At 34.4% G+C, this 57,671-nt stretch carries 45 protein-coding genes and 1 pseudogene; 34 read left to right on the top strand and 12 right to left on the bottom strand.

Annotation, left to right across the window (positions count from 1 at the left end; genetic code table 11):
- The first annotated feature begins 244 nt into the window (after positions 1 to 244).
- The 24 genes from DWX00_RS15900 (at position 245) to DWX00_RS15795 (ending at position 21,587) form a co-directional block, all read left to right on the top strand.
- Positions 245 to 1,636 (top strand): hypothetical protein, encoded by a 1,392-nt coding sequence (locus tag DWX00_RS15900; RefSeq protein ID WP_118595721.1) that lies wholly within the window; start codon positions 245 to 247, stop codon positions 1,634 to 1,636.
- Positions 1,637 to 2,050: 414 nt separating this feature from the next.
- Positions 2,051 to 3,583: a hypothetical protein gene (locus DWX00_RS15895; RefSeq protein WP_118595720.1), complete on the top strand. Its 1,533-nt coding sequence runs from the start codon at positions 2,051 to 2,053 to the stop codon at positions 3,581 to 3,583.
- A 12-nt stretch (positions 3,584 to 3,595) separates the two neighbouring features.
- Complete coding sequence (locus tag DWX00_RS19750) at positions 3,596 to 3,772, top strand: hypothetical protein (protein WP_158578887.1); 177 nt, start codon at positions 3,596 to 3,598, stop codon at positions 3,770 to 3,772.
- A 141-nt stretch (positions 3,773 to 3,913) separates the two neighbouring features.
- The gene (locus DWX00_RS15890) at positions 3,914 to 5,308 is read left to right on the top strand and encodes an NUMOD1 domain-containing DNA-binding protein (protein WP_118595719.1); all 1,395 of its coding nucleotides are present in this window, start codon (positions 3,914 to 3,916) and stop codon (positions 5,306 to 5,308) included.
- A gap of 70 nt (positions 5,309 to 5,378) precedes the next feature.
- Positions 5,379 to 7,076 (top strand): hypothetical protein, encoded by a 1,698-nt coding sequence (locus tag DWX00_RS15885; protein WP_118595718.1) that lies wholly within the window; start codon positions 5,379 to 5,381, stop codon positions 7,074 to 7,076.
- Between the two features lie 82 nt (positions 7,077 to 7,158).
- The gene (locus tag DWX00_RS15880) at positions 7,159 to 7,653 is read left to right on the top strand and encodes a hypothetical protein (RefSeq protein ID WP_118595717.1); all 495 of its coding nucleotides are present in this window, start codon (positions 7,159 to 7,161) and stop codon (positions 7,651 to 7,653) included.
- A gap of 18 nt (positions 7,654 to 7,671) precedes the next feature.
- Positions 7,672 to 8,781, top strand: coding sequence for a hypothetical protein (locus tag DWX00_RS15875; RefSeq protein ID WP_118595716.1), 1,110 nt, complete (start codon positions 7,672 to 7,674; stop codon positions 8,779 to 8,781).
- A 71-nt stretch (positions 8,782 to 8,852) separates the two neighbouring features.
- Entirely contained in the window at positions 8,853 to 9,431 is a 579-nt protein-coding gene (locus DWX00_RS15870; RefSeq protein ID WP_118595715.1) for a hypothetical protein, read from the top strand.
- An 11-nt stretch (positions 9,432 to 9,442) separates the two neighbouring features.
- A complete protein-coding gene (locus DWX00_RS15865; RefSeq protein WP_118595714.1) occupies positions 9,443 to 9,898 on the top strand; it encodes a hypothetical protein in 456 nt (151 codons plus the stop codon).
- 1 nt (position 9,899) lies between these two features.
- Positions 9,900 to 10,265 carry a hypothetical protein gene (locus DWX00_RS15860; RefSeq protein ID WP_147398274.1) on the top strand — a complete coding sequence of 122 codons (366 nt, stop codon included), beginning with the start codon at positions 9,900 to 9,902 and terminating at the stop codon, positions 10,263 to 10,265.
- Complete coding sequence (locus DWX00_RS15855) at positions 10,243 to 11,490, top strand: hypothetical protein (protein ID WP_118595712.1); 1,248 nt, start codon at positions 10,243 to 10,245, stop codon at positions 11,488 to 11,490. The genes DWX00_RS15860 and DWX00_RS15855 overlap by 23 nt, the downstream gene beginning before the upstream one ends.
- A gap of 11 nt (positions 11,491 to 11,501) precedes the next feature.
- Positions 11,502 to 12,143 (top strand): hypothetical protein, encoded by a 642-nt coding sequence (locus DWX00_RS15850; RefSeq protein ID WP_118595711.1) that lies wholly within the window; start codon positions 11,502 to 11,504, stop codon positions 12,141 to 12,143.
- 3 nt (positions 12,144 to 12,146) lie between these two features.
- Complete coding sequence (locus DWX00_RS15845; protein ID WP_118595710.1) at positions 12,147 to 12,980, top strand: hypothetical protein; 834 nt, start codon at positions 12,147 to 12,149, stop codon at positions 12,978 to 12,980.
- A gap of 34 nt (positions 12,981 to 13,014) precedes the next feature.
- A complete protein-coding gene (locus DWX00_RS15840) occupies positions 13,015 to 13,809 on the top strand; it encodes a hypothetical protein (protein ID WP_118595709.1) in 795 nt (264 codons plus the stop codon).
- Positions 13,810 to 13,832: 23 nt separating this feature from the next.
- Positions 13,833 to 14,186 carry a hypothetical protein gene (locus tag DWX00_RS15835; RefSeq protein ID WP_118595708.1) on the top strand — a complete coding sequence of 118 codons (354 nt, stop codon included), beginning with the start codon at positions 13,833 to 13,835 and terminating at the stop codon, positions 14,184 to 14,186.
- An 87-nt stretch (positions 14,187 to 14,273) separates the two neighbouring features.
- Complete coding sequence (locus DWX00_RS15830) at positions 14,274 to 14,459, top strand: hypothetical protein (protein ID WP_118595707.1); 186 nt, start codon at positions 14,274 to 14,276, stop codon at positions 14,457 to 14,459.
- 11 nt (positions 14,460 to 14,470) lie between these two features.
- On the top strand, positions 14,471 to 15,577 hold the full coding sequence (locus tag DWX00_RS15825; protein ID WP_118595706.1) for a cysteine desulfurase family protein: 1,107 nt from the start codon (positions 14,471 to 14,473) through the stop codon (positions 15,575 to 15,577).
- Between the two features lie 72 nt (positions 15,578 to 15,649).
- Positions 15,650 to 15,910 carry a phage holin gene (locus DWX00_RS15820; RefSeq protein WP_118595705.1) on the top strand — a complete coding sequence of 87 codons (261 nt, stop codon included), beginning with the start codon at positions 15,650 to 15,652 and terminating at the stop codon, positions 15,908 to 15,910.
- Positions 15,911 to 15,926: 16 nt separating this feature from the next.
- Positions 15,927 to 16,445: a hypothetical protein gene (locus DWX00_RS15815; protein ID WP_118595704.1), complete on the top strand. Its 519-nt coding sequence runs from the start codon at positions 15,927 to 15,929 to the stop codon at positions 16,443 to 16,445.
- Between the two features lie 448 nt (positions 16,446 to 16,893).
- A complete protein-coding gene (locus tag DWX00_RS15810) occupies positions 16,894 to 17,364 on the top strand; it encodes a DUF1064 domain-containing protein (RefSeq protein ID WP_118595703.1) in 471 nt (156 codons plus the stop codon).
- Positions 17,351 to 17,536: a hypothetical protein gene (locus tag DWX00_RS19500; RefSeq protein ID WP_147398273.1), complete on the top strand. Its 186-nt coding sequence runs from the start codon at positions 17,351 to 17,353 to the stop codon at positions 17,534 to 17,536. Before DWX00_RS15810 ends, DWX00_RS19500 begins: the two co-directional genes overlap by 14 nt.
- 14 nt (positions 17,537 to 17,550) lie before the next feature.
- On the top strand, positions 17,551 to 18,153 hold the full coding sequence (locus tag DWX00_RS15805; protein ID WP_118595702.1) for a hypothetical protein: 603 nt from the start codon (positions 17,551 to 17,553) through the stop codon (positions 18,151 to 18,153).
- Positions 18,154 to 18,238: 85 nt separating this feature from the next.
- The gene (locus tag DWX00_RS15800; protein WP_147398272.1) at positions 18,239 to 18,706 is read left to right on the top strand and encodes a hypothetical protein; all 468 of its coding nucleotides are present in this window, start codon (positions 18,239 to 18,241) and stop codon (positions 18,704 to 18,706) included.
- Positions 18,707 to 18,719: 13 nt separating this feature from the next.
- Positions 18,720 to 21,587: a phage tail tape measure protein gene (locus tag DWX00_RS15795; RefSeq protein WP_118595700.1), complete on the top strand. Its 2,868-nt coding sequence runs from the start codon at positions 18,720 to 18,722 to the stop codon at positions 21,585 to 21,587.
- A gap of 1,101 nt (positions 21,588 to 22,688) precedes the next feature.
- On the opposite strand, the gene DWX00_RS19495 is transcribed toward DWX00_RS15795, so the two are convergent.
- From DWX00_RS19495 to DWX00_RS15770, 6 genes are all read right to left on the bottom strand, one after another.
- Positions 22,689 to 22,877, bottom strand: coding sequence for a hypothetical protein (locus tag DWX00_RS19495; RefSeq protein WP_147398271.1), 189 nt, complete (start codon positions 22,875 to 22,877; stop codon positions 22,689 to 22,691).
- A 1,242-nt stretch (positions 22,878 to 24,119) separates the two neighbouring features.
- The gene (locus DWX00_RS15790; RefSeq protein ID WP_118595699.1) at positions 24,120 to 24,872 is read right to left on the bottom strand and encodes a hypothetical protein; all 753 of its coding nucleotides are present in this window, start codon (positions 24,870 to 24,872) and stop codon (positions 24,120 to 24,122) included.
- Between the two features lie 24 nt (positions 24,873 to 24,896).
- Positions 24,897 to 25,484: a hypothetical protein gene (locus DWX00_RS15785; protein ID WP_118595698.1), complete on the bottom strand. Its 588-nt coding sequence runs from the start codon at positions 25,482 to 25,484 to the stop codon at positions 24,897 to 24,899.
- 52 nt (positions 25,485 to 25,536) lie between these two features.
- Positions 25,537 to 25,872: a hypothetical protein gene (locus DWX00_RS15780; RefSeq protein WP_118595697.1), complete on the bottom strand. Its 336-nt coding sequence runs from the start codon at positions 25,870 to 25,872 to the stop codon at positions 25,537 to 25,539.
- Between the two features lie 17 nt (positions 25,873 to 25,889).
- Positions 25,890 to 26,507, bottom strand: coding sequence for a zinc ribbon domain-containing protein (locus DWX00_RS15775; RefSeq protein WP_118595696.1), 618 nt, complete (start codon positions 26,505 to 26,507; stop codon positions 25,890 to 25,892).
- 43 nt (positions 26,508 to 26,550) lie between these two features.
- The gene (locus DWX00_RS15770; protein ID WP_158578885.1) at positions 26,551 to 27,639 is read right to left on the bottom strand and encodes a DUF5067 domain-containing protein; all 1,089 of its coding nucleotides are present in this window, start codon (positions 27,637 to 27,639) and stop codon (positions 26,551 to 26,553) included.
- A gap of 92 nt (positions 27,640 to 27,731) precedes the next feature.
- Here DWX00_RS15770 and DWX00_RS15765 point away from each other — a divergent pair, with 92 nt between their 5' ends.
- Entirely contained in the window at positions 27,732 to 27,932 is a 201-nt protein-coding gene (locus DWX00_RS15765; protein ID WP_118595694.1) for a hypothetical protein, read from the top strand.
- A gap of 2 nt (positions 27,933 to 27,934) precedes the next feature.
- Here DWX00_RS15765 and DWX00_RS15760 read toward each other — a convergent pair whose 3' ends face one another.
- Positions 27,935 to 28,498: a hypothetical protein gene (locus tag DWX00_RS15760; RefSeq protein WP_118595693.1), complete on the bottom strand. Its 564-nt coding sequence runs from the start codon at positions 28,496 to 28,498 to the stop codon at positions 27,935 to 27,937.
- 83 nt (positions 28,499 to 28,581) lie between these two features.
- Here DWX00_RS15760 and DWX00_RS15755 point away from each other — a divergent pair, with 83 nt between their 5' ends.
- From DWX00_RS15755 to DWX00_RS15725, 7 genes are all read left to right on the top strand, one after another.
- On the top strand, positions 28,582 to 34,473 hold the full coding sequence (locus tag DWX00_RS15755) for a hypothetical protein (protein ID WP_147398270.1): 5,892 nt from the start codon (positions 28,582 to 28,584) through the stop codon (positions 34,471 to 34,473).
- 708 nt (positions 34,474 to 35,181) lie between these two features.
- On the top strand, positions 35,182 to 35,700 hold the full coding sequence (locus DWX00_RS15750; protein ID WP_118595691.1) for a hypothetical protein: 519 nt from the start codon (positions 35,182 to 35,184) through the stop codon (positions 35,698 to 35,700).
- A gap of 177 nt (positions 35,701 to 35,877) precedes the next feature.
- Positions 35,878 to 37,329 (top strand): Ig-like domain-containing protein, encoded by a 1,452-nt coding sequence (locus DWX00_RS15745; RefSeq protein WP_118595690.1) that lies wholly within the window; start codon positions 35,878 to 35,880, stop codon positions 37,327 to 37,329.
- A gap of 75 nt (positions 37,330 to 37,404) precedes the next feature.
- A complete protein-coding gene (locus DWX00_RS15740) occupies positions 37,405 to 38,493 on the top strand; it encodes a phage tail domain-containing protein (RefSeq protein ID WP_118595689.1) in 1,089 nt (362 codons plus the stop codon).
- A 2-nt stretch (positions 38,494 to 38,495) separates the two neighbouring features.
- On the top strand, positions 38,496 to 42,437 hold the full coding sequence (locus DWX00_RS15735) for a hypothetical protein (protein WP_118595688.1): 3,942 nt from the start codon (positions 38,496 to 38,498) through the stop codon (positions 42,435 to 42,437).
- Between the two features lie 22 nt (positions 42,438 to 42,459).
- A complete protein-coding gene (locus DWX00_RS15730) occupies positions 42,460 to 49,509 on the top strand; it encodes a tail fiber domain-containing protein (protein WP_118595687.1) in 7,050 nt (2,349 codons plus the stop codon).
- Positions 49,510 to 49,527: 18 nt separating this feature from the next.
- Positions 49,528 to 49,803, top strand: a complete 276-nt coding sequence (locus tag DWX00_RS15725) for a hypothetical protein (RefSeq protein WP_118595686.1) — start codon at positions 49,528 to 49,530, stop codon at positions 49,801 to 49,803.
- Between the two features lie 495 nt (positions 49,804 to 50,298).
- Here the strand turns inward: DWX00_RS15725 and DWX00_RS15715 are convergent.
- Positions 50,299 to 50,523 (bottom strand): annotated as a pseudogene (locus DWX00_RS15715) (IS66 family transposase); the annotation flags it as partial.
- 182 nt (positions 50,524 to 50,705) lie between these two features.
- Here DWX00_RS15715 and DWX00_RS15710 point away from each other — a divergent pair.
- Positions 50,706 to 52,460, top strand: coding sequence for a glucosaminidase domain-containing protein (locus DWX00_RS15710; protein ID WP_243038032.1), 1,755 nt, complete (start codon positions 50,706 to 50,708; stop codon positions 52,458 to 52,460).
- A gap of 180 nt (positions 52,461 to 52,640) precedes the next feature.
- Here the strand turns inward: DWX00_RS15710 and DWX00_RS15705 are convergent, their stop codons facing one another.
- The 4 genes from DWX00_RS15705 to DWX00_RS15690 are packed head-to-tail and all read right to left on the bottom strand — an operon-like array spanning position 52,641 to position 57,388.
- Complete coding sequence (locus tag DWX00_RS15705; protein WP_118595683.1) at positions 52,641 to 54,125, bottom strand: TniQ family protein; 1,485 nt, start codon at positions 54,123 to 54,125, stop codon at positions 52,641 to 52,643.
- Entirely contained in the window at positions 54,119 to 55,327 is a 1,209-nt protein-coding gene (locus tag DWX00_RS15700) for an ATP-binding protein (protein WP_118595682.1), read from the bottom strand. The genes DWX00_RS15705 and DWX00_RS15700 overlap by 7 nt, the downstream gene beginning before the upstream one ends.
- Positions 55,324 to 57,057: an integrase catalytic domain-containing protein gene (locus DWX00_RS15695; protein ID WP_118595681.1), complete on the bottom strand. Its 1,734-nt coding sequence runs from the start codon at positions 57,055 to 57,057 to the stop codon at positions 55,324 to 55,326. Before DWX00_RS15695 ends, DWX00_RS15700 begins: the two co-directional genes overlap by 4 nt.
- On the bottom strand, positions 57,044 to 57,388 hold the full coding sequence (locus DWX00_RS15690) for a TnsA endonuclease N-terminal domain-containing protein (RefSeq protein ID WP_118595680.1): 345 nt from the start codon (positions 57,386 to 57,388) through the stop codon (positions 57,044 to 57,046). The genes DWX00_RS15695 and DWX00_RS15690 overlap by 14 nt, the downstream gene beginning before the upstream one ends.
- Positions 57,389 to 57,443: 55 nt before the next feature.
- Between DWX00_RS15690 and DWX00_RS19945 the strand changes: the two genes are divergently transcribed.
- On the top strand, positions 57,444 to 57,671 hold a 228-nt coding region (locus tag DWX00_RS19945), incomplete at its 3' end, for a hypothetical protein (protein WP_207664707.1).

The following is a 57,671-nucleotide window of genomic DNA, read 5'->3' as shown; positions in this document are numbered from 1 at the left end:
GATCCATATAATTTGTATGGTTTTTAATCGAGAAAGAAAACTGGAAAGCTGAAAGGCTAATCAGACTGGAAGGCTATATTTAAAAATATAGTCACAGGCAGAGCATAGAAAGTGAACCTAGAAATAGAATATAATCTTTCCACGAGTTCTCGATATCTCATTTTTGAGATAAAAAGATATGCCGAACTTATAGAAACAATAACTATAAGATCTATAAGATAAAAAGCTTATAGGATAACAATTGATGCGCGGAAATGTAATTTTTGATGAATGTGGATTTCTTTCAGATGAAATGATGTCTGTATATTCTGCATTCGCAATTGTAAATAAAAGTTTTAAATCAGGAAAAGATCGAGATGGAAATAGAATTGATGAAATACGTCTAAGAGCAATTCCAAAAGAAATTCCAAACCAGAAATTTTACATATCTTCTGCTTCTGATACATCCACAAAATATTATTCCTTATATAGAGAATTTTCCAAACAGATGTTAATGGGAAATAAGGATTATTTTGTAGCAAATATTACTTGTGATATTCCATTACATCCTACCATTCATGGGCAAGTTATGGCACCACTGTTTGAAAAATCAACAATTGATTCTGATATGAGAACAAATCCAGAAAAAGCTAGGCGAGAATATTATTGTGAATTTACTACTGATGCAGGTAGTGACGCAATCATACGACGTGGCGTTATTTCCAGAAACGAAGAAGTCAGAAAACCACTTTTATATAATGATACTGGTGATAAAAAATTTGTTATAGCATATGATCCAGCTAGATCAAGAGACAACTCAGTTATTCTTGTAGGCGAAATATATGAATTCGAGCAAATAGACGGAAGCACAGATATTCGTATGCGATTAGTCAACTGTATTAATCTTATTGATGTTGGAAAAAAAATAAAATCTCCAATGCAAACACCAGATCAAATTGAATATTTGAAAAAAGTTATTCTTGCTTATAACGGCGGTGCAGACGCATATGGAAACATTGTTGGAATTTATATTGATGCAGGATCTGGTGGTGGCGGTGTAAATATTGCCGATTATTTAATGCCAGACTGGACTGATTCTGCAGGTATTGTACACAGAGGATTAATTGATAAAGAATATTCTATAGAATATGTCAATAAGTTTCCAAATGCAGTAAATAAAATACACCTCATGTCTCCTTCTGCATACAAATCAGAAATGTATGAAGCGATGATAGAATTAATGAATCAAGACAAAATAAGTTTTACTGCACCATATGACAGCAAAGATTATTTAACTGTTTTTGACGTTGATGAAAAGAAATTAGAAGAAGCACGAAAAAGCATATCGCAAGAATTGAAAAAGCAAAAATTAAATGAAAAAGAATTTGAAAGTCGTTTAAATGATGAGCTTGGGAAAATTCAATCTGTTAACACAAAAATGATTAAACTTGACTGGCAGGATAAAATTGCACTTGCCAATATGGACGCGCTAAAGGAGGAGCTTGTGAATATGGTTAGGAAAAAAAGAGATTCAGGAAAGGACTCTTTCGAGTTAACTCCAGAAAAGGCAAATAAGCTACATGACGACCGTGCCTTAAATCGTATAGGGTACTTTGTAATAAAAGTAGATAAGTTACAAACGGGAAATTTTCTCTGATTAATTGGGAAAGTCCAGAAGTGGATAACCCACAGCAAGCGTAATAGCAGCTGCAACGACTAAGTGAGAAAACTTCATTCTACATACTTATATATGAAGATGCGATAGTCTGAACTCGTAATATAACTAAAATATGAAATACGAGAATTAAGGTCGAGTGTAAAGACACTCTTGGAAGTACCTTAATCGCCAAAAATGGTAGTAACACAATGATACAGCATGTATGCTTTCATATTCTCTTATGTGCGAACGTCGAAAAAATATCACACAGAGAAAACGCCCACAAGAGTCCACCCAATCTCTCCTTTCCAAACTTTCAATCAATCAACCAAAACGTATCTCTTCGTTTTCCAAAACAATCTAAATAAAAATCCAAAACACAACTAAATAGAAAAGGAGGTGTTCTCGTCAAAAATGACACAATCCAAAAAAGAGATGGCAGAAACATCTCCAACACGTAAAAAACAACCAACAGCTGCAGAACGAAAATTGTATATGCAAAGTCTTGAACGTCAGCAAAAGAGATTTGCAGAAACGCAGAATGCATTTAAACAAGTTCGTGATGTTACAAAAACGACAAGACAAATTCCTATAAGTTCATATAACAAGGGAAATGTAATTAAATATCTTCAAAATATAGACAGTTATGAAGATGAATTGCGTGGTTTATCTCGTTACTTATTTTATCGTTGTCAGATATATTTTAGATTAATTATGTATAATGCAACTATGTTTGACCTAAATGCAAGGTACGTAGTTCCTACATATGATCCAACTGGTGACAACGACAAGGAAAGTATATTAAAAGATTATTATGACACTTTGGTATGGCTAGATAGAATGTCTTTACAAGGGAACTTCTTACAGGTATTAATTAATAACTTTATAGAAGATGTATTCTATGGATGCTGTTGGCTGGACGAAACCGGAATGTTTATTTTAAAAATTCCACCAGATTATTGCAGAATTTCTGGTAAATATTTTACTGGCGATTATTCTTTCTCTGTAGATATGAGTAAATATAAAAAATTCGAAGACGTGCTTGAATACCTTGGTGATCCATTATTATCAATGTATAAAAAATACGGTGGCAATAATCAAAATAAATGGCAACCTATGCCTGATGAATATGCTTTGTGTACAAAGTCAAGAGTTGAGACATGGGAAACTATTGTTCCAATTTACAGTGGATTATTTATTGATTTAATTGGTCTTTTAAATCTTGGTGATGTACAAGCTGTTGCGGATGAACAACAAATTTATAAATTAATTACAGCTACTATACCGACATTATCTGGTGCTGATGAACCAGATCAATGGGCTGTAAACATTGATTTTGCCGTAGATTATTATAATAAATTGGTTGATAGCCTTCCACCTTATATTGGTTCTGTGATAACTCCATTGCCACTTAATACAATATCTTTTTCTGATGATCAAACAACAGACACGACGAAGGTACAAAAAGCCACAAAAGAAGTGTTGAATACTTCTGGTGGAGCGCAAATACTTAATTCTTCTAGTATTTCTGGTGCTGAAGCATTTCGAGCTGCTACAAAGGCAGATACTGAATTAGCAATTTCTGCACTTTTAGGTCAGATTCAAGGATGGGTAAATAGAATGCTATCATACCAAGTCAAAAATGCGGCGAAGGTTAAATTTTTTGAAGTGTCTTCTTATACAAAAGATACTCTTAGAGAAGCCATGCAAAAAGATCTGCAATATGATAGTTCTAAAATGATATTAATAAATGCATTAAATGGGATTAGTGAACTTGATACCCTTTCGATGACTTTCTTAGCCAATGATGTATTAGATTTAAAGAATAAATTTGTTCCACTCGTATCAGCAAATACAGTATCCAACGCAAGTGACGAAGGTGGCAGACCAGAGGTTTCTGATTCAGAAATAAGTGACGATGGAGCTAAAACGAGAGACAGAAAATAATGAGGTGGTCATATGAAAGAAAAGTTTTTAAAAACAACAGACACTACTACCTCTGAAAACTTAAAGAAACTTGGATTTCAAGTAGTAAGTGAATTGAATGGAATATATATATTTTTGAATACTGACAAACTTCAGTTTTCAAATATAGATAAATCAAAAATACAGTATAGCAATATACTTACTTTTTAGCCACTCTTCTATTTCTTGAGTGGTATTTTTTATACCAATTTTTAGATTTTATAAATGAGGTCGAATGGATAATTCGATAAAGAGATTAACGGGACGGTTTACACTCTCCCATCTCTGCCTCCGTTTTTATGGAGGTGATTTATGAGTTTCAATAGAGAAACTGGTATGTACGAAGGATACATATATGTTATAACAAATGATATTTATCCTAATAAATTATATATTGGTCAAACATCACAAGAATTAATAACTAGATGGTATAGTCATGTTGGACAAGTAAAAAAACATTCGTCCACAGACAGATTGCATAATACAATGAATAAATATGGTATTGAACATTTTGCCATGGATGGATTAGAAAAATGCACTGCTACAACAAAAAAAGAATTGATTTCAAAATTAGATGATAGAGAAAAATATTATATTAAATTATTTGATTCTTTTCATAATGGTTTTAATCTTACTAAAGGCGGAAGAGACGGAAGCGAAAATAAAATGAGAGCTGTTAAACAATATGATATTAATGGTAATTATATAAACACATACGAATCTGTTGACAAATTAAAAGAAATATTTGGAAAGACATCTGTTATCTATTCTTGTTGCAATGGTGAATCAAAATATGCGTATGGTCATATTTGGCGTTATATTGAAAATGAATTAGAAGATTTTCCTTTACCAACGGACAACGAAAAAGAAGAAGCGTTGATAAGGTATTATAGTTTATTACAAATTGATAAATATGATTATCGGGGAAATTTATTACACGTATATAAAAACACAACGGAAGCAGCAAAAGCAGAAAATACAAAAAGGAGTTTTATTGTTGATTGCTGTATCGGTAAACGTGTTTATATAGGAATTAATATTTTTAGATTCCATCATGAACTCTTTTCATCTCATAAAACATATAGAGAAAAGCCTAAACTTGTAGAACAATATGATTTGAATGGAAATTTTATAAACGTTTATGAAAGTGTTCGAGAAGCCGGAAGACAATTAAATATAAACTATCAAGTTATTACACAAGTTTGTAGAAATGAAATAAAAACTGCTTATGGATATATTTGGAAATATGTTGAAAACGCTTTAGTCATTCCAGATTTACAACATAAAGGGAATTGTAAAAAAGTGTTTAAATATGACAGGGATGGAAATTTAATTAAGGTTTATTTAAGTGTTATTGATGCTAGTATCGAAGAGGATGTTTCATACACAACGATAATTAATTCGTGTAATCAACAAACTAATAGTATATTTTCCAATTATACATATTCACATGAAGAATTAACACCTCAAGAAGTTGAAAATAAATTTAGAAATAAAAAATCAAAAAGAATTAATATGTATACAAAAGATGGTTTTTATATTAGAACATTCGATAGTTGCATTAATGCTGGAAAATACATAGGACATAGAAATTCTTCAATACTAATTGGGGCATGTTGTAGAAAAAAGAAAGTATCTGGATATGGCTATAAATGGTATTTTTCAGATGATTTAGATCAGCCAGATAAAACAAGAATAATTACTTAGTAGCCTCGTTCTTTTTTGAATGAGGTATTATTATACCCATTTTTAGGAAAGGAGGAAATAATTAAAGCAGATGTCAAAAATTATAAAAAAGAAAATTTTAACTGAAGATGATTTGCTAAAATTTTGTCAAGACAAAAAATTTGCGAGATTTAATTCCAAAGACATTGGCTATCAGTTAGCCTTAAAAGTGCCAACTACTTTTGAAGTGGATAATATTGTAGATGATAATCATCGTGGAATGATGCGTCTTAAATTTCGAATTTTCCATACAGGACTTAATAGGAATAAAAGTTATGTATCAAAAGAGTCTGCTGAAAAAGCAATGAATACAATTGCTGATAGACCTGTATTGGCTGCAATACATCAGCTAGATGATGGAACTTGGGACTTTGAAGGTCATGAGATGGAAATTATCAAAAATGATAACGGAAATGAAGAACTTAGATACATTGAATCTCAAGTTGGTTCTTTCTCATCTGAGCCAGCATTTTGGGAACATGATGATGGATTAAATAAAGATTATGTATGTGCTTATGCTTATATAAGCGAAGAATATACTAAGGCATGTGAAATTATTCGTTCTAAGCAAGGCACAAAAAATAGCTGCGAGCTTTTTATTGACGATTTATCTTACAACGCAAAAGAAAAATATCTTGAATTAAATGATTTCTATGTGAATGCTTCAACATTATTAGGGAGTCGTGATGATGGCACAGAAATTCAGGAAGGCATGGAAGGTTCTCGTGCTGATATTGTAGATTTCAGTGTAGAGAATAACTCGGTTAAATTTAGCAAAGAAGAAAAATTGATTGAACTTTTAGAAAATCTAAATAAGACACTTTCTAATTTCAATAAAAAAGAACAGATTGCTGTTCAATCACAATCAAAGAAAGGAGGAACCGAATTGAATAAGAAACACTTTGAAGAGGAAGTTACTGAAACTGAGGAAGTAACTGAAACAGAAGAGTCTGAAGAGGAAGTGACTACCACAGAAGAAGAATCTGAGGAAACAGTTGAGGAAACCTCCGAAGAAGAAACTAAAACCACTGAAAAAGTAGAGGAAACTCAGGAAGTTGCCGAAGAGGAAACCGAAGATACCACTGCATCAGAATCTGAAACAGAAAGTTTTTCAAAAGATGAGCTATTCAATAAATTATTTGACATTTCTTTTGAAGATATCAGATACGCATTAAATGCATTATGTTCTATTTATAGAAATGATTCTGAATGGTGTTATGTGTCTCAGGTGTATGATGAGTATTTTATTATGCAAGATTGGGACAGCGACAAATATTATAAACAATCTTATACAAGAGATGAAGATAATATTGCACTTGCTGGAGAGAGAACAGAAATGTTTGCAATGCTTCTTACAGAATCTGAGAAGATTTCTATCGAAGAAATGCGTTCAAACTATGCAGAATTAAAAGCATTTAAAGAAGAAATTGAATTAAATGAACTTCGTGAAAAAAAGAAAGAAATTCTTGATTCTGAGAAATATGAAATTCTTGCACAGAAAGATGAAGAAGGAAAATTCGTAAATAAAGATTATGAGAAACTTGTTTCTGAAATGGATAACTACTCTCTCGCTGATCTTGAGACAGAAATTAAAGTTCTTCATTCTGATTATGTTTCTGAGCATGGTAACTTTGCACTTTCTAATAACAAAGAAAAGACAGCTACATCAAAGAAACAATTTGTAAATGTAAATAAAAAAGCTTCGAAACCTAGCAGATATGGAAAACTGTTTGCTGAAGAAGAAAAATAAATAAACAAAATAACTTTTAATTTTAAAGATCGCAACAAGCGGTCTTTTTATTTTGTAAAAAAACAAAAGGAGGAAAAATCAAATGGCTATTAAATATAAAATTGATCAGCATCATGTATGCTTCCCAACCAAAGTCCTTTCTGACAAAGTTGGTCGTGTATTAAACATGGTTATCAAAGAAGATACGGATAACGGTACAGTTTGCGGCAAAGGAAAATATGTAAGCTTTGACCAATATGAGGTTGCAGATGCACCAGCTGGTTTTGAAGGAGAAATTCTTGAGCAAGCTGCTGACGGAAACTGGTATGTAGAGGTTAAGAAAGTCGATCCAAATGCACCAGCAATTCTTATTTATGAAGTTCCTGAAATTGCAGAAACCTATAATAGTGAATTTACCAAAACTTCTAACTTCTTCAACGCAGCAACAGCCGAAAGAACAAAAACAGTTAGAGGACTTGTGCTTACAGTAACAGACGTTTATGAGCTTAGTGGAGATACATTTGACGGAACACCTGTAGCTGGTAAGAAAGTAACTGTTGAAGCTGGAAGTCAGAAACACAAAGTTTCAGAACTATAAAGAAGGGAGGAATAAGCAATGAATAAGATGAATTTTAGCGCACATGTGCTTAATGTATTCGATGAAATGAAAACTTCTTATGAAGAAGTAAAAAATCTGATGTTCGATTTATATAAAAATGAACTCGACGATGGAATTTCTAAGAGAGAGGCTGAAGATAAACTTAGAGAAGTATCTCTAAAAATTTTCGGTCTTACCAAAGACTCTTCTCGTAGAGAAAGAGAACGTGCTTACAGAGATCATGCTCGTCAGTATTTCGATGTAATTGAAGAAGTAACTGATTGGACAGTTTCTACAGGACTTAAAGAAAATGAGTGGTTCAACGCACTTGTTAATTACAGAAACCTTAAAGAGGGAGATACTAATCTTTTCGTTAATGAGCATGAGGAAGTAATTCTTTCTATAGCAAGAATGGGTAAGAGACATCACGATACAATGCTTCAGAGATTACCAGAGAACACAACATATTCTGTAGAGACGGATGTTTATGGTGCTGCTGTTGGTGCTGATATTGATAGATATCTTATTGGACAAGAGGATTGGACAAAACTTGTAGACGCTATCACTAAAGCATTTGTTGTAAAGATTCAAGAGCTTATCTTTGCTGAGATTCTTGAAGCACCAAAGAAACTTCCGGCACAGTCCGAGTTCGTACAAACAGGTGCGCTCAACACAACAAATAGAAAGAAATTCAATAAAGTTCTTCAAAATGTATCTGTTGCAAATGATAATGCAGATGTAGTTATCATGGGAACAATGGTTGCACTTCAGGAGCTTGAAAACCTTATCGATGTTAAATGGGTTGCTGATTCTCAGAAAGAAGATATTGCAAAGATGGGTCGCCTTGGAAATTACGGACGTTACACGCTTGTTGAAATTCCACAGAGATTTGCAAGAAACGATGTAACTAAGTCCATGTACAAGGATGACACTCTTTTCGTATTTGCAACTGGTGACAACAAACTTGTTGATATGGTTGATGTTGGTGAGACTCTTATCGAGGAAATCACAGAGCGTGGAACAGCTAATAGTAACATCGCTGATATCATGAAATACGAAGTTCAGAGAGAGCTTGGAGTATCTACAAGAATTGGTCGTTACTTTGGTTCATGGACCATTACTGACTAATCTAAGTAATAAAAATATATTAGAGGAGTAGTTTAACCGCTACTCTTCTATTTTTTAATGGAGGGAAAGCCATGCCGACAGCACGAGCAAAAAAGGAAACCGCTACTGCAACTAGAAAAGTAGCTACTAAAGTTGAGACAAAAACAACCGTAGAAGAACCAATTGAAGAAAAAATCGAAAAAGAGAAAAAGGTATTTACAGATTCAGATTATATTCTGTGTCGATCAGTATGTTATGGTGGATTAAACATCACGTCTCAATCTGGAAATGTTTATGAATTCAAAGATTATGGATATGATTGCGAAATCAATTATCGTGACCTGGTTTCTTTGATTAGAAAAGGTTCAGACCATGTATTCTTACCAAGATTTGTTATCCTGGATGACGATTTACTGGAAGATTTTCCTACTGTAAAAAAAGTATATGAGAAAATGTATACAAGAAATGATTTGCTCAAAATTCTTGATATGTCTACAAGACAGATGGAAATGGAAATCAAAGAGCTGCCAGAAGCTACAAGAACCATCCTGGAACAGATGATTGCTACAGAGATTGCTAATGGTCATCTTGACAGTATTGCAAAAGTAAGAAAACTCAGTGAAATCTTTGATTCGGATTTTAATCTTCTAAGTGAATTATTTGTTAAATAAAGGAGGTTAAGATGATACTTCCTTATGAAACTATCTTTTCAAGGGCATTGGGAAAAATTGATGATCCGAAAGAATTAGCATTAAACTCTAATGATTTTTATGAGATTTACACCGAAAGACTACACAATGTACTTGGAGATGCAAGAATCAGAAGACTCTTCTCTTCTATTGTATTGGACGATGAATTTCAAGAAGTTTCTTTTAATCTTGTAAATACAATAGATGAAAGTTCTGATATTGAATATGTGTGTAAACTATTTGTTCTAGGGATTACAATTGAATGGCTCAGTCCAAGAGTCGATTCTTTGAATTATACCATTATGATGGTTGGTGGAAAAGAAGAAAAAATGCTAAACAATCCATACAGATTGCTTCAGACAAGATTAGAAAATGTACAGAAGGAATTAAGTAAGACTATTAGAGATCATGGTTATCTTTATAACTCTTATATTAATAATGGTATATAATATGGATTATTTATATGGAACTTTTTCTGACGAGCAAATAAAAAACGCAGCATGTTTAATGCACAAAAATATTCATAGATTACTTTTATATAAAGATAAGCTAGTGACAGACAGAATTTTTAATTCAGATGATGATTTTAAAAAATACTTTGAAGATATTCTATTTAAATTCGGTGGACTTAATACATTATTAGGTTATCCAAATGATATGCTGCTTTTAATTTCGACATTACAGGCGGCATACGATCTAATAGATAGTCCAAAATATAGTTATAGAATATTTAGAAAAGCTATTCTAGATTCTCATGGATATATTAAAGCTATGTTAGAGGAGGTAAATAGTCATGCCAAACCTATCAACAGCTAGACGTATATCAAGCATACGATTAAATGATGCAAAAACAATTGGTGAAATAACAAAAGAAAACTCAGATTTTCTTATGGAACAAACATTTGATCATGACATCCAGGCAAAAAAGTGTTATATATATGATTTTTACCATGATGATCAGCCAGATAAAAATCAGAATATGACTTATGACAATACAACCAAAACTCCAATTGATGCAAAGTTTATTATTAATTCTTATCAGTCTATAGATAAGGATCAGGTTCCTTATTATCTACAATTTCGTCCGTCTCAAAAATATTCTTTTTCCGAGAATGATGATTTGTATTATTATGAAACAGATTATCACGAACGGTATCTAGCCGATTTTCCGATTGGGTTATTCGTCGATATCCCAGATGATAATAAAATTTATCATAAATGGTTAATTGTTGGAAGAGAAATTGCAAACCAATTTCGGAAGTATTTAATTCTTCCATGTGATTATAATTTGACATGGATTGAAAAAACTGGTCAGAACAGAATCAAACGAAAAATGTGGGGAGTTCTTAGAAATCAAAATTCGTACACAACTGGAAAATACAGAGATCACTACTTTGCCCACCCAGACAACCAGGATAAAATCTGGTTCCCATTAAATCAAATTACTGAAAAGTTTTGGTATAACGATGATGTTAACAAAACAATGCGTCTTATTATTAGCGCGCCAACAGAACATCCTTTGGTATGGTCTGTAACAAAAATAGAAAACACAAAACCTGTCGGAATCCAAAAGCTTACAATTTATCAAGATTTTTGGGATGAACATAGAGATTATATTGAACGTGACGAAAACGGCAAGATTATTGGTATGTATGCTGATTATTATGATTCGTCTGTTATCCCTGTCGAACCATCAACGCCTGGAGAAATTGCCGGTATAAATAAAACAATTATAGCATCTTCCACCAATGTAAAAGTTGGTGGCAGTTACAAACTGTTTACTATAAAAATACTAGACGAGGATCACAATGACATATCTGATCAATATAAAGGAGGAGAATTTACTTGGAAATGCTCCGTAGAAAATAATGAATTATCTGATTATGTATCGTGGTCAAAATCTGGTTGTAAATATAATCAAATTAAAATGAAATTTATCAACGATCGAAATTATTTAGGGAAATTATTATTAATATCATGTGATGTTTCTTTAAATAATAACATTATTCGAGTTGCTGAAAATTTTGAAATTACTGTATAGGGGGTATATGAATGAATAAAATAAATGAATACTCCTTTCATACAAAAGATGATATGCTTAATAAATTACGCGCGTATACACATAATCCAGATGATGATAATATTCGTATTAAAAATCAAGTATATCAAATATTATTACACTGTCCAGAATTACTGTATGCAATTCATGATGCAGAGTTGGAATCCGAATTATTTGACGATGATGGAAATTTGAACGTTGATGAAGATGGCGAACCATTAGGTGAGTGGGATCGTTATTTTGGTGAAAATGCCCATATCCGTCCATACATATTTTTCCCAGAAACAGAAACAGATTCTAGGAATTATGTATGTTATCAAACAAGTTTTAGCGACTTAGCAAGATATAATAATTCTGTAAAAACACTTCTTCTTACTTTTACAATATTTATCCATGAAAAAGATGTCATAGATGATCTTACTGGTTTACCAAGACATGATCTAATTGCTGCAATATTGCGAGATAGATTTGCATGGATTGGAACTGAGGTTGAAAATCCGATTCCATCTTTGGATAAAGAATCAACGATGGATAATAATTATCTTGTGCGTACTTTGCAATATCAAATTATTACATCAAACAATATTACAAAAACAGAGAATGGTAAATCCTTCTATAGTAATAAAAGGTGGTAAATTATGGGGTTTGCGAATAATGATCTTGTACAAAGTGCAATTGAAGCACAGATAGCAAATGAAGAAAACAATGAAGAAGAATATTTAGATTTTAATCCTCTTCAACTATATTTTGGAGATGATTATGTAGTGAATGATAAAATCACAATTCATCAGCCATCAATTCAAGACTATATAACATACGGAGAAGAAAATATACAATCTGTTATTTATCCATTTATTTCAAATACAACAAAATGTCGTTTACAACTTTGGAACAATGGAATTGACTGGAATGATATCACAAATCAGCAATTGTTTTCCATTTTGATCAAAAGTATTGATTTGGAATATTCAAAACTGATGTTTGGTGATATTGATTTTCATGGTTTTTCTTTCTTTACCGAAGAAAAAGATGGAAAAGAAAGTGTTATTTTATATAATCCTATTCAAGATATAAAGATTGACGAACCAACACGAATTAAAATGTGTAAATATATTCAATATATGTTTCATGCATTTCCGCCAGAAGAGGAATTTACTTCTAGTAAGACTCTTAAAAGAGATCTTATTAATAGAGACAAACAGAATTTGCTGGCGATGAAAAGAGACAATTCTTTAAAACCACCAAATCTATTATCCATGATTTCTTTCTATCTGAATCACCCTGGATCGAAATATAAAAAGAATGAACTGCGCAATGTTGGAATTGTGGAATTCTATGATAGTGTACAAAGACTTCAAATTTATGAATCAACACATGCTGTCATTAATGGCAGTTATTCTGGATTTGTTGATACATCAAAAATTCCAAAAAATGAATTTAATTTCATGCGAGATCTTAAAGGATCTGCATGATTTTTTTATACAAAAATTTAAGGAGGAAAAACAAATGAGTTTTAAATTAGGTGACAAAATCTATAAAGAGATTCTATACTTTTACGCAGAAGATAAAGGTACTGGTATTCCACAATATGTACTCACCCAATTAAGTGATGCAAATATTGAAATCACTGCTGAATCTACAGATGTTACCGATAAAAATGGCAATCTTGTAAAGAAGATTTGGAAGTCTAAAGCAGGTACTTTTTCTGCAACAAATGCTTTTGTTAACACCAATATCGTTGCTGCATCTTCTGGATCTCAGCCAATCTTTGCATCTAAAAGTGGTAAAGTTAAAATGCCAAGACTGATGCATGTTAAAAATGGTGTTAAAACCGTTACGATTACCGGATATGTAGAAGGTTCTGTAAAAGTAGCTCAGTATTTTGGTGATGGTTCTATTGGAAAAACATATACTATGGATACGACTGCCGCTACAGATAAATTTTCTATTGCGAAAGAAGGTGCTGTACTAACTCTTCCATTAGATGAAGATGCAGAAATGTTCTTTATTCGCTATGACCGTGAAGTAGAGACAGGTGCTGTAATCCACAACAGAGCAGATAAATTCCCAACATCTGTATACGCAATTATGAAAGCTACATACTACAATCCATGTAAGAAAAATGATCTAAAAGCAGATTACATTGTAATGCCATCATTCCAGGTATCTCCGGAAACCACTGTTCCAATTAGTGCTGACACTGCAACCATGGATTTCAAAGGCGATCTAGAGATCGAATATTGTGGAGATGACAAGATTCTGTATAGCGTTTACGATGCTGATGAGGTTGACGAAGACTGATTCTAATCAGAAGGGAGAAATAAATGGCAAATAACAGAGTATGCCTTACTTGTGGTAAGGCTTATGAGTATTGCGGATATTGTCCTACGAGCAAGAATCTCCCGATGTGGATGAATCTGTTTGATACAGAAAATTGCAAAAATGTTTTTGAAACTGTAAGCGATTACGCTCAAGGTGCAATAAGTAAAGAAACAGCAGTTACCGACCTATCATTATGTGATTTATCAAAAGTTTCTGCATACAAGGAAAATATCCAAAGACTTGTATCAGAAATTATTGATAATAAGAATGACAAAAAAGTTACTGCGACTAAAAAAAGAGAACAAGCTGTAAAGATTGTTCCAAAATCTAAAGTGAATAAAAATAGTGTTGATTGATATATGAGAATTATAGGGGTACGTATATATCAATTATATGCACCCCTATTTTTTACGCTTATATGTCAGGAAGGAATAAAAGGAAAAATGAAGTTTGATAAAGAATACGCGACTTCTTTTGTTGACGAGTATAAATATCTAAAAGAATACGGTATTCGTTATGAATTCGTAAAGGTCGATGATACCGGAAAAACTGTTTGGAAATATAAAAAGACACCGGAATTATTTGAAGCATTGAAAAATTTTTACATCAACAATGAATATTATGATTAGCAGGTGTGATTATGAAAATTTATTTAGATAATGCTGCCACTACTCCATTAAATCAAGAGACAAAAGATTATATTATATCTATTTTAGACGATTATTATAATCCATCCAGTGCTTATCAGGAAGGAAGAAATATTCGAAACAAGATTAACGAAGCAAGAAAAAATATTGCTGATTTTATTCATGCAGATGAAAGTAATATTTTGTTTACTTCTGGAGGATCGGCGTCTAATACGTTAGCAGTCAAAGGATATAAAGACCAAAATGACTGTGTCATTCTGTACTCTCCTATTGCGCATAAATCAATTTTAAATTATGTAAAAACAGTTAGAAATGCTATTCCATTAAAAGTCAATGGACAGGGCGAAATTGATTTTGATGATTTGAATTCTCTTCTTTCTATATATCATAAAAGAAGTTTTGTGGTTATGGATTATGCTAATAGTGAAATCGGTACAATACAAGATGTAAAAAAGCTCACTGATTTGATCCATTTTTATAACGGGAGAATTTATGTTGATTGCACTGGATCGATCAGTCAAATTCCACTAGATGTCAAGAAATTGGATATTGATATTGCAGGATTTTCTGCGCATAAATTAGGATCTTTAAAAGGGTGTGGAGTTTTATATAAAAAGGATAATATTCAATTGTCTCCTATTATATATGGTTCACAAGAATATGGGCTTTTTGGTGGGACAGAGAACACACTTGGCATCTTAACTCTAGGATACGTTGTACAGCATTATAATTATGATCAATGTACACCAGAAAAACGTGATTATCTCGTGAAAACATTATCAGGATTAGTTCCAAATTTTTTTGTTGTTGGCTCGTATAATAATAGATTGCCATATAATTTATTCTTGTGTTTTGAAGGAGTATCTGGTGAAGCATTAATGACCTTACTTCATGAGTATGGTGTAATTGTATCTACTGGATCTGCTTGTAATTCTGGAAGTTTGAAATCATCTGATACCTTGCTTGCCATTGGAATGAAAGAAAAATATATTCATAATGGCATCCGTTTAACTTTGTGCGGATCAGAAACAAAAGAAGAATTAGATTACATATGTAATCAAATAAAAAATTGTGTCATGACATTGAGGAACTTAACATAGGTTGCTCATGGTTATGGGCGTAAAAGTGTATTATCACTCTCCTATCATATCAAAATTATGGAGGGCAAAATTATGAGAAATATTAACTGGCTCGTTAGAGTAAAAAATAAAATGTTCTGGATTTCATTAATTCCAGCGGTAATCGTACTTATTCAAACTATTGCTGCAGTATTTGGTTTCACAATTGACTTGAGCGAGTTTGGAGACAATTTAGTTAACGTTGTTAATGCAGTGTTCGTAGTATTGGCAATTTTAGGTATTGTAATTGATCCTACGACAGCAGGTGCTGGTGATTCAGAGAATGCTATGACTTATACAGAGCCAAAGGCTTAGAAAGTGTAGGTGTAACGTGGAACCTATACGTGATTTTTTTGGCATAGACTGGAAGGCGTTCGGAATAACAATCTTTGTAGCGTTGCTAGGATTCCAGGCAATTATTCAAGTATTACATTGGTTTTTATTTGAATTCTTTGGAATAGAAACTAAAGCTATGCGTGAGAAAAAAGAAGAACATGAGTTACTACTTTTTACTCAGCAGAAGATCCAAGATTTGGAAATCAGTCAAAAAAATGATGAGAAAGAACTCCATCGTAGTAATAAAGAGCTGAAAGAATGTATTGAAAACCTGACAAAGATGTATGTAGATAAGGAAATTGATGATATTCGTTGGGAGATATTAGACTTCTCTTCTGCTGTAACATGTGGTCGAAAATATAATCGTGAAACTTTTGAACATATTTTTAGAATGTACGAAAAATATGAAATGATTCTTCAAGAAAATCATTTAGAAAATGGACTTGTTACTGAGAGTATGGAAGTAATCAAAGAAGTTTATCATAAACAGCTCAAAGACGGAGTTATCAAATAAAAGATGAGTTTCATTCAATAATATGACCGCGAATTATCGCAATAAAATTCGCGGTCAATAAAAGAGAAAGAAGGTCTTTATATGTTAAAAAAATTATACAACAAATTTATAAGTATGATTGTCGAAAAAACAAAGCAGTCAATATATAAAGACATGAAAAGTGATTATGATAAGTTGTTAATCAAAGATTAATCACCGTCTGTTTGAGAGGTGAAACAATATATTTGGATTTATAATATGCTTAAAATTTGGAGAAAAAGCAAAAACATTAGGATTTGGAAAAATCCTTAGATATACTAACGCTTGTATCCGTAATATGTAAATTAACAGCGGAGAAGATTTCTAGGGAAAAAGAATATGTCATATGAAAAAGCTGTAAATTTTGTAACAGATAGTATCAATGAAGTAAATCTTAAAATAAAAGAATAATTATAATATTTAAAAGGAAGTGATTACAATCGCTAGATCTAAATTTAACGTAGATAAGGACACAAGCAAACGTACTTATAATAATATAACTTTTGATTCAATTTTAGAAATGAAATATTATCGTGATGTGCTTTGCCCATTAGTGGAGAGTGGCGATGTGGTGGATTATGAATTACAGAAGCCATATGAGCTACAACCAAAGTTCAAACACGACGGAAAAACTGTTCAGCCAATAAAATATGTGGCTGATTTTTTTATTGTCTATAAGGATGGACATGAAGAAGTTATTGACACTAAGGGATGCCCTGACAGTGTTGCACTGATTAAAAGAAAACTATTCTGGTACTGCTATCCAGATGTTAACTATAAATGGATTTGTTATTCCAAGATCGACGGAGGATGGCAGGAATACGAGATCGTGAAAAAGAATCGGGCAGAAAGAAAACGTAAGAAAAAAGAAACTCAAGAGGCAAACAATGTATTCCAGTGAAATAGATGATATTTTAAAAAAGAGAAATTATTGTTTGCCATCACACTTGTATTTCAAAATAGTAGATAATTCTTCTCAAATTTGTCAGGTGAAGTATGATGCTTATTCTGATAAATATAGTATTCATACAGATGACGGATATCATTGGGAAGTTAGAGTTTATCAGGAATAAAAAGGAGAAAATAAATGATTACAAAATATGTAAAAATTAAACCGGTTATTACACTTGCAGATGAGAAAAAAGCAATTGACTTCATTGTAGATTATATGTTTGAAGGCGGTGAGTATACACCGTGGAATAAGGAAGCTGCACTTATTACTGCTATTGCTGTTTATTTTATTGACGGTGTTGAATTTGAAAAAGACGATGTAATCTATGATTGTGTTATGCAAGACCAAAATCTTCATGCGCATGTAAATAAATTTTTCTATAATGTAGATAAATCAGATAAGAAAAATGATATTAATTTTACGTATATCAATACCAAAAACCATGTGATGGAAAGTGTACAAAAGATTGTAGATTTTAAACTACAAAAAATGATTCATTGTACGGATGAAAAACATGAAATGTATACGGAAATTGCAGAAATGGCAAATGCTGTAGCAAATATTGGACGAAATGTTCAGATTGCTGCAAAACCTGTTCTTGAAAATCCAGAAAGCATTGGAATGATTATGAATATTCTTAAAAAAATGAATGAAAGTAAAATGCTTAACGCAAAAGCAATTCGAGATGTGATGGTTGATACCGTAATGGATGTACAGAAAAGAATGACAGGAAAATAATAAATAAAGCAAGAATACATTAAATCTTCTGGCAGTCAAATGCCAGGAGATTTTTTAATTTATCAATATGGAGGTGGTGGTAAAAATGGGTAATATAACAAAGGAACTACAAAAGCTACTGAAAGATTACAATAAAAAAGTATTACAATCTGTTCCTACAATGGCACGTCAAATTGCAACTGATGCAGAACCAGAATATAGAAAAATTATTAATGAATCAATTAATCAATATTATGCAACACACAAAGGAGACTTTAGCGAGGGTAGATTAGAAAACATGACTGGCAATATAAGTGCTGAAGGTTCATCTATAATTTTTGAAGATACAGAAGAAAACGTTCCAAATTATCACGGATTCTGGGGACAAGAACTAACAAACGAAGGTGTGTTTGATTTGATGTATTTAAAGGGTGAACATGGTAATGGTAAGTGGCATCTTGTAGATACTACTCCTCCACCATTTGATTATGTTGAGCAAGAACTGGTCAATGGTAGATTAGATAAAATCATTGATAATTCAGTACATAAAGTGCTTGATAATATAGAATTATAAAGGTGGTGAAAAAATGCCAAAACAACATACAATTAACCTCGAAGCTGTTATAAAAGCTGCACTGGATAAAAATAGCGAAAAAATAATCGATGATTTTGAGAAGAAAATTACTGAACCAAAAGAGATTAATATCAAAACAGATGAAGCATCTAAACAGGTTAAGAAGCTGTCTGATGAGATTGAAAAAGAACAAAAGAAACATACTCAAACGTCTAGAAAAAGAAATAAAACTAAAACAGCTACTGAACAAAGTACTCCAAAAAACGCAGATAAGTATGTACAATCAACAATATATGATAAAAAAGGACGTCCATCTACTTCTCATTCGTATACGTATGCTGATGGAAAACAACAATCTTATAACAAGAATGGTAAGTTAACATCTGAGAAGCAGACCGTCGTTGATCTTCAAAAAGCATATTCTCAGTTAAATAAAGACGTAACAGAATATTATTCATTAAAGACAAAAGAAGCAAAAGGCAAAGTAGCCACAGAGGATAAACAGTATGTTAAAGGTCGGATTTCTGATTTAGTTAATGAAATGTCTGCAAACCGAAAATATATTGCAGATGCAAAAAAGCAAGGTTTTTACAATGATGAATTGGAGCAAAAAGCTTTTAATCATTTTCGTAGAAAAGCTAATGGCTACAACACGTATGTCGATGAGAAAAATGCTACAATCAAAGCTTATGGAAATGATGACAATACTGCTATTCGTCAGGGACAGCGTTCGAAACAACTAAGTAATTATGCTGGACAATCTACAGATGCAATTGAAAGAGCAAGAACGCTTGATACAACTATAACAGGTTTGGAAAAAGAATTATCAAACCTTGTTTCTTCTGGCACATCAATGGATCAAATTAAGTCAAAATTTGATGAATGTACTTCTGCTGGTAAAGAATTTAAAAATGTTATGACTCTAGTCAATAGCACTATGGAGAAAACATCTAAAAAAGATACCGTCATTGGAGATTCAAATGCAGCAAAGCTTCAAAATGCCATTGATAAAAAAGTAGCTCAAGCAAAAAACCTTGTCTCAGATAGTTCAATGAAACAATTTGACGCAAAAGTTGAAAAGCTTAAATCTCAGTACGCTGGACAAGATGGTTCTGCAGACGTTTTATCATCTTTAGAAAAAATAGTGAATACCATACATGACAAACAGGCTAGTATAAAAGCAGAATTAGCAAAAGGATCTTCTGGAAATTTAACACAAATTGCTTCGGATGCTGATATTTTGAATGCAAAGCTTAATGAAGTTGAAACTACCGCGAAAACGCTTGGAACTTCACTTTCAAAAAATCTAGATGGTACCACACTTCAGAGAACTATTGATAAAATTGATAATCTTGTAAAAAATTCCGACGGTTTTGCAAGCAAATCGCAATTAGAAAAATTAAAGACTCTACGAGATTCTTATACTAATAGTGATTCCGGAATTACAAAAGCGGTCAACTATGATAATTCTAAAATCATTTCTAACATCGAACAGGAAATTAATGCCCGTAAAAAATTAGCAGAAGTTCAGAAAGAATTACAAACTGGAACATATTCCGCAACAGAAGCTGGATATAAAAATACTCTTTCTAAGTATGTGGGGCAAACTTCTGAGTCACTGACTCGTGCAAGAGAAAGTCTTAAGCAGTTTAAAGAGATTCGTGAAGATTTTCAAAAATCATTAAAAGATACGAATGTTTCTGATCTTAGTGATGAAGAGGTTGAGCGTCTTAGTAAAAATCTTCAAAAGATGACTGAAGAAGAAGAAAAATATAAAACTGCGATAAAACAGGTCAAAGCTGAAGAAACTGCAACACTAGCACCTGGGGTCGCTTTACGTGCGTCAAATGAGATGCAATCTTATATCAATAACAATAGTAAGGCATGGAAGAAATATAAGGCGCAGCTTGAAGAAGTTCGTGATGCTTATAAAAATGTAACAACGGAAGGGCAAAAGTTAGAGGTTGATGCTAAAGCAAGAGATTTGAAGGCAAAAATTTCTGCTGAAGGATTAACAGGAGCAAACATTTGGCAAGATACAAAACGTGCTATTAATCAAATTGCTCAATTTACGGGAATTTACGGCATGTTGCAGAATGTCGTTATGGAAATTCCATCAAAGGTTGTTTCTAATGTAAAGGAAATTAATGATGCTCAAATTGAATTAGCAAAAGTTGCAAGTGATGCATCGGAGAGCCAATTAAGTCAGTACTGGGATAAGGCTGCTGAAAGTGCCAAGAAATATGGTGCTACAGTTAGTGATGTAATTAGCAGTACTGCGGATTGGAAACGTCTCGGAGCTTCTCTTGATGACGCAAAAGAATTGTCTGACATGACTACTCTTCTGCAACGTGTCGGAGATAACATGACCCAGGAAACATCCTCTTCTGGTCTAATTAGTGCATTGAAAGGTTTTCAACTAAAAGCAGATCAAGCACAACATATCGTAGATGTGGCAAATGAGGTAGCCAATACGCAGCCTATTGATACAGCAGGTATTTTTGAAGCAATTGAAAGATCTGCATCATCTCTAAAAGCCGCTGGCAATACGTATGAACAGGGTGTTGCGCTTGCCAGTGCAGCGAATAGTGTAATTCAAAATCCGGAAAAAATCGGGACAGCACTAAAAACGATCTCAATGCGCATAAGAAGCGCCGAAACAGATCTTGAAGAAGCCGGTCTTGACACTGAAGGAATGGTAACTTCTACTGCCAAGCTTCGAAAAGAAATGCTTGCACTTAGTGGCGTAGATATTCTGAAAGACAAAGATACTTTTAAGTCTACTTATCAAATTCTTGATGAGTTAGCAAATAAATGGTCTGATTTAACAGACATCCAGCAGGCAGACTACACTTGCCTGTATGTACAGAAATGTGCATAAGAGAACACATCTAAAACCAGTAAAACCTAATGCTCTATCACTACAATATGGATGAAACATGCTGATATGAATGTAACGAAAGTAAAACAACGATAGAGATTCTATATGGTCAAAAGCCTAAGTAGAAATTTTGCTAATTATTTTAAATTAGAAATGGTAGCTTGGTCGCAAAGTCCCGAATAGGGATGTGTCAAACGAGTACCCCAACGTCAGGGGGGAGAAATCCTTAATGTAGGGCTTAATCGCTAAATGAAGTCTGAAATGGTGTGACTGCTATTATTCTTAAGATGAATAATGTGGTTAAAAAGTACTCTGATCTTATATGCGAGTATAAGAATTATTATCTGACTCAATAATAATTGGTATAGTCTCAAGCGAGGGCTATATTAACAAAAAAATATGAAGTGTAACTGAGTTGATCGCAGGAAAAAATCAAGGAGCGGTAATGAGCGCACTTATGTCCCAGTTTGACATTGCTCGTCAAGCGCTTAATACTGCGATGAACGATTCCGAAGATTCCGCCGAAAAGGAATTAACTAATTACCAAAAGGGTAAATTCGTATACCCGTATGTACAGAAATGTGCATAAAGAACACATTTAATTGCAGGTAACGCGTAAAGCCTTACACCACAATAATGGAGAAATCATATTATGATGGGACGAAAGTAGAAACAACGTAAGGATGATATATGGTCAAAAGCCTAAGTATCGAGTTTACTGATTTTATATAAATCAGGAATTGCTGTTCATGCAGGAAAGTTCCCTAACGTTATACATTGATCAAATGTTAGTTAAGTCGAGGGAAAATCTTCAACGACTAGAGCCATATCGGGAATTAGAAAATATTCTTATTTATGTAGAGAATATTAAAAATAAGAGTGGAAATCTCGAATATCTAATTCAATACTCGTAGGGCGTAATCGCTATAAACGTAGGTGAGATCCCTTTAAATCGAAAAGGTGTGACTGCTGCTCTTCTATTTAGAGTGTGGTTAAGAAATAGTCTACTCTCATGCGAAGGTATGAGTTTGTTGTATGTTATTTCTATATATAATATACAACAAAACAATAATTAGCGACTATTGTTAATATAACGATCGATTACAGTCTTGAAAAATTCAAGGCTACATTCCAAGAATTTTCAACTTCTGTTCTATCATCAGACACTTTCAAGGCTGTCATAGATAGCGGAACACAATTCTTAGAAATTCTTACTAAAATTACTGAAACACTTGGGCCACTTGGCACAGCTTTAACAGCACTTGGTGGTTTCAAATTTATATCAAGCATAGGTTAGCCAAAATCCTGGCTATAGTTTATCGTAAACTGGCTTATCAATGCGGAGAATATCATAGCAATGGAATGATATTTCAACGTAGGGAGATTAGTGCTTGTAAAAAATAAATAGAGGATTAATTCGTCGAATTCGCTATTCTGCAATAATGCAGTGAAATGGATGAAAATTCCGCGAGAACGCACGAGCCAACCTGACTACGTATAGTAATATGTGAAATGTTAGCAGCAATTATGGAATTAAAGATAATATCATAATGACGAGCGAAGCATATGAAAGTTAGGAGGAGTAGAGAGAACACCCTTCCTCCAGCGTATATAATGCCATAGTTTATATGCGTTGAATGCATGTTCCACGGTACGCGAAAGTTGTGATGCTTTCTCATCACACGCCAGCTTCTATCCTATTTCTGGCGTTGTTGGAAAATAATAGGAAAATTATATAGGTATTTATCGTAAAATTACAATATCAATGGAGGATGTGAAAGCCTGGAATCTAAATCTGAATTAATTTTTAAAACATTAAAATCTGATCCTGATGGTATTATTGATGCAAGTGTAACTATAATTGGAAATAAAGACGTAAAAGATGAATCTTCTGATCAAGCATTTATCTTAGATCCTAAAAAGCAAATGATTTTTTCTCTCGTAATGTAAAATCTAGCATAGATGCTATTAATCGTTTTGAGAACAGAAAAACTAAAAACGGTAAAAATAGATGATTGACAAATGGAAGTCATACAAAATATCCATATCGAAATATAGTACATCTATAGGATGTGCGTGGGCTGAAATGTGCCAGTAAACATTGAATTGAGGAGAGTATGGAAATATAACTTTCCAATACTCTCCTCTTCCACTTCTATAACATTTTCAACAAAAATGTCACAAAGAATAACAACGCTATAGCCCACCAGGGCCATGGCTGCATACTTCTTCTGACTCTAATTTTCCATGACATATCTTTTATCCTCTTTTTTTAAATAGTTCAAATGAAAGTAGGTGATTATTATCAATATAAAAAACATAACACAAGAAGCGGATTCCTTTAGTATAAAAATTACAGATCCATCGGAATATTATCGAAAAAATTGTAAACCATATGATAGCGGAGAAATTTCAAAGCATACAACTCCGATCACTTATGTTGATTACGAAAAGAATTATGAAGTAATCCTTGATAAAGATGGCAAACAATTACCACCACTTTCTGCGGGATCAGATAAAGTTAATATCGAATTAATATTCAAAATGTTTGAACAATTCCCAATGCATCAGGTCTAAGTGTTCCTTGGCTTTTTCATACGTAGTCATCTTTGACAAATCATAAAATAATTCTTTAAAAGCGGGAAAATCCTTTACTAATTTATTTGTAATACAATAATCTAATGTGATTTGATTATTCATTCCTATACACAACATAACTTCCGCACAATATCGAAAAATATGATAATAATCAACTACGTCAAATGATTCTATGTAATTTTTATAATTATTAATTTTAGTAAAGTCCTGAAATTCTTCTATAATATCTTCTCTGGAGTAATATTCTGGCATTGCATAAGCATATATCTCTCTTCCAAGTAATAAAGAACGGTATACTGCGTGAAATTCACTCCACAAACGGAATGTTTTATATATTTCATGATTTTCAAAATTATCCCAGTTTCCATCGCAAAAGTCATTTACGAATAGCATTGAATCAAAATAATGGATAAGCTCATGCACTATTGTAATTAACGTTGCAGGTGGATTTTTTATATAATTAGGATAGTTTATAAAAATAGCACCATTTTCGCCAGGAACATATAATCCCTCTGGTTCTTCGGATAATTCAACTTTTTCATTTTGATATTGTAAACGATCATGCATAATATCGTCTGAAAAAAGAATGGTTAAATTATGAGATTTTATTTTATATAGCTGTTCACACATACTTAGGCATAAATTAACGGATCGATTCATTGAATCGTCTTTTTCAAATATACTCATGTTTTATACCTCACATAGAATAGTTTACCACTTATAACCACAATTCTTACATTCAAACTGACTCTTAGCGGTTTTACTGAATAATCCGAATAATCCAGCGCCTACAGCTTTCTTAGCTGCTGAAATTTTGATGATGTCGGTAGAACCGCAAGTCGGACAGTGAGGTTGGTTGGCAGATGGTGTGGTAGTGGACTGCTGAACTACTGGTTGGCTCGGTTTTTTACGCTCCTCTTCTGCCCATTCGTGTAATTTGCGGCGGAAATTTTGATGAGCTTCTTCACTATATTCATCTGTTTTACCGCAACGTTCTAAAAGAGAATAAATATAAGAATCTTTTTCTTCATTTGATTTCATATTTAACGTTGCTTTTAGAGTTACATCTCCATCTTCATCTGTTTGAAACATAGGAAGATGGCAGTATTCACACATAATTTCGCCAGCAATGCTATTCATGTCGCTCCAATAACCGCATTTAGGGCATACAAATGTTTTTGAAAAGTCTGTAAGATTGGCGTCTTTTACGTATTTGGCTATTGGGAAACTACAATCAGGACAAGTTTCTGCATATTGACTTAAAATTTTTCCACATTCAGGGCAAAAAACTTTACTCATATAGATATTACCTCCGTAAATATTTCCTAGTTGAGTTGAAGTCTATACGACATCACTTTAGCTTTTTGCAAATGGTATATAGAAAATTAACAATTTCGCCCATACCTGTAATCAGCAAACCACCGATAACAGATACAAAAAGATAAAAGAAAAAGCTAGAATAAGAAAGATAACCATAATCATCTTTTCCTATTAAGAAAGATCCAATAAAACCACCTACTAGAACAATTATTCCCACAATCTTCAATGATTGTCCAACAAGCGTTGTATAAATTTCTTCCGATGTATTGGATGTTGCCGGAGTTTCAATCTTTTTCCCGCAAGATGAACAAGTTCCTTGGCTCTGCTCTTCTGCTGTTAATTCCTTGCCACATTCTGTACATTTCATAACGTTAAATCTCCTTATCATTCATTTGTTGAAAAACTTATCATCATCGTTTTAATACAGGGACGATAAAACAATTCAATTTTCATATTGGATAGTTCATCCCAATCATATACTTTTAAATCATTTTCAATATCGTAATGATAAGTGTTTTTACCATATAATTTATCCATTTTTTCAACTATATGATCTAATTGAGTATTATCTAATTCAACATTTTCCGCACTCCATATTAAAAGTCCTAGTTCATCATCATCTTGGTCGTTAGCTATCAATAATAACTTTCCATCTATATTCCATATTTTAACAGAATTGTTTACCAACATTCCTTTATGGTCAGATGTTGAACTTATTATGTATTTTTTAGATTTATTAACAGTCGAAATATCCTTTCCAAAGTTCGAATAATATTTTTTAAAAGGATCAGCGTCATGAGTAGTGAACGATTCTTTCTTAAGGAAAAGGACTGCAAAGACTAATATTACTATACCTATACCTAATACAATTCTTTTATTTTCATTGTCTTTTTCATGCGACTTGTCATAGTATTCCTTAATATTGTATCCGCATGACGGACACCTTTCAGCAGAATTAGAAACATTTTCACGACCACATTTTGGACATTTGATTAATGCCATGTAGTTTTCCCTCCCCACATTATACTAAATATTGTGAACCAATTTATTTTTCAGAAATGTTTAATGTACAATCATATTGTGGTTTATAATTATTATCCAAACCAAATTCGACTTCTACGGGACTTTTATCATCTGGTAAAACCCAAACCAACTGTGTTTTTAATGTTCCACCATTTTTTACACCAGTAAACGCATTAGAATAATCGAATATTCCTTGTTCCGATGTATTTCCAGGACTATCTAATTCAACACCATTCTGATAAATCTTTACAAGGCATGGTGTGTTATTGATAAAATTTCTAGCTTTATCCAGATTATTTGTGTATTCAAAATCCATTACTAATACGATTCCATATGACGGGGATTTCAAAACAGATGTATTTTTTAATATTGCATACGAATTATCATTTCCAATTTTTTCTGGTACATTGTCATTCAGCCACGATATATTATAATCGGATTCTTTTGTTTCTTGCGATTTATCTTGTTTATCTTCAATGTCTTTGCCGCCAGTTAAAGTTAATGTCTTTGAATATGCAGGATCGTAATTTGAATCTATTCCAAAATCAATTTCAACTGGGTTCATCGTATCTTTAAGAACCCATACAAGTTGCGTATTTATTATTCCTCCATCTTTTACATTTGTAAATGCATCACTATAATCATAAATACCCGCTTCGGATGTTATCCCTGGTCTATCTAATTCTATACCATTTTGATATGGTTTTACATCACAATTGCTATCATTAATAAAATCTGATGCTTGCGCAGTATTGTTGGTATATGTAAAATCCATAATCAGTAATGTGCCATATGAAGAATTAACAATTCTTGTATCTTTAATTAGTGCTTTTGAATTATCATTTCCAACTTCTATTGGTACTTCACTATCTTCCCATGAGCATGTTACATTTGACACTTTATCTGTTGTTAAATTGCTTGATTGATCTGAAACGTCTATAGCTGTGTCAGTCGTTTCATTATCTTCTGAAATAATCTGTTCGATGCTATCAGTATTAACTGCCTCTTTGATTACACTAGAAGCTGATGTTGCAGATGATTGTCCACAACTTGTAATAAAAAAAGAAAAGCATAAAAGACCTGTTATCCGTATTGTGTGTTTTCTTTTCATGTATTTTCCCATCCGCTTATTTATATATTTGATAATTTTAAATTATACCACAATTGTTATATAAATCCAACATTTCTAGAGGTGAATATAAAATGTACGATAGTATTTTAATTGATTATGGGTTTGAAAAATTCCACAAATATGTTATGGCAAATTCAATCATAGATTATCCATTTCCGCAGACTGATTATCCTTCCATATATACTGATCCATCTACTCTTACTGAAGAGCAGCGTGTGTTACAGGAGAAAATGAAATGTCTTGTGAAACAGGTAAAAGTAAATGAGGAATGATTCTAAAATTTATATCCGCAATTTTTACACGTAAACTGTTTTCCAATTTTATCAGATGCAATTCCAAACATGCTGGTAGAAAGCATACGCTTAAACATGCCAATCTTCTCGATATTTGTGGATTGGCATACTGGACAGTGGTGTTGATTAGTGGATTGTTGAAGTTCATGACTTGCTTGTTTCCTTAAATTTTTTCTGTATTCTTCTTCTTTTAGACATCGTTTATTATATTCATTTTCATCAAATTGATCGTCTACTCCAAGTTCTTTTAAATCGTGAAGAATATCTTCTTTGCTTTCTCCATGGTGATTAAAGAAATCAACAATCTCATATTTTGTTTGAATAAATGGGATATGACAATATTCACAACTTACTCTTCTGTATGGAGTAAAATACAAAGCTTCTTTGTCACCACATCTCGGACAGATAAAACCTTTAGTAAAATCATTAATATTATTTTCTTCAAGATATTTTTTTATTGGTCGTCCACAATGAGGACATATTTCTGCGTGGATACTTACATTCTCATTACAATCTGGACAAATTATTAAATTCTGAAAATCCATAGAGATAATACCTCCTTATATATCAAATTGATTACATTATATCATAATTATTATATAAATCCAACATTATACAATAATTTTATTTGCAGTTAAAAAATTTAGGTGATTTATTTGGTAGTTTTGGAGAATTAAACTTACTGAGAAATAAATATGGAAAAAACTCAACATTTGACACATTAAGCAGTACACTACAACAGTCTTTTAACGAGTCTTTTAAAGTTGGGAAAAATGGAATTAGTGAATTTTCCACAGAGCAAATTAAAACTAAAGCATCTGTCATGGGCTTAAACGATGCGTTGACAAAACAAGCATTATCTCTTGCGAATGACGCTGATTTATATCAAAAAGCTGCGGCAGGTAATCTTACATTTAGTAAGGCTATAGAATTAAATATAAATAATGCAAGCGATTTAGTTGACGCCTTGATGAGTAGTAATTCTGAAGTCTTAAAAAAATATAAAGATAACGATATTGCTGATATGATAGCTAATTCAGGTGAAAAAGGCAGCGCGGCATATAATGAGTTTGTTAAAGATCTCATTGATAATAATCAAGATTTAGGTGACTCAATTGTTGAATTAGCACCCAAAGTAGAAACCACAAAATCCGCATTTTCTGGTTTATCAAACTATTTTAAAGGTCTTCTTGCTACATTTACAAATCCGATTTTCCTTTTAACCACAGCAGTTACCGTAGGCGTTGCAGCATGGCAAGGCTACAATCAATCTGTCCAGGAATCCATCCAGCACACGAAAGACTCCATAGCAGAGATAGAGGAACGTAATAAGTCTATTGATGACAATATTAGTAAAGCACAGGAACTAAGGGATTCTCTTGATTCTGGTACTCTTACGGAGCAAGAAGCATACAACACGAAGAGTCAATTGCTAGATATCCAAAGTCAATTATCAGACTCTTATGGAGAACAGGCGGATGGAATTGATCTTGTAAATGGCAAACTCGATGAGCAGATCGAGAAGATGCAGCAGCTCAAAGTTGAAAATGCGAAAAGTTGGCTGAATGATTCGGATAATGAGAAGAATTACGAAAAAGCTAAAAAGAAAATGACCAAAGATGATTATGAGTCATTCTTTGGTAATACACCTACTTTAGCTATGCTCGGCTCGGAACCACAGAAATCTGAATATACAAATTCAGACGTATATAAAGATGCGCTGAAGCGTTACCAAAATAGCAAAACTCAGATCGAAGAAATCCAGAAAGCGGCAAAAAAAGCTGGACTAAAACAGTACACAAGTACAAGCACAGGTCAGTTCCAACTCGGTTTTGAAAATGAAACAGTTACAGGAGCAGATGAAAAATTAAATTCCTTCCTCGCTACTGTTAAAGAGCTGAAACGGCAGTTTGAGGACGAGGGTAAGAATACTGATTACTTTGATAATATCATCAGTTCCGCGGAAGATGCAGAATCTTCTTATAAGGATATTTTGGATAAGCATCAAGAAGTATATCAAGAGTATCTGAAAAATTCCATGCTTGCAGAAGGTTACGGTAACAATAAACCAGCAACTGTATATCAGCAATATGCGGATGCAGTGGACAAATATAACGAAGCTTTGCAAAGTGGAGATACATCTAAGGTCGAATCAGCGAAAACTGCATTAGATGGCGTAAAAGATTCCGTGGATAATATTGTCAGTACGGATTCCGGTAAGAAATACAAGGAGTTGTTCGATGAGATTGCAGACGGTATTGATACAGCATCCGAAAAGACTTATGAGTTCAAGGAACGGCTGTCCGGCAGAGGTGCAGATAAGTTAAATAATACCGTACTTTCAAAGCTCAAAGAGTTGAAGAATTACACAGATATTGACCTCAAGAGTATCAATCTTGATACAAGTGATGTTGTAGCTGGCAAAGATGCTTTGCGAATGGCAGTCAATGAAGCAATGGATCTCGGAATTGTTTCCGATGATTCTGCTGAAAGTGTGGCAAAAGTTGTTGATCTCTTAACGGATATGGGTATGACGGCAACCGTATCCATGAATCAAGTGGATGATTCCTTCTCAGAAGTCAATACTACCATTCAGCAAGCACAAGCAAATCTGGAAACGCTCAAGACGATTATGTCTGAATCTGTTTCGGGAGCAGGTATTTCTGCCGATAATGTGAAAGCATTTAAAGAAATGTTCGGAGATGATGCTGCGCGTGCTTTGGAGAAAACCGCAGACGGTTACCATATCAATCGTGAAGAGCTTGCAAAATTACAGGCACAACAATCTGAAATGAACAAAGCGGATTATCTTTCCGGCCTTGCAGATCAACAGGAAGCACTTAGACAAGTCGAGGAGCAGATTGCCGATGCAATGGTAAAAGGTCAAGATGTCAGCGGTTTACAGGCACAGCGCGAAGGTATTTTGAATAATATTTCCTCTCTGGAAGATCTAGCATATCAGTATCAAACTGCTACTTCTGCTTATCAACAATGGCAGGATGCTATGTCCGGTGTTGAAGAAGGTAATATGTATGATTCCATCCAGGGTAACATGGAATCCATCAAAGATCTCTACGATAAAGGACTTGTGGGAGAAAACAAATTCCGAGAGTTTGTTGATCTGATGTCAAATAAGGATCTGACCAATGCCAGTGTGGATGAAATCGTGGCTGCCTATGAAGAATCCTATCCGAAGATGGAGCGTTACTTCACAGAAGGACAGGAAGGATGTCAAGCATTCTTGCAGGACATATCCAATCTTAACTCCGAATGGGCACATATGAACGAGGATGGTTCCTGGCAAATTAATTTTGGTGTCGGAAACGATCAAGAAATTGCGGATGCACTGGGAATTGATGTGGAAGCTGTGCAATCAGTACTAAGAAAACTGCATGATTTTGGCTTTGACATAGACCTCGATCAGCCGGTTAAATCTCTGGAACAACTAAAGACAGAAGCTCAATCAGCCAAAGAAGCTCTTGATGGAATGGGTGAAACTTCTCTTGATAGCATCAATCTGGACACAGATTCATTCAGTGAAATCACAGATGACATTGGCAAGGTTAAAGAATATATTCAACAAGTCAATGACGCTGATTTGGAACCAGAAGTTCGGACAGAACGTTTAGAACAAGCCAATAATATTCTTGACTATCTGGTGCAGAAACAGCATGAAGCTGGACAAAATAACATTGTAATTGATGCGGATGCAAGTTCTGTCGATCAAAAGATCTCTGATCTGAAGAGTCAGTTGGAGCAGTTCAGAAACGAAGACGGTACGATTCCTGTTAATGCTGACACACAGGATGCTGTCAACAGTTTACAATCCCTGTACGCTACGAAACAGAATCTTGAAAATACACCAGCTATTCTACAGGTTGATACTTCGCAGGTTGACGGAGAACTAGGCAATGCGATCGGAAAATTACAGGAATATCAGAATGCTGTAGAGATTCTGAATGCACAGAACACGATGAAAACACAGGGCATCGACATTGATACCACAGATGCACAGCAGAAAGTACAACAGTTGGCAGGACAGCTACAGAATCTTGATGCTGATACGACAGCAAAGTTAGGTCTTGACGATACTGATTTTCAGTCGAAACTTTCTAATATTGCTACTCATCCGATTGATGTAGGAATAGGGGTAAATCTTGATCCGAATGCTCTTGCCAACGTCTCTGCAAAGATTTCTGGAATTACGCCAGAATTACTTGTAAAAGCTGGTGTAAACGAAGAAGCGATTGTAAATTATACGCCGAAAGATAAGGACGCTACTGTCAAATACAAAGTTGACCATAGTGCGATTGACAGTTATGATCCGAAAGACAAAAATGCTACGGTTACTTACAGTGTGGTTGTTTCCGGACTTGAAAATTTACCAGGCAATAAAACAAGAAGTCTGACTTACAATATTAAGACAAATGGTACTGTTCCAAGAGTAAATGGTACGGCACACGCTATAGGAACTGCTCATGCGTCAGGTACTGCAAGCCGTAATTGGGGGCTTGCTCACAATGAACCACATGCGCTTGTAAATGAGTTAAAACCAGAAGCAATCGTTCGGGATGGTAAGGCGTTTATCTTGAATGGCGGCGATCCTACTTTTGCAAATTTGAAGAAAGATGATGTTGTATTCAACGGTGATCAAACGGAGCAGTTACTTGAACATGGTTATGTTACCGGCTCTCATGCACAGCTTGCAGGTGATGGTTATTCTTTAGGTAGTGCGTTCTCTGGCGGATCGGGAAGATTTAATGTTGGAAGTTCTGGAACAAAAGCAGATTCTTCCACATGGGAAGAAAAAAAGAAACAGAATAATACAAGCCCTAACTCATCTTCTGGTAGCAGTAGTAGTAGAAACAGTGGATCATCTTCTGGTGGTTCAACTCGATCCTCATCCGGTGGCTCTTCCGGAGGAAGTTCCGGCAGCTCTTCCACCAAAGAAGCAACCGAGGAAACCTTCGACTGGATAGAAGTATTTCTTAAGGAAATGTCTCGTGCTACTGAGATTGCAGTTGATAACATTGATCGTGCTATCGGTCTGGCGCAGAAGCAGACAAAAGCATATGACGCTATCAGTAAAGTTCAGCAGGAATTAACTGCAAATCAGCAGTCAGCCAACAAGTATTTACAGCTTGCGGCGAACGTGGGGCTTGATCCTTCTTATATCTCTAAAATCCAGAATGGCACACTTGATGTGGAAAAAGTAACCAACGAGGATCTGAAGAAAAAGATTGATGAGTATAAGGACTACTACAGTAAATATGAATCCGCTGCTGATAACGTAGCCAAACTCGAAGATAAAATTACCGAACTCGCTGAAAAACGTCTGGAAATCATTGAAAAAGAATATGATACGATCGTAGACATCAACGATGCGATAAAAACCGTAGCCGATTCCAAAATTTCTCTCAACGATGCGCTGGGTGTGGCGATTGACAATCCAGACAATTATGCCAATATCAATAAATCCATCAAAGCACAGGAAGATACTTACAAACAGCTTACGCAGAAACTCAATGAGTATCAGAAGGAAATCAATTCCCAGCTGTCCAGTGGTTTATTAAAGAAAGGTTCCGATGCATACCAGTCTGCTATGAAGAATATCCAAGACTTCACAGCTAAGATTTATGATGCTTCTACCAGTCTAATTGAACTACGGGATAAATTGGATCAGATTAAAATTGATACTATCCAGAATGTAATTGCCGGAATCAAACGTAATTCGGATATTACGGAGAAATATATTTCTTACCTGCAATCCCAGAATCGTGATGTGCCAGAGAATCTATACACTGATCGTATAGATAATAATAACGCTCAGGTACAGCAGAATCTAAAGCAGATGGAAATATACCGGAAGAAACAGGCGGTTCTTGATGTCAATTCTAAATCGTATCAAGATTATGCAGAAAAGATTCAAACGTTAAAAGAGAATACTCTGGAACTGATTACGGACAACGAATCTCTTCAAGATAGTATCTATGAGCTACGATTCAAGCCACTTGACGATGCTATCCAGAAGTACAGTGACCTTGAAGATGAGCTGAAAAGTTTCCGCGACCTTCTGAACGATGATGCATTCCTTGATAAGCAAGGACGTATCACGGAAGATGGATTGGCACAAGTTGCTCTCTTACAGCAGAGTATTGGTACGGCAAAACAAAAAATTGCAGATTATACCACGGGTCTGCAAAAACTGAAAAAGTCTTATGACAATGGGGTTATTTCCTTAACGGAATATAATGACAAGTCAAAAGATTACCGTGAAGGTATTCAAGGTTCGATTGCAGATGTGAAATCATATCAGGACAGTCTGGTTGATCTGTATAAGAACGCTATGAGTACAGAGGTTGATTATCTTGATAAAATAATCAGCAAGAGAAAGTCGGCGCTTCAAGCAAAAGCTGACTATTATTCCTATGATAAATCAATATCCAAAAAGAGCAATGATATTAATGCTATTAAAGCACAGATCATGGCTTTAGAAGGGGTGAAATATTTGCTCCTGTAAAATCTATTTAATTGCGGGGAGTCCCCATAAGGTTTAATTGGCTACAACGTAACCGGAAACGATAGGCGTGAATGCGGTAGAGTTTTAAACTCACAGTCCGTTATTGGATAGAAACCATAAAAATAATTAAACTAGGGATAACCGGGTGTGCAAGTCACTCAGACGCAGCGAACTTCCTAAGTCAGAAATGATATGGAAGACGTTCAGAGACTAACCCATATTGGGTGGCGTAATGCCTTAATGGAAGACTGCAAGCGATTGGCGGTCGAAAAAATATAGACTATTTGAATATTAAGTGATATTATAATTTTGAGGTGTGTTCTTTCCTATAGCTACTGACGAATAGATAGAACACAGTGTAGATACGAGTAAAGAATCTCTCGAACACATGTATGCGAGAAGTAAGTAAAAGAAAAGACAACGAAATAGAACAATAGAGAAGTTTATGCAAGTTTGTGGAAGTTATACGAACCACCGTTCGCATGTTTGTGAATTTTGTGAATAGATTTTTCTCCGAAAATTGCATATAATAAAATCAAGAAAACAAAACAGTTTTCTTATTATATGGGACATAGTTCAGGAGTGTCCGGCACAAAATGACCTGAAAATATTGCGAGGGGTTTCTCGATGTCACCTGGCTAATAAAAAATCGAAAAATTATTGTACAAAGGAAGCGTTAAGCTTCCTTTTGTATTACTAAGGAGAAAAATGGAAACTGCAACATATTCATATTGTTATATATTAGAACAATATTACATAGACCATCCTGGTTTAGAACAAATTTTAGATGTTAGTGATGCATCCAAACATAATATCAGAACACATGTATGTTTGGAAGTTCAGTATAATGACAACAAAATATTAATTCCATTACGTAAAAGCTTAGGAAATCCAGTTAGATCATTTGGTAAAATAGGATTTTCTGTACCATCTAAAGATAAGCCAAATGCGGGGCTTGATTATAGATATATAATGGTTATAAATGATGATAAATATATAAGATGTGATGAGCCAAGAATTCCAAAATCTCAGCAAAAAATTATTAAAGATAATTATGCGGTCATTGAAAAAGAAGCCATTGAATATATCAGTTCTTATATTAATGTTGCTAGAAAACAACGTGTACAGAGAACTGCACGTTTTCGGAAATCCAGTCTAATAAATTTCCATCAAGAATTTGGATTAGATGTATACGAGGAAATACCATTCAATCAACAGGAGCAGTAAATCTACTGCTCTTTTCTTATACCTCAAATCTTAATTACAATCCCTCAAATAAAATTCAAATAGAAGATATAGTCCCATGCCATACGAAAGTATGGGGAGCAGTTATGCTCTTGTCCACGTAGCGAGTGGATGAAAAGAAAATGAAATAACCTCGATGCTCAATCTCAAGTTAAGAAATTGAAGCAGCAGCTTTCAGAAGCAGAGCAAGATTTAGCCGATACTAAGCGTGACCATGCAAATGATATGCAGTCTCAAGGTTACGATAAGCTCAGTGAAGATCTGAAAACTTCTCTTGATGATACCGAGTACGAAATTAGTCATAATGCTGACAAACAGCTTGAGATCATCAATTCTATGCTTGACAAAGCCGTGTCCTCTTATCAAGAAGCATATGGCAAAATCAACTCTATCATCAAAAATACTGGCTGGGTAGGTAGTACGGATTTTAACAATACCCAGTCTGATCTAAGCACAGAGACAGGTGTTAAGAATCAAAATTCCAACGCATCACAGTCTCAGTCCAGTGCAAATAAAAATCCATCCAGTACCGCATCTGGTACAAAAACTGATCCAATCAACAGTAATTCAAAAGTAAACAGTGATCTTGCGGATCAATTAGTCAAGCCGGAAGATACAACGAATCGTAAGGTTGCGGAACTAAAGGTGTCTCCTACTTCTACTACACTGGAAGAGGGTAAATCCACAAGTATTACTGCTACAATCAGACCGAACGATGCAGCTAATAAGACTCTTGCTTGGAAATCAAGTAATGAATCAATTGCTACTGTATCCAATGGTACGGTAAAAGCAAAGAAACCTGGCTCTTGTACGATTACTGCTACCACTACCGATGGAAGTGGACTGTCTGCAAAGGTATCAATTAAGGTCAATGCAAAACCAAAGCCACAGCCGAAACCACAGCCAGCAAAAACTGGTGGAGATAGAATTCCTCGTGTTGGCGATGTCGTAACGTTCACAGGATCTTACTACAATGACTCTTGGGGTATGTCTCCAAAAGGTAGTAGATTTTCCGGTCAGCCTGGTGCTGTTGTTATTGATTCTTATACAGCTAGGGAATATGGCGGCAATGGACGTACTACTGGTGATTTTAAGATCCATATCAAGAGTGCGCATGATCCTAATTATAGTGATCTTGGATGGGTGCGTCTCAGTCAGATTAGTGGTTATGAAAAAGGTACGGATCGTATTCATGGCGATCAGCTTGTATGGACAAACGAAAATAAAGACACCAAACATCATGGCGTTTCAGAATTAATCTATCGCAAGAAAGATGGTGCTGTCCTTACACCTGTTCAAGATGGAGATTCTATTCTACCAGCCGATTTTGTAAGTAATTTGATTAAATTAAGTGCAATTGATCCACGGGAATTCGGTATGAATGTAAGTACTACACCAAATCTGGTACAGACGAATATTCCTCAGAACATCAGCAATGTCGGGAATGTAACATATCACTATGATGCGTTACTGAATATCGAAAATGTTGAAGGAAATCTGGATAAAAGTGCTATTCCTGATATTCAGAAGTTATTAAAACAGTCTTGCAAGTATACATGCGATACGCTGGCAGATCAGTATAAAAAACTTGGACATAAGATAATTATGTAATTTTTATGGGAGGGTACTGTCAAAGGTACTCTCCTATTTCTATAACTATAACAAATTTTTTGGAGGTGATGCAAAATGGCAAAAGAATTTAAAAATTTTACGTTCATGGGACAACGATTAAGTGATTTAAGTGTGAAATATGTATCCGTGGATTTTGAAGGTGGATCAGATGTAAATATGGCAATGGATAGGGATATGGAGACAGGTGATACAAATCGCTATAAAACGGAACCAAATTATTTCTATGATAAGTGGAATGACACATTAGAATTTGAGTTAGATATTATCAAAGACCCATGCACATATTTAAATCAAAGTGATTCTATTATCACAAAGTCTGAGCGTCGAGAAATTACCAAATGGCTCACTTCTTCTCATTTTCCAGAATGGCTGACATTTTCCGGAACCGATGATTCTGCAGATGATACAATTCGTTATTTTGGATGGTTTAACAATATTGAATCATATTCGGTAAATTCTCAAACCTTTGGATTAAAATTATATTTTAAATGCACAACCCCGTTTGGTTATACTGACGATATTACAACTAACGTATCATGTTCAACATATAAAAATATTCTAATCGCAAATAACAGTGATGAATTAAATAGTTATGTGTATCCAACGATTGATATTTTTCCAAAAGCAAATGGGGATATTGTAATTTGTAATATGTCTGATTGTACGATTCGCGAAACAGGAACACTATCTTCCTCTAATACAAATTATATGGGACAATTAATTTCTTATGTTGAATTATATGCAAAATCAAATGCATGTACTGCACAATTTGACATTTCAGAAGAAACCAAAGATATTAATTGGAGATGCGATAATACATTGACTCAATTTAAATTAATTGATGTATATGGAAATGAAACAGCATGTACGGTTTTTTATAGGACAGATTCAAAAGTATATTATATCATCGAAAATGGCATTATGGTTTTGTCTGTTTCAAAAGATTTAAATATATCTATGGATTGCCAGAAGTTAACAATTAATGATGAGCTTGGACGGATGGTAAGATATGATAAATTAGGCATCAATGATGTCGCTCATATGTATTGGATACAACTAGCTCATGGGAATAATTCATTCTTATTCTATGGTAACTGCGATTTTCGTATAAAACACATTGAGGCACGAAAGGTTGGTGAATAATTTTGAACATTGTTTATGATCGTTATAACCAACCAATACAAAGTCATGTGTATTTAGGTACACCAAACAATAAGATTCTATGTGCTATCAACGGAATCGAAGAAAGTACATTTCAGCTTACTTCCAAATTCATTAATACATATGAATTAACATTTAATATTAATGAAAAGATTTTAATCGAAGATGAACATGGTTTATCGAAATTAGTACATTCCAACGTATATGATTTAGTTGCTTGGCTTATGCGAGTATACGTCGATAATGTTGGATGGTTTATCATGGATGCACCTAAAATATCACATGATGGAATTAAAGAGACTAAAACTATTACCTGCCACTCAGCAGAGATAGAAATGGAGCAACATGATTTAAAAAATTTTAAAATTAATCAAGGAACTACTGACTCGTATGAGATGTTGGCAGATGATAATGTAGAAAAAATAGATGATGTAGAATTTGCCAAAGAACAGATAAAATTTTATAACCCAGACAATCCACAGCTCAGTCTGTTAGATCTTGTTCTTAGGGCTGGCAATGTATATGGCTGGACGATTGGAGAAATTGATACTGTTCCAAAGACATATAGAACATATAGGGATGGAAAATATGTTGAAACATACACTCTTCTATCCGATGAGATTGGATCGTTCGATATAGAAAGTCAGGATGTATATTCTTTTTTTACACAGGATATGGCGCAGTATTTCCAATGTATATTTGTTTTTGATTTTCTTCATATGAAGATCAACGCTTATCATCCTGAAAATTACGGGAATAGTACAAATATAAATATCAATTTCAAAAATTTGCAGCAGTCTCAAGAAATATCTGTTGACGATTCTAAAATGTTTACGCGTTATTATGTACAAGGATCAGATAATCTTGGTATTACTTATGTAAATTTTGGATCGAACTATATTGAAAATATTGATTATTACTTAAATGAAAAGTATTTCTCTTCTGCTTTTATTCAAAAATATAATTTATGGAAACAAGATGCGGAAAACTGTAGGATTGATTATATTGAAGCGACTAGAAAATATAATCAACAGATGAAAGTTATCACAGAATTGTATGATCGTGTTCCTTTGGATGATTGCTCTACAAATTGGAGTACATTTACAGATGATGAATTAAAAGAAGCGCAAGCAAATTACCAGGCCCAACTCAAGGGTTATGAGCAATTCTATGTAGATAGCAATGGCAACTTTGATGAGGATGCTTTAAAAAAGTCTTCGGATGCTAATGATTATTATCAAATTCGAGATGTAATTCTTCCATCTATTCAAATCGAAATGAATAATCGTCAATTACCTACGGACGATGACAATGCAGATTATGTAGATTCTTATAAGACCAATTGGAAGTTATACGGATTAGACGAATTAAAAGTAAAGCTGCAAGAGTATAAAAACACAGTTGAAACTTGCAAAAAGGGCGGTTACGATAAACCCTATTCTGAAGATTCTTCTCACACTAAAGACATTCATGATAAGATGTATGCAAAATATCTGGACGCTCAAAATCAATTAGATTCTAATTATGTAGGTGGATGCCAGGAAGCATATGCTCAGAGACAATCTGAAATTGATGCAGCAAATGATGTTTTAAATACTTATAGCAAAGAAAGACTTGAATTAACAAAAAAGGTTAATAAAGAAACGTGGACACATCAAAACAATAATTATTTGGTTGACGAAAAATCAAATTGTATTATTGATGCTAAAAATCAAAAAATTGCATCACCGTCCGACACTATATCATTTACCGAAAAAGATCTTTTAGAATTATCTAAAGTTTATTACGATGGCACATATTCGAATGATAATATGTTCCTTACAGATTCTGACGATCAGGTTTCTGCTATTGATGAACAACTAAAGCTATTCAATACGGCGTCTGATGATTTATATATATCTTCTCATCCGCAATACCAATATATAACCTCGTTGGATAACTTTTTGGCAAAAAGTGAATATAAGGATTATACAAAAAATATAAATCGCGGTGATTATTTATATCTGACAATAGGAGATAATAATGTTGTTAAACTTCGTCTGATTGAAATGACATACAATCCATTAATGATGGATAACAATATTGAATTAACTTTCTCCAATATGACAAGAACAAAAAACGGATTTTTCGATCTTCCATATCTTCTTGATAATTCATCTGGTGGCAGTAAATCTTCCGCATCTGGCTCGTCTAATAACTTTCTAAATAATGAAGGCGTCACTCTTACATCTGGGCTAATCCAAAAGCTTTTATCTTCTGGTGCATTCAGCAATAAAGTTTCTTCCATTATAAATAATGAATTCGCCGGTATGCTTGGTAGTGGTTCTATATCATTACAAGAATTAAATGCCAAGTTGATTAAAGTTACTGATCTATATGGTGAGAATGGATATTTCGAATATCTACAGTCAAAATTAATTTCTGCTGATAAAATTGTCGCAGGTAGTGGTAATTTTAAGGAATTATCCGCAGTTGTTGCTGCGATTGATAGTTTATTGGCTGGAAATATATCTGCAGAACTTGGACACCTTATTCATCTTACTGCTAGTAATGTTGTTGTTGACGATGCAGTCATTCGTGATTTGATTGCGGCAAATATTACTGTAGCAATGCTAAAGGCAAGTACTATTTCTGCCGATAAATTTAATATTGCTTCCGACGATGGTGGACTTACTATCGTTGGTAACACAATGCAATTTAAAGACAAAAATAATAATGTACGTATTCAAATTGGTCGTGATGCAAAGGATAATTTTACGTTTACTTTGTATGATGAGACAGGTAAAGGCGTATTAATTGATTCTAAAGGCATTAAAGAATCTGCTATCGCTGATGGATTGATTAAAAACGATATGGTTGCGGATGGAACTCTTTCTAAAGATAAACTGAATTTCAATGTTATTGAAGCGGATAAGAATGGAAATGTTGACGCAGCGAAAGTCATCGTTAATGGTCATGGAGTTGATGCAGAGTTCACTTCAATTAAGCAACAAATTACTGATCAGATTGAAAATGTAGAGGGTAAAATTGGTACACTAGATTTGTATGGTGAACAGATATTTCGAAAAATAGATGGTGTTATATCTCCAAACAATATAACTATAACGGCAAAATATAGAAATGATGTTAAAATCGGTAAATGGTATATAGATAATGTAGAAAATACAAGATATGTATCTACGGATAAAACTTCAATCATAATACCATCTTCTTATATTGCAACATTACCATCAACAAAAAAATCTTTAGTTATTAAAGTCGAAGATTCCACAAAAAAATTATACGATGTATTAACTGTACATATTTTGGATAGTTTAAATGGAGTCGATGGACAGCCTTCTATTTCTGTAATTATCACCAGTGAAAAAGGAGTAGTGTTTGATGATGATACAACAATTACGAGTACTATATGTACATGTCAAGTATATAAAGGTGCTACGCCTATGGAACCGATATTTTACAAATGGCAAATTATAAATAACGAGTCAGGTGATTGGAAAACGGTTGGAAATAATAAAACATTGACAATTAATGTTGATAAATCAATTATACGTAAGAGAATTCGTTGTCTAGTTGATATTGGAGACGTAGCACAAGTGTCAATTACGGACGAACAATCAAATACATTACAAGATGAAAATGGAATTAGTTTATATTCCATTGAAGCAGCATCAGATACTTCTGCTTCGAGCAAAAATATTATTGATGTAAATACAACTGAAGTACTTGATTCTTCTGATAGCGTATTTGTCAATAGTGGAAAATCTCTTAAGCAGATAAATTATGATTTATTAGCAGATGCAATTTTAAATAAATTACTCAGCAAATCTTATGAAAAGATTGGAACAAATGTTATCGATGCAATCAAGGAAAATGCGAATACGTTAACAGATAAAGATATCGATACATTAATTGAAAAAATGTAACACATAAAAAAGGAGGTGAGCAATGTTACTATCAAGCAACGAATTAGACATGTTGATTTTGCAACATGGAAAAGATGGAACATCCGCAGATTCCAAATATATCTGGGTGAAGTATGCACAAGATAAAAATGGAACTGACTTGACGGACGATCCAACAAATGCAGTTTATATAGGCATTGCTTATAACAAAACTGAAAAACATGAATCCGATAATCCTAACGATTATACATGGACAAGAATCAAAGGTAACGATGGAGAATCGGCATATACTGTTATTCTTCAAAATGAAAATATAACATTCTCTGTTTCTAATCAAAATAATATTGCTTTAATGGATCAATCTTTTGATACTTCTGTTGTGGTATTCAAAGGTACAGATGCAGTTAGTAATTTCACTATTGGAACAGTTGAAAGTAAAAATGGAATTTCGGTAATACAAAAAAATAATACAATCACATTTTCTGTCGAGGCTGGAAATAAAATTGAAGCAGATTACGGAAAATTCTCCATACCAATTTCTGTAAATGGATTAGTATTTAAGAAAGAAGTTTCTTGGTCGCTTGCAAAAGCAGGTGCAGTTGGTGGTCAAGGAAATCCTGGCGAACCTGCTTTAAGTATATCTCTTGGAAACGAATCACAAAATATTCCATGTACATATGATGGGCATGTCATTAATGATATGTTAATAGAGATATCATTTGTAGGGTATCGAGGTTTAACAAGAACACCATGTAACGTAGCAGTCGGCACTCTTCCATCTGGAATGACTCTTGGGTCAACTGAGAATTGTACAATATCTAATGATGGATCGATAATTTTGAATATCGTAAAAAATGCTACACTTGGCACTGAATTAACATTAACTGGAAATATAGTCTTAACATTTAGTATAAATGGAAAAACATTAGTTAAAAACTTTACCTGGACAAAATCTAAAGATGGTGGGTTGTCCTATATCTACTCCATAGAACCATCATCATATGTAATAAACAAAACATATGATGGAACACTCTCTCCTGCTTCTATTACATTTAATGCTTATTATCAGAAAGATGGAAGCGATAGAATTCCGTATCATGGTCTTTTTACAATAGAAGAATCGACAACAGGAAGTGATTTCAAATCCACATATCTTTCTTCAAAAAATGAATCATCTTTAACTTATACCCCAACGTCAAATAACATTAAAAGTGTACGATGTACATTAAGTCAAACTGACAAAGTATCTGTTGTGCTAGACAGACAGACGGTTATCGTATTATCTGATGACAAAATGAAGGATGCTTTGACTACTGTAACTACCAGAGTTAATGGTGTATCTAGCAAAGTGGATGGTATCGACAAGAAAATTACAAACAAGGTTTGGCAGACAGATATTACAACCGCAGTAAATAATTATGATGGCACAACCGTTAAATCTCTTCGGGATCAAGTGAGTTCGCAAGAAACTAAGATTGGCGAAATAACCTCGGAAGTATCCGATGTTAAAACCACAGTCAAAAATAATCAAGCAAGTGTCCAAAAAGACATTGCTTCTATAAAACAAGATGCTACAGGATTCAAACAAACAGTTGCATCTACATATGAAACTAAAAATGACGCAACGAGCAAATATTCAAGTTTTGACCAACGTGCTGGAAAAATCGAAACTAATGTCAAAACACTTCAAGGAAATGTTACTACCTTATCTCAAACAGATACAGAAATTAAAGCAGAACTGAAAACTGCTAAGGGTGATATCACGACTTTAAAATCTGACGCCTCTGGTCTTTCGACAAAAATCACGAACGCCCAGGGAGATGTTAACATTTTAAAAGCAGATGCAAAGACAATGAAATCAGATATTTCGGATGCAAAAGGCAATATTTCTGAATTACAAAGGACGTCAACAAACCTTCAGTCGCAAATAACAAATAATAATACTAATATTAATATTCTTAGCCGCGATCCAATGAATTACTCACAATTAAAAGAAGACACTGCAGATTATTTTGGTTTTACATATGATAATACGGCAGATGGTAAATGGTATACAGTAAAAACTTTGTCAAGGGATAAATTTATTTCTGGATATTATGAATGTATGGGTGGAGAATCATTTAATATAGAGTTTGAAATCTCTACTTCTGTAAAAGGCAACTCAACGAATGAAGGAACAGATAGTACTTATAAAGGTACTGCGATCGGCTTATATGGATTTAATGCTCAAAAACAAAGCGTTGGTATTAATTATAGCGCAAGAACAACTGCTACTGCCGCAGCAACAGCTACAAAAATTAGTTCTGTAGTTAGCGTTCCAGTAAATTCAAGATATTTTCGAGTATTCCTTCAAACTGAAAGTTGGGGAAATTTTTCAGGAACATTAAAAATTCGCAATGTGATTGTATCTCGTATTAAGGCGATGGAAACAAGAATATCTTCTGCCGAAACAGCAATCCAGCAAAATACAAATGATATTTCTTTACGTGCTACCAATGTGCAGTTAGATCAAGTAAAAAAAGAGATTAATGGTAATTTTGCCAATTATTCTACAACAACAGAAATGAACTCAGCCATTAATCAAGCTGCAAATTCAATTACATTGGATGTGAGTAAAAAATATACAGAAAAAACTGTATATGACCAAGGAATTGCTGATGCAAAGAAAGATGCAACTACAAAAGCTGATAATGCTTTAAATAGTGCAAAAGCAGATGCTACAAGTAAAGCTAATAAAGCAGAATCAAATGCAAAAGCAGATACGGCAAATAAGCTAAAGAATTATTCTACAACAACAGAAATGAATAGTGCTATTAAAGTGAAAGCAGATAGCATCACACAAGAAGTATCTAAAACATATACAAAACAAACAGATTTCAATTCTCTTTATATTGGAGGCAGAAATCTTGCTCGAAATACATCCAGTTCTTATTCTTCTGAGTTTTCTGGTTTTAGTGGTGCAGCAAATATCTGCCCATCAGTTGCAACCGTTCTAACAGATGGTCTTGCTGCTGGTGATGAAATTACGATTCATCTATATTATAATTATTCAAATATTGTTGCTGCTACTGGGCAAACTGCCAAAGTATGGATACAAGGTAGTGGAAATGTAACGGGATGGAGTTCTGGAGCATTTCCATCAAGTCCAAGCATTGCTATTTCTGGAAGCGGAACGAAAGAATTTTTATATACGACAACCGTTTCGGCAGACCAGATAAAAAATTCATATTGGTTTGTTAATCTAAGACATGATTATGTCCGAAGTGGAACTGTTCGATGGAAAATGTTCAAAGTCGAAAAGGGAAATCGTCATTCCGAATGGAGTCCGGCTCCAGAAGATACAAGCGCTGCTATCACAAAAGTGGAACAAACAGCAACAGGCATCAGAGCGGATTTAAGCAATACACAAGGAGACGTAAGTTCATTACAAGCGACAGCTTCTGGGCTACAAAAGAGTATTTCTAATGCACAAGGCGATATTAATACTATGAAATCAGATGCTACAACAATGAAAACACGGATTTCTAATGCTGAAGGAGATATATCGACTTTACAACAAACAGCGAATGGTTTTCAAGTACAACTTAGTAAGAAAGCAGATCAAGTTGATAGTTTTAATTGGAATCTTGTTCCAAATTCATACAAGATGAACAATCAATGGGGTGCCGCAGGTGGTTTTGTCGGTACAACTACGGTTGTTTTAGATCCGGATGCTTTATGCGGTTATCATATTGAGGTTAAATGTACTACTGCTGGATCAGGGCCTCATTATCCAGTATTCGGTAAAACTTCGGATAAGGTTGGAAAAACATATACATGGAGCTTTTGGGCAAAATGTAGTGCCAATAAGTCATCTGTGCCAGTCGGACATGAGTGTGGTGGTATAAAGAGAATTGATTTGACAACATCTTGGCAGAAATATTTCATGACTTGGAAATACATAGATGCCGCACATTCATCATTCACATTCTATGCGACATTTGCTGTCGGTGAAATATTGTATATTCGTGATTTTAAGATCGAGGAAGGATCTATTGCAACAAAATGGGCGCCAGCTGAATCTGATCTGAAAGGTGAAAAAGGCGACAAGGGAGATAAGGGCGATACTGGTGCAAGTGGAAAAGGCGTTAAATCTACTGCAGTAACATATCAGGCAAGTTCGTCTGGAACTACGATCCCTACTGGAGTATGGTCAGCAACTCCTCCGGCGACAAGTGCGGACAAACCATATTTCTGGACTCGTACGATCATCACCTATACGGATAATACAACTTCAACTGCTTACAACGTTGGTAGTACACCGGAAGGAATTGTCGTCGGCGGACGAAATTTAGCAATGAATACTAACAAAGGAACAACCGGATGGAGTTGGTCAATGCAAACTGGCGGCTATTCCAAAGAATCTGTATCCGAAACTGGGGTTAATACATGTAAACTTACACGAGATTCTGTAAAACAATCCGGATGGTCTGTAATACAGTTTTCTTATATTGGACGCACAAAATGGGAGGCTGACACGAATTATACCGTATCCGTAGATGTCAAAGCAAGCGTTTCTACATCGATGGATCCAAGCTTTAGACATGGTGACAGTTCAAACATGTTGATACAATCATGTAAAGCCGTAAACAACAAAACAGTTGCGAATGTATGGACAAAACTGGTATGGGTTGTAAAATCAGCAGCAACATTGCCTAGAGGAACTTCACAGAATACATATTTCACTGGAATGAATAGCGGAACAGGTGTTTCCTATCAGTTTAAAAACCTAAAGATCGAAAAAGGCAATATGGCCACGGACTGGACACCAGCTCCAGAGGATTATGTATCTTTTGTTGATGTTGAGTATTATCTTTCAACATCGGCAACATCACTTTCTGGTGGATCATGGTCGACGACAGCGCCGACATGGGTTAATGGAAAGTATATGTGGAGTCGTACGGTAACAACGGACGGAGCTGGTAACAGAACGTATTCGCCAAATCAAAATGGAGTTTGCATTGCAGGAGCACAGGGAGCAACCGGAGCCAAAGGTGATAAAGGAGATACTGGAGGGACTGGTGCAACCGGTAAAGGCGTTAAATCTATTGTAGAACAGTATTACAAATCAACGTCAGCAACAGCCATGTCCGGCGGATCGTGGAGCACGACTTATCCTGGATGGGAGAACAGTAAATATATTTGGACGAGATCGGTGATTACCTATACTGACAACACGACTTCAACGACAACAGCAGTTTGCGTCACGGGAAGTAAAGGGGATAAAGGTGCTACTGGAGCCAAAGGTGATAAAGGGGATAAAGGAGCAACAGGTAGTGCTGCTCTACAAGTTAAGCGAAACTTTAGTGGAACGTATACGAGTGTTGGACAAATAACAACATGCGGTACTAATGATTTTAACAGACCACCTTTTGCCGGAGATACATTTATTTGTTTAGATGGATCATCAAATACAGGTACATGGCTTGTAACTTCCGTATCTGGTGGCACAGTGAATATTAAACTATTAGCGTATGTCAATAGCAAAGGAGCAACCGGAAGTAAAGGAGATAAAGGTGAGAAAGGTGAGAAAGGTGAAGCTGATATTAAGTGTTACCCGCTGACGGGTGGCGCAAATCAGCTCGTATGGTCTAAACTTGGAACTCTTATATCAGCAGGGGATAATAGTAATTTTATTATTAATATCTATACCGGAAACGGATATAACGGACATGCACAACAGAACTCTCAAGCCGAAATCGTAATCAAAGATGGATGGCAAGCATCGGCTTCAACAACTTCAGCATTTGGAGTTAGTGTAACTAGACAAAACTGCGATGACTTGAAAGTTCAAGTGCGAGCAACAGCCTCAAACAAATGTGATGTATGGGTATATTTACCTTGGGCATATAGCTGGGGGACATATACGATTGCAGGAAAATATACATCTTGGGAAACATCATCTACAACTCAGACTACCGAGCCAATAACTGGAACATTACAGGATTTGGCATATCGTATGAATTCAGAAAATGCAGCAAAAACAGCAACCAACTTTATGGAGTTTACTTCTGGAAATGGTTTACAAATTGGAAACAAAACTGATGGCTCTTGGTCTGGTTATCGAACCAAAATTTCGGCATCGGCGTTTGAAATAATAAATCAGGCAGGAATAACTCTTGCATATTATGGTGATAAGTTGATCCAGCTCGGAAAAAATACAAAAGATTCGGTTATTGAGTTGTGTGGCGGTCTTGGAAAAATACAATCTAAACAGTATTACGGATATCAAGCATGTGAAATGTCAAGTGACTATGTAGCATTAAGAAGTACTCACCAAGCAGTATTAACCAGCAGTACTTCAACCGGTAATTGTATGGTATCGGCGGCAGAAAATACATTCGGAGCGACAGCCACTACTACCGATAGCACTGGAAAAACGACAAAGCAAGGTGATATTGATATATCAGATGGCGTTGTTGAATTTTCATCTATTCGAAATGGATATGATTGTGCTGTTGGTGTTTATGCTGGTGGATGGTCTGGAGGAACATATAGGGGATCATTTTCCCCATCGAAAGGTTATACCGAAAAAGTATTGCTTGGTGACAATGGCGCTGGACAGTTATGGGATAGATTGATGGCTAAAAATGCAACACAGATAATGTCAGATAGAAAAGCAAAATATGATATTAAGCCATTGGGTGCAGATACGGAATCACAAATAGCGACCATGAGCCTCGACTCGGAACATTCCAACGCCAATCCTGTGGATATTCATTCAGAACTCTTTGATCGGCTTCAGCCAGTACAATATAAAATGGTGAATGACGATCAACGAATTCGTTTCGGATTTGTGGCACAAGATGTCGTGGATGCTATGAAAGAGCTTGGAATTCGTGAAGACGAGCTGGATTTGGTACATCACGATCAACGAGTGACAGAAAATGGCTACAATGACACATATGGGATGGTATATACAAACTTGATCGCGCTTATTACACACGAACTTCAGCTTGAAAAGCAAAGAAGATCGAATCTTGAGTTAGAGGTCGCAGATCTAAGAAGTGAACTTGAAACCATGAGGGATAATCTCTCTGGGAATACAAATTAATTTTAGGAGGACAGAACTATGGCAGAAGTAAAAGCAACTTACACAAAGGATATTCATTATTCGGGTATTATTACTGTAGATGGCGAAACAGTAATATCTATGGACGCAAACATGGACGCAAAACATCCAGATGTACCGATCATTAACCGATACATCAATAATGGCAGAAAATATAGAGCAAATAAGTCTGCTATTGATGATATTGTTGATAAATTTGAAAATGATATCTGGACTGAATATGATGAATATATTGCAAAGCTAGAAGCAGAAAACACAAACACTGTATCGAAATAATTTAATACATATTCTTTACATACCATTTCCGCTCGCCCCATTCATATATTAAATATATTTGGTGCATTTGATAATCTATCTCGCATTCACAAGTAAATTGAATATATGTTATATACTTTACTTGTGTCTTCATTGTTACAGGAATAGAGCCATGTTCTTTATATCTAAAATACAAAGGCATGACTCTTCCTTCTGTATCGAAAGACGCAATTACTGGTACTGGTATTAGATTTTGTTTATTATACATACAATCATCTCCCTTACTATTAATTTACCATATTATCAATTATTGTCAAGGGATGATATAAAATAGAAAGGAGGGAGTAATGAGCAAAAAGTTAAATGAACAAGGTTTATCTCATTTATTGTTAAAATTGAAGTCAATATTTGCTACAAAACAACATTCTCATACAAAATCAGAAGTCGGTCTTTCAAAAGTAGATAATACGTCAGATGCAGAAAAATCCGTAAAATATGCTGCTACTGCTACATTTGATTCAAGTGGACATCGATATCTTTCCGTTTTTCACTGGAAGTACCAAAAAGTTTCTTCGTGAGATATTCAATCTGCTGATGAAGGTTTTCTTTTTCCAGCCGGTCTGCTTCCAATGTTTTTTGTAAAGACTGGATCAGTTCTGTCTGTGTGGAAATCGTCTTATTCAGTTGGTTGATCATGTCCTTGTACGCAAGGATTTTTGAATCTTTTGAATTGCCAGCCATATGTTTTCTGCTCCTTTTTCACTGCTCTTATTATACCATAAAAAGCAATGAAAAAGAAGCAGAAAACCCGTATTATAAAATTTTTGGGAAAACAATTTTTATAATGAAATAATTAATCATTTTTTATAAGAGGAACAGAAATGTACCTCTTATTTTTTTTACAACGAAAGAAGGTGTGTTATATGACAGAACAAGAATTTGTTGAAAAAATCGAAAAACTTGCAGCAGAAGATATGAAAACAAGTGGCATTTTGGCATCTATTACTACTGCTCAGGCATGTTTGGAATCTGGATATGGAACTACTGAACTCGCTAAAAATGCAAACAATTTATTTGGTATGAAAACCACTCTTTCTGGCAATACATGGAAATCTGTTTGGGACGGGAAAAGTAAATATACCAAGAAAACGAATGAACAAACAAAAGACGGAACAATATATGTCGTTACTGCTGATTTTAGAGAATATCCAGATATTTTATCTAGTATCAAAGATCATTCTTGTTATCTAAATGGTGCGATGAATGGATCTGTAAAACGTTATCAGGGATTATCTGGATGTAAAGATTATAAAAAGGCAGCACAACTTATTAAAGAGGGTGGTTATGCGACAGATGTGAAATATGTAGACAAATTATGTAGTTTGATTGAACGTTGGAATTTAACTCGCTTTGATGTACAGGAGGAAAATATGAGTATAAATATTATAGATGTGACTAATGCAAGCAAAAATTATGTACCTCAATGGGGAAATGCAAAACAATATATTGGCATACACTATTTAGGTGTTGCTGGTCAGAATAATAGAATTGATGCTGATGGTTGTGGTGCGCATTTCTATATTTACTGGGATGGAACAATTTATCAAGCAGCAAGTCTTGATGCGATCTTATGGCAAGTCGGAACTGCTGGATACTATACACAAAAACATAAATATGCTAGAAACAATAATACAATTGGAATTGAAATGTGTCCAAAATGTGATGGAACAGGAAAATCAGCTGAAGATCCAAAATGGTATTTTACTACGGAAACTCAAGAATCGTGTGTGAAGTTAGTCAAATATCTTATGGATAAATTAGGCGTAGGAGCTGATCACATTCTTAGACATTATGATGTTGTTAACAAATATTGTCCTGCTCCATATGTTACTAACAATAAATATAAAACTTCTTGGACATGGAGCGAATTTAAAGCAAAGCTAGGTTCTACTTCTACTCCTACTGTTGCACCGTCCACACCAGCACAAACAAAAACATATAAAGTTGGTATGTATAAGGTAAATTGTGATCTTCATATCAGATCGGATGCAACTGTTAATTCAAAAGTTGTCAATACTATTCGAGATCGTGGCGAGTATACTATAACAGAGATTAAGAATAATTGTTGGGGTAAACTAAAATCTGGAGCTGGCTGGATCAATGTTTCGGATGAATATTGTACGTATGTTGGTGTAGTAGCCACTGCAAATAAACCAGTGCCTAAACCAACCGTAAAGCCAGCTACACCTGTATACAAAGTAGGAAAATATAAAGTTAATTGTGATGCTTTAACAATTAGAAGCGATGCATCCAGCAAGGCAAGCGCAACTGGAAGCATTCGTGACAAAGGAACTTATAATATCACTGAAATCAAAAATACATACTGGGGTAAGCTAAAATCAGGTGCAGGTTGGATTTGCATTGACAAAGATTTTTGTACCTATGTCGGTGTTTTGGATAAGCATAGCACTGTTGTAAATAAAGAATTTCAAATTGCAGTTAAGGAAAATGGCATCAGAGTTCGTGCTTCTGCTGGTCTAAGCGCTAGAATTGCTATTGGTTCTTGCCCTATTGGAACATATACTATCACAGAAACAAAAACTGCTGATGGATATACATGGGGTAAATTGAAATCTGGTGCAGGATGGATAGCAATTGAATGCTGTGTTAGATTATAATAAATACATGCGTGAAATAAGAAAAGCCACCCTCATCAGGCAGCCAGAAAAGAAATTTTTCTTTTTTCACCATCATATGAAACAACCGTTTCATCAGTGCAAAAATAGTATATCATATACGATAAAATGATGCAATAATTTTATGGGGAATATCAATTAATTTTGGTATTCCCCATTTTTTTACGCTTTTTTATTATTTTTCTGTATTTTTAGGTACGTTTCAGGATATCTGTATTGTAGTATATCCATGGCTTTTATCATATTTTTTTCTATTATGTGTACCATACCCTTCAATTCGCTATATGAAATATAATCGCTGTCAATTTGATCGACAATATATTTTATTTTATCGACCCAATAATCCTCTATTGGTTTTTCTTTTGTTTTAATATACTTATAGCATTGTGGCATATAATAAAAATCATTTCTTCTGATGTCTTGACAAATTTGTTGCATGAAAACATTAAATCCTCCTACAGTTAATCTTCTAACTTTGTCAGAATTCTTAAAATATAAGCCAATATAATATTCAATTTTAGGATAATACTTTTTATCTAATTCAGAATACCTCTTTCCTTTAGGCGGTATATTCCTACTGCTACTATACGCATAATTTTGGCTTATTAATTTTTGTTTTTCAACTTCATATTGACCATTAATTATTTTACTTACATTATAAGGTAAAATATGATATTGTTTCGCAAGTTTGTTTATACCATTATCTTTTGTATACTCTGATCGAATTCTTTCAATTAATTCCGAATCAATTTGTTTCGCCGTTTTGCATACAAAAATATCAGATATTTGTATATCTAAAAATAACAATATATGAATTGTTCTAAGTGGATTCGCTTTATTTAAGAATATACTACTCATTGCTTTTATTTGACAAGCCTCCTTTATGTTATTATCAGATAAATATTGTTTAAAATTATCTAAAAATACAGACTTGTGTTGGAGCCATGAAAGCTGATTGATATATTTATTTTGAATTAACTTCCTGTAAAATACGTCAAACATCGTAATACCGTTCTTAAGACTCTGTTTTCTTACTACTAATTGATATAGGTATTTTGCAGCCTTGATTTCACCGATGGTTCCCATATCATATGAATAATCATCATTAATGCAATTTTCAGCCGTTAGAAAATATATTATTCTTGAATTGTTAACATGAACCGATGAATTTTTGAGTTTACATCCATGAATTACACAAACATTAATTTCTGGAATTTGATGGAAAGCATTCCAATATGTTTCGTGATATTGCTCTCGATTTTCTTTTGCACATAACGGACAATATTTTAGAAATATTTTTTGATGTTTATGTTTTGGTCTTGGGGAAAGGTATTCTAAAAAACTTTTGTCATTTGATATGAGCTTTCTCAACGCATTTTCTTTATCCGATTCGTTTAGAAATACAGACCAGTAAAAAAACATAGTATGGTTATAGTATAAGTCATTAATAATATAATTTTTCGATATAAAAGAACGTAGTACATCACTTGGTTCGTTTATATAAAATATTTCGATGTATTCATTCGGTCGTTTAAACACGATTTCTTTAAAAGATTGATTACTCTGTACATTTATATCTTGTTTCAATCTTGAATATATGCTATAGAACAATTCATAGTCATATATTTTAGGAAAATAATTTAACATATTTCTACCTCTTCAACAGTAAAAGTATTTTTAATAAGAGTTAAGAGATCATAGTTATTTGATTGTGAATAATTGTATAAGTCAGCAATATTAACACCATTCGAATGATGAATTGTTATTTTTTTATGTGATTTATTGACCGTTTGACTATTTTTCTTTTGCACTTTTTCTACTTGCATAGACATCAGCCCATTGTATGACGCATTAAAAATATCAATACTTAATTTCTCTGTGTTACTCATAATGGCTAATTCCTGTGCTCTATAAAATAATGATACAACAGTTGACGTCACTCCGTTTGAATGAGCATACAACCAATTTATAAATTTTTCTGATGGTTCTGTGTATTGTTGTACATATTGAAATTTTAATAGATTTTTGCAAAAATGTATAAAATCATCATCATAATCAGTTTGTAAATATCGCAAGCCTATTGTCCTTCGTTCCAGATGTGGTGCACTTTCAAACCAATGTAGACATTCTGGTGTTCCAACCATGCATACACTAATTCCGCTACTATTTATAATCTGTGTTAATGCCCCAATAAGTTTATCACCGTTTTTATTATTAACTACATTTTGAATCTCATCAACAATAAGTACCCCAACATGATTTAAACATATTTGGCTAACAAAACCGATTAGTCTATCCGTAGTATACCGTTGTGCTACCTGTAAATAATCTCCATCCAATGTAGCATCAAGAATACGAACGATTTCTAACAATAGACTTTTTACAGAAGAGTCAAATGGGCATTGCACAAGTATAAAAGGAGCAATTCGTTGATATGGGTCTGTTGTTTCGATAAAATGATTTCCGAAAATCAATGAGATCGCTCTGGTAATAGCACTACTCTTCCCTATGCCAGAAACTCCAATGATTGTAAACGAATCAGCACCACCTATAATACCATTGTACGTTTGTATGGTGTTTGTTGTATTTTCGATTCTTTGCTGTTTTACCATCATATCATTTTCTTTTTTCTTAATCGATCTGAGTAATGCCATATACAATTTATTATATACATCAACAGATAATTGTGATGGAATATAAATATCATATAACTCTGATAACGCCAGAAGACGAGTTGGCATTGTTTCATTGGCAATGTTTATATTATAGTTTGGTAATATCTTCAGTCGTTCTACTAATTCGTTTTCACATAAAAAATCAGGCAATTGTGAAAGTAATTTACCGTTCATCTTTTAACTCCTCCCCTAGCAATCAACTCGATCTCATTCATCAAATCAATTTTCGCCTGTCTTGCATTATTTTGTTCAGAACGTAGTGTTGATTTGCTCTGTTTTTTGATCTGCTCTACTTCATCTAATCTTCTGCTTTTATATCTGCTTTCAACCAATACGAACGGCATGAAATCGCCCTTCTCTACTGTCCATACTACAGATACATCATCTGGATCGTAAGCAACCTTAACATCTCCACCTTGCAGGAATCTTTCGGCGCAATCATCCCGTTTATACCGCATCCCATTTACCACTAGACCACGCCTAGTGAATGTCCCAATGGTACGTGGGAGCAGATATAGGATTATTTTCGCGGTATCATGCGGGAATGAAATTAAATTTGCGCCTGGTTGTCGTCTTCCCCATTCCCATATACTGGCCGCATATGGCTTTATTCCATCATGAATCATAGATTGTGTGTAAGGGAATCGTTCTATGAGCCGTTGACTGTTATAGTAAACGATGCAGCGCAGGACAATCTTTTCGAAATCATACATGGTAAGACAAGCATCTAATCTGTAATCTCTTGCACCTCGTTCCTGGAAGTCCGGATCAATCACACCTTTGCCCTTGAGAAGTGGTTTATACATGGATTGAATGATGTCAAAGAATTTCTCTACAGCACCTTTCAGCTCTGGTCTGTATGGTGGAAGATTTACCATGGTCACGCCTGTTTCTGTAATCTGCGCAAAGGATTCTGATGTGTATTCCCGTCCCATATCAGTTACAAAGATGCCCGGTAACTCTTGCACGTTCCACTGGGATTTGTCTAGTGGGATACCGAACTTTCTACACCATTCTGTTTTGTCGGTAAGTATATTTTGGAGCAGATGGCATAAACTCTTTGTATCGTTATTCCATGAGAGAACATAGCCATAACACATACTACTGTAAGCATCAATGCAAGTGGTTAGGATCGGACGACCTTTTAAGGTACCTGTTTCGTCAATAAGGTAGATATCACATACTGTGGAATCAAACATACCAGTGCCGATATTGGTTGCAAACTCACGGATACCATCTCCTAGCAAGGGACGATTGTTCCGCTGGTAATTTGACAGTCCATCACGAGAAATATAATAAGTTTGGAGCTTCTTAGTCTTCCGGTAAAAGTATCGGAACTGGTAAAAGGATGGATGATCGGGCAAGAGCTGTCCCGTGCTGTCACAATACTTTTCTTTTAACATCATTTCATATGCTGTAACAAGACTGTTTTGTCTGCGTGTATAGAAGAACTTATTCAATGCCCATCTCATGTTTTTCTCATCTTTGGTCAGCACTTTTTCTTTCGTATGAACTTTTGGTGCAAGTACAGTGACGGTCTGAAAGATTAGATACTGATACAGATAGCGGCGGATAGTCTGCTTACTGATGTTATGCTCCTCTGAGATGGAAGAGATGATGTTTGCAGTTGCTGTGCTTTCTCCTAAGTGGTATAGGATCGGTGCAATCAGTGTGTACCGCTCATGTGCAATGCGCATCTGATCGGATGTAAGCTCCTGTTCGGCTGGTGGGGCGATGTTGAGTGCATCATATAATTGCTTCTCTGGCAATGGGGTATATTGCGTTCTGAGCGTCCAGAATGGCATTTTCGGATGGAGACAGTCAATTACAAGGGTTTGGTTATCTGATGTCTTTAAAATTCTGTAGAACGTGTTATTGATATAGGCTATATCAGCTTTCTGCATCTGTTACAATCCCCCAATCTTGAACGTTATGGGCAAGCCAGTAGGAACGTGATGTGTCCAGAAGTTTGATTGTAAGTGGCTTTGGCTTGGTCAGATGACTTCGTTCTACACACTCTCGGACATATTGCGTGCCGTCCTGTCGTGTAATAAGGAAGTCTGTTGTGTAGTCTTCATCTTCGAGTGGCGTGTTACATTGAAAGGATTGAACAGATGGATCGGTTTCCAGTTTGTCTGCATAAGCAGATTGGATGGTGCTATAGCATCGGCAGATCGTGTCACATTTAGAAAGAGACTTTTTCTCACAGCGTCCTTTGTAGTTTTTCTTGTACATAGTGTACCTCCTTTGATTTTATGTGTCGAAAAAGTTACCCAAAAATGAATTATGTGTGTTTCGAAAAGTACCCAAAAATGCTTGTTTTTGGGCGTGTGTAAGAATAAGTACCCAAATCCTGTTGTTTTTGGGAAAATCTGGGAAAGAAAAAATCCAGTGTTTATGCGGGTTTCCAGACTTTTTAATATTTATAATTACACATCTCCAAAAATGGAGTAAAAAATATACTATGTTTCAAGGCAACCTCCTTGAGCCTAAAAAGGGCAAAACTGTTGGTTCTGCC

The sequence above is a fragment of the Blautia sp. AF17-9LB genome, assembly GCF_003479185.1.
GTDB classification, from domain to species: domain Bacteria; phylum Bacillota; class Clostridia; order Lachnospirales; family Lachnospiraceae; genus Fusicatenibacter; species Fusicatenibacter saccharivorans.
Note: the sequence above shows the minus strand (reverse complement) of the source record. Positions and strands in the feature narration are given on the sequence as shown.

Excerpts from the sequence above, each read along its gene's own strand:
- DWX00_RS15900 (WP_118595721.1), top strand. The coding sequence starts at position 245 with ATGCGCGGAAATGTAATTTTTGATGAATGTGGATTTCTTTCAGATGAA.
- DWX00_RS15895 (WP_118595720.1), top strand. The coding sequence starts at position 2,051 with ATGACACAATCCAAAAAAGAGATGGCAGAAACATCTCCAACACGTAAA.
- DWX00_RS19750 (WP_158578887.1), top strand. The coding sequence starts at position 3,596 with ATGAAAGAAAAGTTTTTAAAAACAACAGACACTACTACCTCTGAAAAC.
- DWX00_RS15890 (WP_118595719.1), top strand. The coding sequence starts at position 3,914 with ATGAGTTTCAATAGAGAAACTGGTATGTACGAAGGATACATATATGTT.
- DWX00_RS15885 (WP_118595718.1), top strand. The coding sequence starts at position 5,379 with ATGTCAAAAATTATAAAAAAGAAAATTTTAACTGAAGATGATTTGCTA.
- DWX00_RS15880 (WP_118595717.1), top strand. The coding sequence starts at position 7,159 with ATGGCTATTAAATATAAAATTGATCAGCATCATGTATGCTTCCCAACC.
- DWX00_RS15875 (WP_118595716.1), top strand. The coding sequence starts at position 7,672 with ATGAATAAGATGAATTTTAGCGCACATGTGCTTAATGTATTCGATGAA.
- DWX00_RS15870 (WP_118595715.1), top strand. The coding sequence starts at position 8,853 with ATGCCGACAGCACGAGCAAAAAAGGAAACCGCTACTGCAACTAGAAAA.
- DWX00_RS15865 (WP_118595714.1), top strand. The coding sequence starts at position 9,443 with ATGATACTTCCTTATGAAACTATCTTTTCAAGGGCATTGGGAAAAATT.
- DWX00_RS15860 (WP_147398274.1), top strand. The coding sequence starts at position 9,900 with ATGGATTATTTATATGGAACTTTTTCTGACGAGCAAATAAAAAACGCA.
- DWX00_RS15855 (WP_118595712.1), top strand. The coding sequence starts at position 10,243 with ATGCCAAACCTATCAACAGCTAGACGTATATCAAGCATACGATTAAAT.
- DWX00_RS15850 (WP_118595711.1), top strand. The coding sequence starts at position 11,502 with ATGAATAAAATAAATGAATACTCCTTTCATACAAAAGATGATATGCTT.
- DWX00_RS15845 (WP_118595710.1), top strand. The coding sequence starts at position 12,147 with ATGGGGTTTGCGAATAATGATCTTGTACAAAGTGCAATTGAAGCACAG.
- DWX00_RS15840 (WP_118595709.1), top strand. The coding sequence starts at position 13,015 with ATGAGTTTTAAATTAGGTGACAAAATCTATAAAGAGATTCTATACTTT.
- DWX00_RS15835 (WP_118595708.1), top strand. The coding sequence starts at position 13,833 with ATGGCAAATAACAGAGTATGCCTTACTTGTGGTAAGGCTTATGAGTAT.
- DWX00_RS15830 (WP_118595707.1), top strand. The coding sequence starts at position 14,274 with ATGAAGTTTGATAAAGAATACGCGACTTCTTTTGTTGACGAGTATAAA.
- DWX00_RS15825 (WP_118595706.1), top strand. The coding sequence starts at position 14,471 with ATGAAAATTTATTTAGATAATGCTGCCACTACTCCATTAAATCAAGAG.
- DWX00_RS15820 (WP_118595705.1), top strand. The coding sequence starts at position 15,650 with ATGAGAAATATTAACTGGCTCGTTAGAGTAAAAAATAAAATGTTCTGG.
- DWX00_RS19500 (WP_147398273.1), top strand. The coding sequence starts at position 17,351 with ATGTATTCCAGTGAAATAGATGATATTTTAAAAAAGAGAAATTATTGT.
- DWX00_RS15805 (WP_118595702.1), top strand. The coding sequence starts at position 17,551 with ATGATTACAAAATATGTAAAAATTAAACCGGTTATTACACTTGCAGAT.
- DWX00_RS15800 (WP_147398272.1), top strand. The coding sequence starts at position 18,239 with ATGGGTAATATAACAAAGGAACTACAAAAGCTACTGAAAGATTACAAT.
- DWX00_RS15795 (WP_118595700.1), top strand. The coding sequence starts at position 18,720 with ATGCCAAAACAACATACAATTAACCTCGAAGCTGTTATAAAAGCTGCA.
- DWX00_RS19495 (WP_147398271.1), bottom strand. The coding sequence starts at position 22,877 with ATGCTTGATATAAATTTGAAACCACCAAGTGCTGTTAAAGCTGTGCCA.
- DWX00_RS15790 (WP_118595699.1), bottom strand. The coding sequence starts at position 24,872 with ATGAGTATATTTGAAAAAGACGATTCAATGAATCGATCCGTTAATTTA.
- DWX00_RS15785 (WP_118595698.1), bottom strand. The coding sequence starts at position 25,484 with ATGAGTAAAGTTTTTTGCCCTGAATGTGGAAAAATTTTAAGTCAATAT.
- DWX00_RS15780 (WP_118595697.1), bottom strand. The coding sequence starts at position 25,872 with ATGAAATGTACAGAATGTGGCAAGGAATTAACAGCAGAAGAGCAGAGC.
- DWX00_RS15775 (WP_118595696.1), bottom strand. The coding sequence starts at position 26,507 with ATGGCATTAATCAAATGTCCAAAATGTGGTCGTGAAAATGTTTCTAAT.
- DWX00_RS15770 (WP_158578885.1), bottom strand. The coding sequence starts at position 27,639 with ATGAAAAGAAAACACACAATACGGATAACAGGTCTTTTATGCTTTTCT.
- DWX00_RS15765 (WP_118595694.1), top strand. The coding sequence starts at position 27,732 with ATGTACGATAGTATTTTAATTGATTATGGGTTTGAAAAATTCCACAAA.
- DWX00_RS15760 (WP_118595693.1), bottom strand. The coding sequence starts at position 28,498 with ATGGATTTTCAGAATTTAATAATTTGTCCAGATTGTAATGAGAATGTA.
- DWX00_RS15750 (WP_118595691.1), top strand. The coding sequence starts at position 35,182 with ATGGAAACTGCAACATATTCATATTGTTATATATTAGAACAATATTAC.
- DWX00_RS15740 (WP_118595689.1), top strand. The coding sequence starts at position 37,405 with ATGGCAAAAGAATTTAAAAATTTTACGTTCATGGGACAACGATTAAGT.
- DWX00_RS15730 (WP_118595687.1), top strand. The coding sequence starts at position 42,460 with ATGTTACTATCAAGCAACGAATTAGACATGTTGATTTTGCAACATGGA.
- DWX00_RS15725 (WP_118595686.1), top strand. The coding sequence starts at position 49,528 with ATGGCAGAAGTAAAAGCAACTTACACAAAGGATATTCATTATTCGGGT.
- DWX00_RS15710 (WP_243038032.1), top strand. The coding sequence starts at position 50,706 with ATGACAGAACAAGAATTTGTTGAAAAAATCGAAAAACTTGCAGCAGAA.
- DWX00_RS15705 (WP_118595683.1), bottom strand. The coding sequence starts at position 54,125 with ATGTTAAATTATTTTCCTAAAATATATGACTATGAATTGTTCTATAGC.
- DWX00_RS15700 (WP_118595682.1), bottom strand. The coding sequence starts at position 55,327 with ATGAACGGTAAATTACTTTCACAATTGCCTGATTTTTTATGTGAAAAC.
- DWX00_RS15695 (WP_118595681.1), bottom strand. The coding sequence starts at position 57,057 with ATGCAGAAAGCTGATATAGCCTATATCAATAACACGTTCTACAGAATT.
- DWX00_RS15690 (WP_118595680.1), bottom strand. The coding sequence starts at position 57,388 with ATGTACAAGAAAAACTACAAAGGACGCTGTGAGAAAAAGTCTCTTTCT.